Origin of the sequence: Parasphingorhabdus sp. SCSIO 66989 (assembly GCF_032852305.1) — a bacterium.
Lineage (GTDB): Bacteria > Pseudomonadota > Alphaproteobacteria > Sphingomonadales > Sphingomonadaceae > Alterisphingorhabdus > Alterisphingorhabdus coralli.
On the sequence record NZ_CP136594.1, the window covers coordinates 573672 to 631342 of the forward strand.

The following is a 57671-nucleotide window of genomic DNA, read 5'->3' on the forward strand; positions in this document are numbered from 1 at the left end:
GATAGGATCATCACCGGCAACAGCAAAATGGGTGACGCGCGCACGCGGACGCAGGCCCAATGAACGTGCCACCTGCTCCTCCATCAGCAACAGCGCACACGCGCCATCACTGACCTGACTTGCGTTTCCGGCCGTCACCTGCCAGCCAATTTCGGGGAAACGCGCGGCCATCTCCTCACTGCGAAATGCCGGGGCCAGAGCGGCCAGCCGTTCCAGCGTGCTGTCAGTACGTACGCCCTCGTCCCTGTCCACCATCCGGTCGCCTACCCGAACCGGCACCAGCCCGGGCGCAGCGTGTGCCGCGGCCAATTGATGCGAGCGCAGCGCGAACTGGTCCATAGCTTCTCGCTCGATGCCGTTGTGTGCGGCAATCAATTCGGCCGATACCCCCTGATGCACCATTCCGTCGGGATAGCGCGCGGCGAGCGCCGCCCCCATATTGTCACGCCCCAGCCGATTGGTTTTGGCCGGTACCGTCGACATCATCTCGACCCCGGCTGCGACCAGAATGTCATAGGCACCCGCAATGATGCCACAGGCAGCAAAATCAATCGCCTGCTGGGCCGAGCCGCACTTGCGATCAAGGCTTACCGCTGGCACACTCTCCGGCCAGCCCGCCGCAAGCACCGCCTGTCGGCCGATATTGCCGGCCTGCTCGCCAGCCTGAATCACGCAACCGGTGATGACATCTTCGACGTGTTCTGGGTCGATCCCGGTTCGTTCAGCAAGGGCGGAAAGGCACTGGGCGAGCAAATCCACCGGGTGCAGGCCATGCAATGCACCGCCCTCTCTGCCCTTAGCGAAAGGCGAACGCACACCATCGACAATCACCGCCCGCCTCATCGTGACAGGTCCACGGACAGGGTTTCGCTGGCGAAGCGAAATTGGCGACTGGACACCGTCTTCATAAGCCGTACGACCTGATCCGCTTCAGCCGAGGAGGCCAGCGGCAAGCTGGTGACCAGCGGACCGGCAGCACGCATGCGGTCGATATCCGCCTGCGGCACGAGCGCGCGCAGGAACAGTTCATCATCGTCATCGGTACCGTGTCGGTTTCGCAGTTCCTCAAGCGTAGGCTGTTCCGGCGGATTGGCCAGCACCTCTTTGGTCTTGGGATCAGCCATGATGCGATCAAGCACATCGGCATCAATCGGTGCCACCGGATCGCCATAATGGCCCGCCGCATAGGTAATCACCTCTTCGGGAATAATCGACCAGCGCTCACCGGTGACGATGTTCAACACCGCCTGGATGCCGACAAGCTGGCTGAACGGTGTCGCCATACCCGGCCATCCCAGTTCGCGGCGAACACTGGCGACCTCGGCCAGCACTTCTTCCAAACGCTCTTCCATACCATGCTGTTTGAGCTGGGATTTCAAGGTGCCGACCATGCCACCGGGGATTTGGTGGGTGACCGCGAACAGGTCATATTCGGCGTGTTGGTTGACAAGAAAGCCGCACGCATTGCCCACTGTCTCGAAATGCTCGGCAACGGGTGGCAGGCAGGAGAGGTCGAGGTCATGGCTATAGCCAAGATGGGCAAGATTGGCAGCAATGCACTCGGTTGACGGCACGGAAGGGCCATTGGCCATGGGTCGGCTGGCCGTGTGCAATATGCTCACGCCCAGCGCCAGCGCATCGCAATAGGCCTTGGCAGATTGGCCCATCAGATTATTGGCGTGAAACTCGATCGGTTTGCCCCGGCTTTCCGCGACAATGGCGGGCAACAGGGTCGCAAGTCGCTCTTTCTCCAATACCCCCGCAGTGTCATACAGCAGCAGCGTGTCCACTTCAGGAAGCGCCGCCAGCGCCCGGGCCTTTTCGGCATAATAGGCATCGGTGTGCACCGGTGAGAGGGTGAACATGATCGCGCCCGCAATTTCCGAGCCGAACTCCTTGGCCACACGGGCGAGGCGCTGGGTTCGTTCAATGTCGAACAGCACGTCATAGATCCAGAAGCTGCGCGCACCGTGGCGATTGAGCTGCCGCATCCACAGGTCCATCAATGCATCGGGCGTGGTGCGAAAGCTGATCGCCGCATTGGCGCGCATGCCAGAACGCAGCACCGTATGCGGCATGGCGGCAACCAAGGCGTCCATCATCGCCCATGGGTCTTCACGGCAATGGCGCACCAGCACTTCGAAATGATGCGAGCCGGTGAGATCGATAACGCGAAAGCCGGTGCGATCAAGCGCGTCACAGGCTGGCAGGGCATGGCGCGCCTGCATACGCATGCCCCATAAAGACTGCTGGCCGTCTCGCAGCGTCTGGTCAAGAAACTCCACCTTCATGATGCACCTGTGGAGGCTGGGATAAATTCGGCTTCCAGCCAGCGCGTCGACAATCGATTGCTGACGAAATTGTCATGGGCCGCGATGTCGCGCAAAAAGGGAATGGAGGTGGCGATGCCTTCCACCGCGAAATCGGACAGATTGTCCTGCAATTGGTCGACCGCCTCCGCGCGGTTCGGCGCGGCCACGATCAGCTTTGCGACCATACTGTCATAATAGGGCGGAACATCGCAGCCGCTGCCAAAGCCGCTATCGACACGCGCGCCGGAAGGCGGCGTCCAGCCGGTGATGCGGCCCGGTGCAGGACGGAAATCCGCATCCTCGGCGAGGATACGGACCTCGATGGCATGACCGCGTGGGACCAGATCGACGGGTGGATCGAAACGGTCAAAAGCCAGAGCGATCTGCCATTGTACAAGGTCGATACCGCAGATCATCTCGGTCACCGGGTGCTCGACCTGGATGCGGGCATTGACCTCAAGGAAGCGGCTTTGCTCGCGCGCCTCATCCCACAGAAATTCGACGGTGCCGGCACCGCGATAGGAAATAGCCCCCAGCAATTTTGCCGCCGCCGCTTCCATGTCGGCACGCGCGGTTTCGGGTAAGGCGACAGCAGGCGCTTCCTCAACCAGTTTCTGGTAGCGGCGCTGAATCGAACAATCGCGCGTGCCCAAGGTAATGATCTGACCATCGCCAAGACCAAAAGCCTGCACCTCAACATGACGCGCCGCTTCGACGAACGGTTCGAGATAGATACGCCCATCGCCAAAGGCGGCTTCCGCCTCGGTCTGAGCTTCGGAGATGGCGGCCGCAAGATCGGCTTCCTCGCGCACGATCCGCATGCCGCGCCCGCCGCCGCCGGCCGATGCCTTGGTGACCACCGGATATCCCAAAGTGCGGGCCGCAATAGCTGCAGCATCAGTATCGGTCAGAGCCTCGCTCGCCTGCCCGGTTTCGACACCCAGTTCCTGCGCCAGAGCGCGAGCTGCCAGCTTGTCGCCCACAGCTTCCATCTGTTCTGGCGTCGGACCACAGAACGCAAGGCCCGCATCGGCGACGGCTTGCGCGAAGGCAGCGTTTTCAGACAAGAAGCCATAGCCCGGATGCACAGCCTTGCAGCCGCTGGCCATAGCCGCGTGCAGCAGAAGGTTACCATCAAGATAGGATTGGCGCGCCGGTGCCGGTCCCAGCACCAGCGCCCTGTCAGCCGCCTTCGCCCACAGGCTGTCCTTATCCGCCGCAGACACGCCAACCACGGTTTCGATATCGAGCGCCTTTGCCGCTGCGATAATCCGGCATGCGATTTCCCCACGGTTGGCGACGAAGAGCCTGCTCATGAGGTTACTTCGTCATCCGGCTTGATCCGAAGCAGCGTCTGGCCATGTTCGACCAGGTCGCCATCGCTCGCCAGTATCGCGGTGACTGTGCCGGAGCAGGGCGCGGTCACGCTGGTGAACAGCTTCATCACTTCGATGAGGCACAGGTCATCCCCGGCCTCCACGCGCGCGCCAGGCTGCGTGAACGGCGCTGCACCCGGCTTGGGCGCCCGGTAGAATGTGCCAAGGCTGGGGGCGATGATGGCAATGCTGCCGTCGTCGATCTCGGCGGGCGGTTCGGGCGGTGAGGCTTGCGCCGGTTCTGACACAGGCGGAGCCACAGACGGCGATGACGGCGCAGGCACCGGACCGCCATCCTTTGACAGCATCACCTCGACCCCGTCGGCCTTGAGATGGATGGTACGCCAATCACTAGCCTCAAACGTGGCAAGGATAGCATCGATATCGGCTCGGGAAATCGCCATGGCGTAATCAGATCCTCGGTTCAACCAACACGGCAAGGCGCGCCTCGTCGCCCGCAGCGCTGGCCAGTTCTTGGTAGCGAGCGAGGGCTGGTGCCAAGCTTGGCTGCACAAGCGGCAGCGCGCCATCGAACACTCGTCCGCTGGCCCCACATGCGGTTATCGTTCGCCCCTCCAACGCAGCCAGAACGCCCGGACCGCATCCGGTAATAACCGGCTTGGCCAGCGACCGTCCGACGACGGCGGCGTGGCTGGTCGCACCACCCGCTTCGGTGACCACGGCTTGCGCGGCCAGCATACCACCCACATCATTGGGGCTGGTGGTCGGACGCACCAGAATCACGGCTTCGCCTGCCTCGGCGCGGCGTTCCGCCTCAAGCGCGCTTGTCACCGCGACCCCAACACCTGCACCGGGCGAGGCGGGTGTACCGCTGGCCAACACCGAGGCATCGCCTGGCTCGGACAAGACCGGCGCCAACATGGCCGCCAATTGTTCCGGCGTCACTCGGGCCAGCGCTTCGTCACGGTCGATCAACCCTTCATCATGCATCGCCATGGCAATGGTCACAGCCGCAGTGGCGGTGCGCTTGGCCGACCGGCTCTGCAGGAAGAATAGTTGCCCCGCCTCGATGGTGAACTCGATGTCCTGAGCATCGCCAGCGGCCTGCTCCAGCGCGCAGGCACCGGCCAGAAGTTGCGCATGGGCCTCAGGCATTGTTGCGGCCAGATTTTCCAGCGGCTCGGCATTATGGGTACCTGCCACCAGCGTTTCGCCCTGGGCACGTGGCAACCATTCACCCCAAGGCTCAGCCTCGCCGCTGATCGGATTGCGACTGAACAACACCCCGGTGCCCGACTGATCGCATAGGTTGCCGAACACCATGGCCTGCACGGTGACAGCGGTGCAGAGATCATCCGAAATCTCATGATGCGCACGATAGCGACGGGCGCGGCGACTATTCCATGAGGCCATCACCGCTTCGACCGCCGCAAGCAACTGGTCTTTGGCGGCTTCGGGAACGGCGCCAACATAATCGTTGAACTGGGTTTCAAAGCTGGCCTTCACATTGGCTACGAAGCCGGGATCGCCCGTTTCGGCTGACAGGCCCGCCGCTGATCGCTCGGTAAGGCCGAGGTTGAGCAGCGTTTCCATCATGCCGGGCATCGACACGGCAGCGCCTGAACGCACAGATAGCAGCAGCGGCCTTTCGGCACCGTCGAAACGCCGCCCGGTTCTGGTTTCCAGGCCTTTGACCCCGGCCATTAATTGTTCGGCGAAATTGTCGGGCAGCTGACCGGTCGCCAACCAGGCGCGTGTCACTTCTACCGGCACCACAAACGCAGGTGGTACGGGGAGGCCCAATCTCGCCATTGCCAGCAAAGACGCTGCCTTGCCGCCGATGCGATCCGGTCCTGCCTCCAGCGTTGCTTCGAGCGGTAAGATCATTCCACCCGCTCCGTGCCCGACAGGCGCAGCAATTCCTCGTGCAGGTCGAACCACAGGGTGTGATAACTCTCGCAACCGACATCAGACACAAACGCAATATCCCCGTCTTCCGCAGCCTCGATCGCCTTCAAAAGCCCGTCGCGATAAACGGCAAGACGCGGCACCAGATTGGCGAACTGGTCCAGCAGCGCAGTCACACGGTCATGGAACCGGCCCAGCCGGTCGATAATGCGCTCATCATAGTCCGCGTCGCTATGGTCATTTGCTATGGTGGTGCCGACGATGGTGCGGGTCTGCCAATCGGTCATTAAAGCCTTGAGGTCGCGATTCACCACTTCAAAGCGCTCTACCGCAGAGACAAAGTCCGGATCAGCTCGCAGCGAAGCGCATATACGCGAATAATCGGCGCTGAGCGCAAGCTGAGCAAGCGGTGCCAGCATCAGTTTATCACCGGCGCGCACCACACGGCCCTGGGTTTCGGCAATCTCCAGCATCGCTTCGACCTCGGCAAGCTCAAGAGCCATGCGATGCGCAATGTCTGCCGGCGTCGCCGTGCGCAAAATGGCCAAGCCATGCAGAGTCATATGCCAGTTCGGACCGGGGTTTCTCATGCGGCCACCTCCTGTCCTTCAAGAACCCGCCGCTTCACTTCACGGCGCAGGATCTTGTTTGCCGGGCTCTTGGGTAGCGCAGTCCAGACATTGACGGATTTGGGTGCTTTATAGCCTGCCAAGGCTGATCGGGCGTGCGCCAGCAGAGCAGCCGTATCGATATTCTGCCCGCTCACCACGGCGTGGACGCGATCGCCCCATTTCTCGTCGGGCAGGCCGATAACGGCGGCCTCGACCACCCCGGGGAAGGCGAGCAGCACGTCTTCGACCTCACGTGGATAGACGTTGTAACCACCGGAGATCAGCATATCGCCCTTGCGGTCGAGCAGATAGAAAAAGCCGTCCTCATCCATGCGGCCAATATCGCCGGTGTGCAGCCAGCCACCACGAAAAGCCTCTGCTGTCGCGTCCGGCCTGTTCCAGTAACGCGCCATGAGTTGCGGCCCTTTGACCACAATCTCACCCGCAGCGCCCGCTGGCAATAGCGTGTCATCATCGTCCATCACCGCCACTTGGGCGATGGTGAACGGCCGCCCACAGGAACCGACCCGATCATGCTCATCGGGTTTAAGGCATGTGATCACCATCGGCGATTCCGCTTGCCCATAGGTCTGCACGAAGATCGGACCGAAACACTGCTCGGCACGGGCATAGAGCGCCGGTGCGATCGGCGAGGCACCATAGGCGATGCGCCGCAGCGCAAGCTCAGCATCATCAAGGCCGGGTTCTTCCAGCAACAAGGCCAGCATAGTGGGCACCAGGAAGGTCATCGTTGCGCTAGTCGAAGCGGCCAGCGTCACGAAGTCGGCGGCATCGAATTTCTCCATGACCAGTGAGGTAGCACCGCGCGTCAAAGCAGGCAGGAAGAATGCACCTGAGGCATGGGCAATAGGCGCTGCATGCAGGAAGCTGTCGGCGTCACTGATGTCCGGTACAAGATCGGTAAGGAAAGCGGAAAGCTCGGCAAGTTCGCCGCGCTCGGTCAGGGTCACCGCTTTGGGCTTGCCAGTGGTGCCGCCGGTGAAGCCGAGGCGGTAAGGCTCATCCAGATTGCGTTCGACGATGACAGGATCATCACTGGCGGCATCCAGCAGCGCCTGCAGCCGGGCCGGGGGCAGCGTGGTCTCCACCCCCAAATCGGGCGCGTCCTCGCTTACCAGAACCGCGCTTGCGCCGACCTCGGCCAGTTTGAAGCGCAAGTCAGACGGGGTGTCACGGCTGTTGAGACTGACCCGCACCAGCCCTGCCTTGGCCAATCCGTAATAGGCTATCAGGCAATCAATCCCGTTTGGTAACAATACGCCCACCCGCTCGCCATCAGCCAGACCGAGAGCCCGCAGCGCATTCGCGAAGCGGTTCGTGGCGGCATCGAAATCCGCAAAGCTCACCACCCGCTCGCCTTCTATCAGGCACGGCTTGCTGCCAAACTGGCGGGCAGCGCGTGTGATCAGGTCAGCGATCTGGCTCATCTGTCACAGCCCGGATAGGCGCGTGCCGTCTCGCACCGGAAATTCTCTTCCGGACGGCAGCTTTTCGGCACAAAGGCCCGCGCGGCCTCGTTATATTGCGCAAGGCTGAGCACGCCGCGCGTGGTTTGATAGCGGTCATTCTTGGCTGGCAAATGGCTGCCGCCCGGCATGGGCGGCGCCATTCGCGGTAGGAATGGGGCCCCGTTCAGGACCGATAGCGGCAGCGGGGTCAACACCCGGGTCGGCTTGTCTGACCATTTCATCATGCCGTGCGGTGCCGTTTGCTGGCTTGGAAGTGTCAGGCCACCGACCAGTTCCCCCAGCGCAGTATCAGCATATTCATCCGAGAGCAGAGGCCGGAATCGTTCAGCCCGCGGATCAATTTCCAGCCAATCGGCCGGATCGAACACGCCTGCAATATGCGCGATTTCCTTGCAGATGGCGTAATAGGATAGGGCACCGGCGTCGATCAGCTGATCACGGCTCCATTCGGCCATGCGCAGCCAAAGCTTGTCGGTCGCGGCTTTGGCACGATCAGACAGATCGTCCAGCATGGCAGTGAGTGTCTCCGGCGTGTCCATGCCCACCGGCACATGGCCCTCGCTCAGCGTGTCCGAGGTATAGAGGCCGATGCCGGTCAGGCGATCGGGCGTGAACTCGGGCGTCGATTCAAAGCTGCCCCAGTCATCGACCAGATGGAAATGGCAGCCGGTAACCTCCATCGCCACGGTGAGATTGTTGAACGGCATATCGCTGGCAATATCATCGAGCCAGGGCAATGAAGTCTCGCCAAGATCCATGAAATCGCGCATCAGCAATTGGCTGTCATCAGTGAGACGATAGGGACCGGAATTGGTCAGGCTGATGCGGCTCTCGGCGCTGACCAGAAATCCATATTGCGAGACCGTGGCGAGGAAGCGCTGGGCCGCCACAGAAAGCGCGCCACCGGGTTCTACTTTATGCATCTCCCCGGCAAAACGCTGCACGGCGCTATGCGGCAGTATCTGCGCGCGCTGGTTATAATCGGCATTGGTTAAATGGCCGTCATTACGGTGCCAGGAAAGTTGGAAGCGCTTCCAGAAATCCATTACCGTGATCACATCTTCGATCGCATCCTGCGGGCGCAGAAAGCCGAGGTTGATGAGATATTCGCGGCCCAACAGGTAGAAACTGGGTAATGCCCAGCCGATTGAGCTGTTCTGTGCCTTCACCCCCATTTGGCGTGCGCGATCGGCGATCTCCTCGGCAGGCATCGAAGCCTCGACCTTTCGGATCAGGCTGGGATAGCGGTAAAAGGCATTGAGATAGGACAGGAGAATATAGGCCGAGACCGGGTACAGTTTGGAACCCTGCACCGTGCGGGTGAGGCACAGCCAATAAGTGCTGTCGGCACAGGCCTGGATTAGCTGGTTTGTCTCCAACAGTTGCGCATAGCTGATAGCAGGGCGCTCGGGAGATACCGGGTCGGTCATGACAGCTTCCAGATACGCGCCGGCATCTCGGTGTCGGTGAGATAAGAATCGGCCGTGCGCGCAGCAGCGGTAGTTTCCAGAAGGACGCGATCGCCCTCAGCCACGCCCGAAAGGCGCACATTCATCAGGCAGGGAATACCGTATTCGCGGGCGAGGATGCCGAGGTGCGAGCGCACTGTGCCGCCTGCGCATACCAGCCCGGCAAAGCTTTCGAGGATCGGCGCGGTCAGTGTCCCGCCACTGTCGTCGATAATGGCGATGCTGCCTTCGGGGACCCCCTCTTCCATCAGCGCAATAACCTGCGCGGCTGATCGCACATATCGGGCGACGCCGGTCACGTCAGCGGCACCCTGAACCACATTGTCACCCACTCCGCACAGCGCCTTGCCATCCGCATCGGCTGGCTCGGACGGGGCATCGGGATGGTCAAAGCCTCCCTCCAGTGCGCCCAGACCCTGATACGCATCGGGTCGCTCAACCGCAGAGATGGTGGCGGAAAAGCTGTAACGATGGCCGCTCGCCAAAATGGCGGCATCGATTGCAGCAAGGTCGTCCTTTGTAATTACATCGTCGATTGGCCCGGCGACAAACGCGTCCCAGTCAAGCCCGCTCTCCGTGAAGCGACGCCGCACCAGGTCGCGGACGCTCAGATGGACCGCTGCAACCAGCGGTGAGTCGGGTTCCCCTCCCCACAGGCCATTGTCGGTGGGCAGCTGCGTCATGCCCGCGCCTCCTTTGCCCCCGGGTCGGTCATCACCAGCAGCGTGCCGTTGTTATGCCCTTGGAAAAGGTCGCCAAAATGCTGTGGCAATTGGTCAAACCCCTCGCGCAGGTCATTGCGATAGACTATCGCGCCACTTTCATATTGCGCCTTCAAATCCGCCCTTGCGGTTTCCCATTCAGCGGCAAAATCACCGACGAGGAAACCGCGCATGGTGATGCCACCATAGATGAGCCGCATCATATTGGCCGGACCGCGCATAGCCGCGCCGTCATAGCCTGCTATCTGACCGCACAGAGCGATGCGGCCCATCCGGTTCATCGCATCCACAGCGGCATCGAGGGTGTCGCCGCCGACATTGTCGAAGAACACATCGATCCCGTCAGCGCAGGCGCTTGCAATGGCTTCAGGCAGCTGCTCGTTTTGATAGTCAATCGCGGCATCACAGCCGGCTGTCTCTGTCAGCCAGCGGCATTTGTCCGGCCCACCGGCAATACCGACGACGCGGGCACCAATCGCGCGGCCCAGCTGGACCGCGACGCCGCCAACCGAACCCGCTGCGCCCGATACCAGCAATGTCTCGCCAGCATGAAGCACCCCGATCCGGTGAATTCCAAACCAGGCGGTAAGCGGATTGATACCGAGCTGTCCCATGGCATCCACAAGGCTGAGATGTGACGGTACCAGTTCGGTTTCGCTGCCGGGCAAACGAAAGCGGCTCTGCCAGCGCCCAAGACAGGTAATATCAGCCCCCACTGGGCGGTCGGGGTCATTCGAGGCAATGATACGGCCTCCTGCAGGGGCTAACATAGCCTCCCCCAGCGGCACCGAGGGATAAAGATTGTTCCCCGGGGGATCCATCCAATTGCGCATAGTCGGCGCGCACAGGAACAGGCGCAATTCCACTTCCACCTCGCCAGCAGCGAGCGGCTGCTCGGATGCAGGCTGCTCTTCTAAAGTAAAGATATCTGTGTGCAGGCGACCCTCTGGCCGGCGCGAGAGAACCCATTGCTGGTCAGCCATGACCCGCTCCATTCTCTGACCGCAAACCCGGAAAACGGCTTTGATGCGATGGCCCTACCATCCTATTCTACTCTCCCATTAATTATTATAGTCTGCTTCATTGGTGAAACAGCAATTCATTTATATTAAGCACGAGCTTCTAAAACTGGCAAGCCGCATTGGGCCGACAGCGAAAAAAAATGTAACTGGCGTATTTCCACTCTTGCGTATTAATCGCACTCGTGAAATGATGATTTATAAATAAAACAACGGAGAAATATGGGGAGATGGGCATGGACTATCGCACACTCGGAAGCACCGGCTTATCAGTTAGCGTTCTGTCGCTGGGTGGCCTTTTCGTATCTGCGGCGGGTGGCCCATTTGAGCGAGCGCGCGATGCTGTCCATCACGCGCTGGCGCGTGGGGTCAATTATATCGACACTGCGCCAATGTATCTCGACAGCGAGGAGGTTCTGGGTCGTATTCTTGCTGACACATCCGAGCCGGTAATCCTCTCGACAAAGCTCGGTGCACGGCCGCAGCCATTTGATCCGCGCGATGCCGATGCGCTGCTCGAATCGTTCGAGACAAGCTGCAAACTTCTGGGGCGCAGCGAAATCGACATATTGATGATTCACGAACCTGACCGCCCGCGCCAATTTGACTGGTGGGAAGCGATGGATGAAGCGCGCGGCCCGGTGATGGATGTTATCGACCGCTTGAAGGACGAAGGCCGTATCCGCTTTGCTGGCTTGGGCGGGACGACGGCCTATGATATGGCGCGGCTGATACGCACGGGTCGGTTCGACGTCGTTCTGACGGCCTTTAACACCAGCCTGCTCTGGCGGGAAGCCTGGCACGAGATCCTTCCGGCAGCGGCTGAACATGGTGTGGGCGTCGTCGCTGGATCACCACTGCAACAGGGTGCACTGGCGCGCATATGGCGCGATGAGGTGGAAACTTCAGAATGGTTGTCCCGCCCGCGCCGCGAGCAGTTCCGCAAGCTCTACGCTCTGGTCGACGAGATTGATATCCCCCTCGCTGAATTGTCGCTGCGCTTTCTATTGGCGGAACCTCGCATTTCCACCATCCTCATGGGCGCGCGCAGCGTCGAAGAGGTGGATGCCAATGTCGATGCGATAGCCAAAGGGCCGCTGCCATCTGACCTGATGGAGAAACTCGACGAAATTGCCGCGATGGTGCCGTTTCGGCCCCATGACGAGCCTTTCGCCCTGCCCTTCGGTCGCCCTTATGCCGGCACGCCCGCAGCCGGCCCAGTCTAGGTTCTGACCCTAAAAGGAGAGATATGATGCGCGCTGCTGTTGTTGAAAATCCTGGCCAGCTTGTCATTCGTAACCTGAGTGATCCCGTTCCCGGCCCTTATCAGGTGCTGACCAAACAATTGTTCGGCGGAATCTGCGCCGCCACGGATAATCATCTAGTGCAGGGCAAATTGCCCATTCCGGGCATCAGTTATCCATTGATCCTGGGGCATGAGGCCATTGGCGAGGTGATCTCGGTGGGGAGCAAGGTGCGCAATCTGAAGCCCGGCGATCTTGTCACCCGAACCGGCGCGCCGGCCACCGATGATTGCGCTGCCAATTGGGGCGGTTTTGCAGAACTGGGGCTAGCGTATGATTTTGCAGCGATGCGCGATGATGGTTTGCCGGAAGAGGAGTGGCAACCGCACACAATCAATCGCGTCTTGCCCGCCGGCACCGACCCTGCGGCTGCCACCATGATGATCACCTGGCGCGAAACACTGAGCTATATCACGCGTCTTGGGCCCGTTAGCGGCAAGCGGGTGCTGATCATCGGTTCGGGTGGCAACGGTTTTTCCTTCCTGGCATTGGCTAAAGCGCTCAGCGCATCGGCAGTGGCCATGATTGGCAACCCCCGATGGTCCAGCCACGCCGCCGAAACGGGTGCAGACGCCTTTGCCGATTATCGAGACCAGGATGCCATTGCTGACCTCAAAAACATCGGTGGAGCAGATGGCTTCGACCTCATGATAGATTCTGTCGGCTATACCGGCGGTATTGAAAACGTACTGTCCCTAATGGCTCGGGGAGCAGCCATCGGGCTTTATGGCTTGGAGGCGTTGGGTGAGCGGATGAATGCGTTGCACGCCATCGAAGCCAAGGGCTATCGCGTACATGGACCCGGTGAATATGCTGAAGGCGAAGCGCATGACCAGGCGGTCGAATTTATGCAGTCCGGCGCGCTGGATGCCAAGGTTTGGTTTGATCCCGCCAACCCCTTTTCATTGGACAATATCAATGACAGTCTTGCTGCTGTTGCCAACCGGGAGAGCCTGAAGGCTGTAGTCCGCATATCGGACTGACACCTTGTTTTTCGCAGCAGCAATGCCATAGATGACCTCGCAACGAGGTGTCAGGCATGAACGAACGGACAAAAAAATACTCCGCCCCAGCTCTGGACAAGGGTCTCGATATTCTCGAGCTGCTTGCAGAGAGCAGCGAGCCCTTAACGATGGGAAAGGTCGCAGAGCTCCTCAACCGCTCCAAGGGCGAGATTTTCCGCATGCTGGTCGCCTTGGAACAGCGGCGCTATATCCTGCGCGATGAGGCTACGGATGGTTTTCTGATCGGAAACCGTCTGTTCGAAATGGCGATGAAGACGGCACCGACCCGTGACCTTGTTGCCACCGCCATGCCGCATATCTCTACAGTGGCGCACGTCCTTGATCAATCTTGCCATCTCACCGTACTCTCAGACACCCAGATTGTCGTAATCGCCCGGGTTGAGGCGCCCGGCGAACTCGGCTTTGCCGTGCGACTGGGTTATCGCCGCCGGGTCGACCATTCGACATCGGGCCGGGTGCTGGCCGCTTTTGCAAGCCCGGCCGATCGGCAGCGGTTAATTGCAGAGATGCAGGAGCGCTATTCCGATTTCGACCGGGCCGCCTTTGAGGCTCAAATCGAGCACGTCATCAAGCAGGGATATGAGAAGGGGCCAAGCAGCAGTGTTCAGGGTGTCACCGATCTAGGGGCGCCCATTATCGGCGAAACCGGCTGGGTGGTTGGCACATTGACCGTGCCCTTCATCCTGCGGGACGGCAAACATGCCGGGCTTGAAGACGCCGCCGCCATTGTGGTGCGCGAGGCGGCAGCCATCTCGGAAGAACTTGCGGTCGGCATGCCCAGAGCCGTGACGATCTGAATTGATGCGCGCTATGTGATTCATGTCACGTAGTGCATATAAGAAGTTGCATTTTATTCCTGCAACGGTAATCATCCTGAGAAAAAAACAGACGCGCAGTTTGCGGTCGGTCCCTGGCCGATATTCGTCTGACAGGATGGGAGTTGCAGCAGGATGACAGCAGCACAGCGAGAACAGCAGGCTTGGGAGTCCGCGGCTGAAGCGCCCAAGGGTTTTCGCTTCTTCCTCTTCGCCTCGCCCCAGCTTGCCCTGGCCACGCTCGGCTTGCCTATCGTGATCTATCTGCCAGCCTATTATGCCGGTCCGCTCGGACTGGGTTTGGCAGCCACCGGCTTCATCTTCATGATCACACGCTTCTGGGACGTGTTTACCGATGGCTTCCTTGGCTGGGCTGTAGACCGTTTCCCGACCCGCTGGGGCCGACGCAAGATCTGGATGCTGGTCTCTACCCCGCTGATGGTGGCCGGTACCATCGCCATCTGCTTCCCGCCAGAGGGAGCCGGCAATCTCTACCTGATGTTCTGGCTCATATTCATCTATATCTGGTGGACGCTGATTCACCTGTGCCACATTGCCTGGGCCGCCGAACTGTCCGACCGTTATGACGAGCGCTCGAGCATCCAGAGCCGTATCCTTGCGGTCTATTTTTCCGGTCTGCTGCTGGTGTTAACCGCGCCGATCGCAGTAGGCGCTATAATGGGCGAAACCGACCTTGAAACCAAGGTGCGGGCTATGGGCATCTATGCTGCGGTGCTGCTGCCGATCACCGTTCTCGTCGCTGTTTTCATGGCACGCGAGAAGGCAGCGCCGCCCCGCGCATCGACCGAGAAGCCTTTGGGCTTTATCGAAGGATTGTCGCTGGCTTCGCGCAACCCGGCATTGTTGCGCCTGCTGGGTGTGGACATGCTGGCGGGTCTTGCAGGTGGCACGGCCAGCGGTCTGTTTGTCTTTGTCACCGGGGAACTGTTCCAGCTGGAGGGCGCGCTGACGATTGGCGGCGTTGCGGTCGATCCGGGCGCGCTGCTGATCTTCACCTATGCCGGAGCGTTCTTTGGTATCCCATTGTGGCTGAAGCTGTCCTATCGCATTGGCAAGCACCGCGCAGTGTCCGCCTCGGCCATACTGACGATCCTGGCGTTCCTCTATTCACTCATCATGCCGAGGGGAGACTTTCTCGCGGCTTCTGTCTTCTACCTGGTGAATGGCATTGCCTTTGGCGCTGCCCCCTTTCTCGACCGGGCCATGCTCGCAGACGTCGTCGATCTTGATCAGACGCAGAGCGGCGAGCAGCGCACCGGTTTCTTCTTTGCCTTGATGTCGATGACCAACAAAATCGGTTACGCCTTGCCGATCGGGATAATCTTTCCGCTACTCGCCCTGATCGGCTTCGACCCCAATGGCAATAACGATCCGCAGGCGATCGCCTGGCTCGGTGCCATCTTTGTTGGCATTCCTGTCCTTTTGAAACTGCTGATCATCGCGTTGACGTGGAACTTCCCTATCACCCGCGAAATGCAGGAAGACTTGCGCACCCAGCTCACAAGCCAAGAGGCGAGCTAGAGTCGATTTCATCCACATTGAATCGTCATTGCGAGGAGCGAAGCGACGCGGCAATCCAGAGCAGGTGTGTGTTGCCCTGGATTGCTTCGCTACGCTCGCAATGACGTGTTTCAAGCTAAGTGAAAAACGATCTAGACCGCATATAACCTAAAGAGCCAGAGCCAGTTCCGTCGCTTCGGCAATGGCGCGTTTGGCATCCAGTTCGACCGCCTCATGCGCACCACCGATAAGTTGCGCGGAGATACCACGCGCCAGCAGCGCATCATAGAGCGTCCGCTCTGGCTCCTGCCCGGCGCAGATAATCACGGTATCTACGTCGAATAGCCTTGGTTCATCGCCGATCAGCGTGTGCAGGCCTGCATCGTCGATCTTGAGATAAGTGACACCGCCCAGCACCTGCACACCACGCCGCGCTAGCGACAAGCGGTGCGTCCAGCCGGTCGTGCGGCCAAGCGATCTGCCAGGCTTGCTGTCGCGGCGCTGCAATAGGAAAACCTCGCGGTCGGCTTGGTTGATGTGCTTCTTGACACCGGAGACGCCGCCGCGCGGGTGGTTGGCGAAATCGACGCCCCATTCGCGGCAGAATGTGGGAATATCCATCGCTGCCGATGGCCCGGCATGGGTGATAAGCGTGGCGACATCGAAACCGATGCCACCCGCCCCCATGATCGCGACGCGTCGACCGATTGGCTTGCGACCAACTATGGCATCGATATAGCCAATGGCTTTGGGGTGATCGATCCCGGCGAGATCAGGGACGCGCGGGCGTATGCCGGTTGCAATGATGACTTCGTCATAGCCGCCAGCCGCCAGCATTTCGGCATCGGCACGGGTATTCAGCTTCAAGCTGATATCAAGCTTGTCGATCATCCGGGCGAAATAGCGCAGCGTCTCGTGAAACTCCTCCTTGCCCGGAACCCTTTTGGCGAGGTTGAACTGACCGCCAATTTCGCTGGCCGCATCATAGATGGTGACCTGATGGCCACGCTCCGCCGCTTCTACCGCGAATGCGAGCCCGGCTGGTCCAGCACCCACTACGGCAAGGTTGCGCGCTACCTTTGCCGGTTTCGCCTCCAGCAAGGTCTCGTGACAGGCTCTGGGATTGACAAGGCACGAAGTGAGTTTGCCGCTAAAGGTGTGATCGAGACAGGCCTGATTACAGGCGATGCAGGTATTGATCTCGTCTTCGCGACCTTCAAACGCTTTGTTCACCAGATCGGCATCGGCCAGCATCGGCCGCGCCATCGAGACGAGATCGGAATGACCGGCGGCAAGCACCTCTTCAGCGACTTCGGGCATGTTGATGCGGTTCGAGGTGATCATCGGCACTGAAACATGTTTGCGAATGCGCCCTGTCACCTCGGCAAAGGCAGCGCGCGGGACCATTGTGGCGATGGTCGGCACCTGCGCTTCGTGCCAGGTGAAATGGGTGCTGATGATGTTCGCTCCGGCGGCTTCAATCGCCTTGGCAAGTTGGATCACCTCGTCTCCCGACATGCCTTCTTCCAGCATGTCCATTGCCGGTATGCGAAAGATGAGGATGAAATCATCGCCCACGGCTGCGCGTGTCCGTCGGACCGTTTCAACAGGGAAGCGCATCCGGTTCTCGAAATTGCCGCCCCATTCATCATCGCGTTGATTGGTCTTTTCGACAAGAAAGGTGGAGAGCAGATAGCCGGCCGAGCCGATGATCTCTACGCCATCATAGCCCGCCGCCTTTGCCTGCATCGCACAGTTGGTGAAATCGGCCAGCTGCTTCTCAATACCCTCACTGTCCAGTTCATTGGGGATGAAGCGACCGATGCGCGACCGTATGGCCGATGGTGCCACGCAGTCCGGCGTATTCGCCAGCGCTCCGGCATGCAGGATTTGCATGATGATCTTCACCTCCGGGTCTGTAGCGTGCACTGCCTTGGTCACGATGCTATGACGGGCTGCCTCTTCCGGGGTAGAGAGCTTGGCACCGCCGCCGCCTTCATGGTTGGGGGCGATGCCGCCGGTGATGATCATGCCCACCCCGCCACGGGCGCGGGCCGAGAAAAACGCGGCCATTCGCTCAAATCCGCCCTCAATATCCTCAAGGCCGGTGTGCATCGATCCCATAAGGATGCGATTCTTCAAGCGGGTGAACCCCAGGTCAAGCGGCGAGAAGGTGCGCGGATAGCGTGGATGTGCATCCGAAGCTTCATGCTTAGTCGCGGTGGCAGCCATTGTTAAACTCCTCTACCCATGGGCCTAGTATGGTTTCTAACGCCAACTGCTTGCCCGGTGGCGCTGGCAGGCCTGAGTCCAACCGGACAACGTATAGCCAGGCTAATTGCTCCAACCGCCATCGATGATATGCGGCTGGCCAGTGGTGTAGCTGGCCTCTTCCGAGGCGAGATAGACTGCAAGCACTGCCACCTCTTCCGGCTTGCCGAGCCGCCCCATTGGCTGGCGAGCAATAAATGCGGCACGCGCAGCCACCGGATCAGGCTGGGCGTTGATACGGCCTTCGAGCGACGGGGATTCGACAGTGCCAGGGCAGATCGCATGGGCGCGAATACCGGCGGCCACATAATCGGCAGCGATTGCCTTGGTCAGGCCAATGACAGCGGCTTTGGTGGCGCCATAGGCAAAACGGTTCGGTACACCGCGGATCGATGAGGCAACCGAGGCCATGTTGATGATGGTGCCACTCCCGCGTTCCAGCATCCCCGGCAGGGCAGCACGAATGGTGCGCACCATGCTGGTGACATTGAGGTCCCAGCTAAACTCCCAATCGCTATCACCCATTTCGAGGATCGTGCCGTGATGCACAAAGCCGGCGCAGTTAAAGAGTATATCTGGCGCCGCCCCGGCGAGCGCCGCTGCCACCGCTGCGCCGTCACGTACATCCAGCCGGGCTGTCGCTATCGCCGGTGCCTCTTGCTTGAGGCTGGCAAGCGCATCTTCATCGATGTCGGTGGCGGTCACCAAGGCACCTTCGCGCGCAAATGCCAGCGCGGTTGCTCGTCCGATACCTGCGCCTGCCGCCGTGACGAACGCACGCTTTTCAGCCAATCGACCCATTTCCTGTCCTTTCGATATCTGATTATTTTCTGGCGCCCCGGCCCATGGCCATCAGTCGCTTTGCCTCAGTCCATATGAAAAACGCATTCCATCTCGGACCACCACTCTTCTGGCTCTGCCGTTGGCCAGGGGGTCTGACAGGGATCGGTGAAGGTCCACCACCGCTGGGTCTCCGGGTCGGCGGCAACCTTTGCCATATCGGCGTCCCAGTCATCGCCCGTATATTCAAGATAGCCGAACAGCACGTCGTCCTTCAGGAAGATCGAGTAGTTGGAGACATTGGCCGCCTTGAGCGCGGCGATGACGCCCGGAAAGGGGTTGGCATGGAGCGCCTTATACTCCTCCAGCTTTTCCGGCTTGACCCGGATCACCATTGCGCGTCGCTGCATCACTGCTCCTCCAGCTTGTAAAACCGCCGGGCGGAGTCGCCCAGCACATCTGCCTGTTGCTCCTGGTCGAGATCGGCGAGCAGGGTGTGGCTTGCCTCGACCCAGCTATCGTAATCGCTGGCGAGATTCAGCACCGGCCAATCGCTGCCCCACATCACGCGCTCTGGCCCAAAGGCCTCGAGCACGATGTCGACAACCGGGCGCAGATCATCAAGACACCAATCGGTCGCGGCCTCGGTGACAAGGCCGGATAGCTTGCAGTGCGTAACCCCGTCGGCCGCCACTGCCCTCAGGTCGCGCGACCAGTTCTTCAGGTCGCCCGATGCAATATCGGGTTTCGCCGCATGGTCGATGACGATGCGCAGGCTTGGATGACGTTCTCGCAGAATGACGAGGCGAGAAAGGTGGCGCGGGCGAATCAGCGCATCAAGCGCCAGTCTGTGGTGCGCCATTGCCGCGAGCGCGGGCTGTACCTGCGGCGCTAATATGGCATCGTCATCAGCCAGATCCTGCAGCATCGGGCGCAGACCCACCAGAAGCGGATCTGATGCGAGCGCAGCGATTCGGATCGGCGCGTCGACCGCCTCCAGGTTGGTCCAGCCGACCACGCCACGGATTAACGGATGGTCGCGAGCCAGTGACAGCATAAACTCTGTTTCCGCATCGGTCGGTGCGGCCTGCACCAGCACAGTGCCGACAATTGCATGGTTGGTGAGGATCGGCGCAAGATCATCCGGCAGAAAGTCTCGCCACAGCGGCCTCATTTCCGGCGTCAGCCAGTCATAATCGCCGCGGTCACGGCGCCAGAAATGCTGATGGGCGTCGATGCGCATAGTTCGCTCCTTCAGCTCAATCCGGCACCGGGGCATCGGCGCGGATCAGCCCTTCCTCCCTCATATCGGCCCATAAAGCCGCCGGGATCGGGTGAGCGATATGGTCTATATTGGCAGTCATCTCCGCCGCCGAGCGGGCACCCGGGATAACACTGGCGACCGCAGGATGGGCAAGCGGGAATTGCAGCGCCGCCGCAGGCAGCGGCACATTGTGGCGTTCGCAAATGACCGTAAGTGCCTGCACACGGGCAGCCACGGCTGGTGGCACTGCGCCATAGTCATAATGGGGGTTGCCCGCGAGCACCCCGGAATTGAACGGTCCCCCCACAACCACCTGCACAGCGCGCGATTGGCACAGCGGCAGCAGGTCATCCAGAGGGGCTTGCTCCAGCAGCGTGTAGCGCCCCGCCAAAAGGATGATATCAAGATCAATCTCCTCGAGTACCTCGAGACAGATCGCAACTTCGTTGACGCCCAGTCCTACGGCGCGTGTGACACCACGTTCTTTCATTTTCGCCAGCGCCGGGAAGGCCCCTTCCATGGCAATTGCGAACTGGCGCGCATGGTCGTCACCATGGGTTAGCGCACCAAGGTCATGGACGAGAAGCATGTTGACACTGTCAACACCCAGCCGAGAGAGGCTTTCGGCAACCTGCTGCTCCACCGCTGCTGCAGAATAATCGAAATAGGGTCGGGCCAGGCCAGCATCGACAAAACCGGTATCCCCTGGCGCTTCGCCATGGGCAAGGCTGCGGCCAACCTTGGTCGACAGCATTGGCCGTTCTGACAGTCCATTGAGAAACGCACCCAGCCGGTTCTCGGACAAGCCATGGCCATAAAAGGGAGCCGTGTCGAACAGGCTGACGCCTCCGGTAGCGGCGGCTTGCAGCGTCGTCTGGGCGTCAGCATCGCTGATCGGTGCATAGAGGTTGCCCAGCGTCGCACATCCCATGCCGAGGGTGGGTAAAACCAGAAATGGCTTTTCATCTGTGAAATATTGGTTCACAGTTGATTAGAAGCATGGCTGTCAGCAGGAGGCAACAAAAAACACCATCTGTGCTGGCTTTAGAAGTTTTTTTCATAGAGGGACTTGCCGAAACACCGATTTATGGGTGAAATAGCAAATCATCTATATGATTGCAGGGACAATTATAATGAATCTTAATGAAGGCGGAGCACGGTTGCGAACCGGACTTACCCCGGAGCCGGTGATCGTCAGTGCCACAACGGCTGACATCCGGTTTCCGACTTCGCGTTTCCTTGACGGATCAGACGCGATGAATCCGGACCCCGACTATTCGGCCGCCTATGTCACGCTGTCTGCTGATGGGCTGGAAGGCCATGGCCTTGCCTTCACGCTGGGGCGTGGCACCGATCTGGTCGTAGCCGCGATTGAGGCGTTGCTGCCGCAGGTTATCGGACGCAGCCTGGATGGTATCGAGAATGATCTCGCCGGTTTTTGGCGCAGCCTGGTGGGGGATAGTCAGTATCGCTGGCTCGGCCCGGAAAAGGGCATCATCCACCTCGCCACCGCTGCTATTGTCAACGCAGTCTGGGACATGCTGGCGCGGCGCGCGGGCAAACCGTTATGGCGCTATCTGGCCGATATGCCACCGGAGCAGGTCGTTTCAGCGATTGATTTCCGTCATATCGCCGATGCTTTGCCGCCAGAGCTTGCACTCGACCTGTTGAACCGGAATCTTGCAGACAAGCCAGCACGCATCGCCCGGCTGGAAGCGGAAGGCCATGCCGCCTATACGACATCTGCCGGCTGGCTCGGCTATGATGACGACAAGATCCGTGATCTGGCCGGTAAGGCCATTGCCGATGGCTGGTCCGCGATCAAGATGAAGGTGGGCGGCAATCTTGCCGACGATATCCGCCGCTGTGCTGTGCTGCGCGAGGTACTTGGTCCTGACCGCCTTTTGATGATCGACGCCAATCAGGTCTGGGATGTCGACCAGGCCATCGACTGGGTCAAAGCGCTGGCTGACTATAATCCCTATTGGATCGAGGAGCCGATTAGCCCCGATGACATATTGGGACATGGCCGCATCCGGCAAGCAGTAGCCCCCATTCGGGTCGCCACGGGGGAGCACTGCCACAATCGCGTGATGTTCAAGCAGTTCCTGCAAGCGGATGCTATTGACGTGGTACAGGTGGATGCGTGCCGCCTCGGCGGTGTCAACGAGGTTCTGTCGGTGTTGCTGCTTGCTGCGGCGTTTGACAAGCCGGTATGCCCACATGCCGGAGGCGTTGGCCTGTGCGAATATGTGCAGCATATCAGCTTTTTCGATGCGGCAGCCGTCGCCAGCAGTGCTGAAGGCCGCATGATCGAGCATGCCGGTCATCTGCACGAGCATTTCATTGACCCCATCCGCATTCGCGCCGGTCGTTACCTCGCGCCCGAGCTGCCGGGCTATAGTGTCGAGATGAAGCCCGCCTCGCGCGCCGAATATGCCTTCCCAAACGGCAGCACCTGGCAATCCTGAGCAAGCGCCCCGGTCAGGCCTGAACGGTGCGTTGCCGCTGTTCTCCCAGACCCGAAATGCCCAGCCAGACCTCCTGCCCGGGGCGCAGATAGATTGGCGGGCTTTGGCCGAGGCCAACACCGGGCGGCGTCCCGGTCGAAATGATATCGCCTGTTTGCAGCGTCATGAACTGGCTAATATAGGCAATCAGAAACGCGACGCCATAGACCATCGTGCGGGTATTGCCGTTCTGGTAGCGATGGCCATCAACCTCCAGCCATATGTCGAGCGCTTGCGGGTCCGGCACATCGTCCGGGGTTACGAGATAGGGGCCGATCGGGCCAAAGCTGTCATGGCTCTTGCCCTTTACCCACTGCCCCTGATGCTCCATCTGGAACGCGCGCTCCGATACGTCATGGACCACACAATAACCAGCGACATGTGATAGCGCGTCTTCCTCGCGCACATATTTGGCTGGCTTGCCGATAACGACCCCCAGTTCGACCTCCCAGTCTGTCTTGGTTGAACCCCGGGGAATCTCCAGATTATCATTCGGACCGCATATGGCGTTTACGCCTTTCATAAAGAGCACCGGCTCGGATGGCACTTCGGTGCCGGTTTCTGCGGCATGATCAGCATAGTTGAGGCCGACACAGATGAACTTCGGCACTTGGCCGACGCACGCGCCGAAGCGGAATCCCGGTGTGACTTCGGGTAGATCGAGAAGGTTAACATTGCGCAGTTGCTCAAGCCCTGCTGGCAACAGTGTTGCGCCACCAATATCATCAATGACACCGGAGATATCACGATGACTGCCATCAGGAGCAACCATGCCAGGCTTTTCAGCGCCGGGCATACCATGACGAAAAAGCTTCATGCCAGATTCTCCATATCGGGTGCTACAGGCTCAAAGCGAGCCGGGTCACAATCAAACTCGAGTACCAAAACCGTGGCAACAGGATCGCGATATGCTTCCGGCACGTCGATCATCACCTCGCCCATGCCATCGATATCCATCAGTTCATCCATCACCGGCACGCGGATTTCATAGGGTAGCGCCTCGCTATGGCCGAGGATGCGCACTTGCTGCAGGTGGTGGACCGGAACGCCGCGAACCGAAACTGGTGCCACCGGCTGCATGAGCAGGTGACAATAAAGCATCTGCCCTTTCAATGTTGTCGGCCCGTGAAACTGCCATGGCTTAAGGCCTGCACTGGACCCGATGATCGCTTCCCCGTTCCGCTCCATCCAGCGTTGAAAATGCGCCAGGCGATCCGCTTGTGGCTGTGGGATATGCCCGTCACCATCGGGGCCGATATTCAGCAGCAGATTGCCTCCCTTGCCGGCGACTTCGCACAAAGTGTGTATCAATGTTGCTGGTGATTTGTAGTGATCATCGATCGCATTGAAGCCCCAGCTCTTATTCATCGTCAAACAGGTTTCCCAAGGTCCTGGCGGCGGCTCGGGCGGCACGAACTGCTCGGGTGTGTCAAAATCACCATGGTTAGGGAGGCGGTTATTGATCAGTATATCGGGCTGAAGTTGGCGGATAAGCTGCTCAAGCCCGTCAACATCCCACATTTCAGGGCTGCGCTCCCAAGCACCATCGAACCAGATGGTTTCAATCGTGCCATAATCGGTCAGCAATTCCGTGATCTGACCGCGCAAATAGGCCTGATATTCCGCCAAACCCTCCGCGGTTGGCGCTGGATATTGGCCGAAGACATAGGGCCGCATCGCGTCGGTAAAAGGCGGATAGGCGGGGTGATGCCAGTCCGGCAGCGAATAATAGAGGCCAATCTTCAGGCCGTGACGTCGACAAGCAGCGACGAATTCACCGACAATATCCACGCCCGGCGCAGTTCTGGCTACGCCATAGTCGCCATAGCTGCTTGGCCACAGCGCGAAGCCGTCATGATGCCGGGTGGTGAGGACAGCATAGCGCATTCCCGCGGCTGCCGCCGCTGCTATCCATTCTTCCGGCGCAGCCGGGTTTGGCTGCCATGTCTCGGCATTGGCATGATAGGTGTCGGCAGGGATATCCTGGCCGAGCGGCAGGCCCACCACCCCGCCTACAAGCGGCCAACTCGCTTCCCAGCCAGCCTGCGCCCACGGCCCCCAATGCACGAACAGGCCAAAGCGGGCCGGCTCGAACCAATGTTCTGTACGAGGCATGGCTTTTTCTTTCTTCTCGTGGCGAGCGGTTATGTCGCCTGTCTTAAGTAAACAGTCGGCTCGCTGATATGCTCATGAATAATATAGCGTATTGATAGCGCTGACTCAGACCGCTTCTGCCGGGATCCAGTTGCCGTGAAAGCCCAAGGGCACCAATTGCGGCAGCGGTATCGTTGCAACCGGGTCTGCAGAAACGTCTTTAGCATCGAGCACCACAAAATCGGTGTGGTTGCGACTGACATCCAGCACATAGCCAATCATCCAACCGTCATTCTCGGCTGAATCCGGGCTGCGCGGCACGAAGACGAACTCGCCCGGAATGCAATCGGCGCCGAAATCGTGAACTTTGCGCTCGCCCGTCTCCATATCATGGGCAATCACACCGGAAAATGGCGGGCCGCGTCCCTCATCCAAAGTAACGGTATAGGCATAGCGATAGGGCTTTCCGGTCAGACGTTCATCATATCGCGGAAATTCCTGCGGCACGCTGTCCGTGACCTGACGATCGACGGTCTTCGCCCCCAGATCGCATGTCCAGCGCTCGAAGGTAACCTTGGATCCGCCCGGCTCCTCAGTGCCCTCGGCGAACAGCCGGTCATGCACCGCGACATCGACTACAACCCGACCATCAGGCAGGTCATAGGCGTTGCAGGGATGGAAAACATAGCCGGGCTCGACCGAGCACCAGATAATCTCGTCTGCTGTGCCTTCGCGCGGCAACAGACCCACACGTGCGGGGTGCTCCTCAGGATTCCAGACATAGGGCACGCTCATCCCGGCCTTTGCTGTTTCAACCGAAAAGGTAACCGGCATATCGAAGATGAGGACAAACCGCTCGGTCAGCGCACAATCATGGATCATCGGTCCGCCTGACATGGGAATCTTCATTTCCCTGCGGACCAACCCGTCCTGCCCAATGACCACATGGCGGATAAACTCCATATTGCCGGCATCATAGCAAATCGCATGCAGTTCGCCGGTGTCAGGGTCAGGATGGGGGTGGGCGGTAAATCCACCCAATTTCAGGCTGCCATCAAGGTCGGTATACGCCTTTGTACCCAGCAAAGAGTCGACCTCCACCGGATAGCCACCCGCTTCAATCAGCGCCAATATCTTACCCGCATGGCTGATGACATTGGTATTGACGGTATCGCCCCGCTCATGGCGCGGTCCGGGAGCCGGGGGTTCGCCCAGTACCTCGCTGACTTGATTGGAGCGGATGTAGCGGTTGCGATACCATAACGCCTTGCCATCCTTGATCCGCACAGCATGAATCATCCCATCGCCGGCAAACCAGTGATGGGTGCTGCCATCGGGCGGGGTGATCGGATTGGGGCCGATCCGCATATAGGTGCCGTCGAGGCTGGCCGGGAGTTCACCGTTTACCGGCAACCCCTCCACGATCAGTTCGTCTCGTATCGGTGCATAAGGCCCTTCGAGATAAGGGTTAGTTTGATCGGATGGCTTATCGGCTATCTGTTCAATGCTGTTCATGTCATCACCTCTCTGATCGTGCTAGCTATCATCGTCCTTGGAAAAACAGAGACAAGGCCGTAATCCATACGGCCTTGCCCCAGGGGGTGGGACCAAGTCGTCGAAGATATGGCCCGACTGATCGTCCATCAGAAGCTTACACCGAGCCTGACGCCATAGGTGCGGCCCAGATTTGGCGTACCATTTGCCCACAAATTCGCGACCGGCGCAAATGTCTGGAAGAAACGCTCGTCGGTCAGGTTGCGACCATAGACACTGGCCCGTACTTCCCTGCCACCAGCATCGAAGGTGAGGCCGATCTGCCCATCAAGCAGGCCAAAGTCGTCGATGAAGCCACGCGGATCATTAATCAATGGCGACGGCCCGCCGCCATCAAAACGCGGTCCCAGATGGAAGAAATAGCTGTCTGTCCAGCGATAGGTGACCAGCGCATCAAGCGCGACATTGTCGGTCACTTGGGTTTCGTACTGCACCGTGCCTGAAACCTGAAATTCGGGCGCATTGCGCGGTTCCACAAAATCCGTGACGTCAAAATCGTTGAAGATGAAGTCACGGTACCGTGCGTTGAGATAGCCGCCGGTGCCCGAGACAGTCAGACCTTCGGCCACCACCGCCATGATCTCTGCCTCAATGCCCCAATACCGCACTGCAGCGGCGTTGGTGACAGTGGTGATCGTCGCGCCGGTTTCGGGATTGCGGCGGATCACTTCTTCCTGCTTATCAGTATAGTCGGTCAGGAAACCGGCGAGGTTGAAGCGCAGCCTGCGATTAAACCATTCGCTTTTGAGGCCCAGCTCATAGGTATCGACCAGCTCGGGATCATAAGGCCCGATCGTCTCTGTACTGTTGCCACGACCATTGAAGCCACCCGATCGGAAGCCCTGGCTGTACGAAGCGTAGATCAGCATATCCTCACGCGGCTGGTAATCAATCGCGATGCGCGGCGTGAACTGGCTCCAGCCCTGGGTATCGGCAGCAACATTGTCAAAGCCTTCTGTCTCGGGAAAGAAGCCGCCGCCCGTCTGATTAAAGCCATTGCGATAGATAAAGTCTTTATACTCATAGGTATAGCGCCCACCCAGAGATATGCGCAACTCATCGGTTACGCGATAGTCGCCGGTGAGATACGCGCCGAAGCTGTAAGTGGTTTGCTGGCGGTCCACGATCTCCACCGTGTCAGGCGGGAAACCCAAGAGTTCGAAGACGAACAGCGAGTTGGCCCCGTCCTGATAGTCAACAAATTGGCCAAACAGTCCGCCGAGAATCCTCAACCTGTCATTCACTGTCCAATTGGCACGAAACTCTTGCATGAACTGACGTTCGGTCACCGGCTGGATACTCGCGAATGTCGGGATCGGGACACCATCAAAATCCGTTTGCTTGTCTTCCTCGAAAAGGTTGAAGCCACTGATTGATGTGATGTCGACATCGCCAGCAGTAATGTTGGCTGTCAAGTTGACAGAATGAGTCGTGGTGCGCAGGAAAGTCGGCGTGTCCTGATTGGTGCGGCTAAGATCCTGATTGGGGTCAGCGCAGCGCGGCATGTCGGTGACAACAACGCCGATGCACATCAGCTCGGTTGGGTTCGAGCGATTGAACAGCACACCCCAATCGCCTTCATTGCGCAGATAATCATATTGCAGCAATATCTCGACATCATCGGAAGGCGTGAAACGCAGCGAAGGTGACACTACCAGAAGATCGACGAAGCCACGATTCTCGCCATTAAAGTCGTTGGTGAACTGGCCATCATTGGTGACACTGTTAACCGCAATGCGCGCATCGATTTTGCCAGGCACAATCGGACCGGTCAGCGATCCGCGCAGGTTAAACTCTCCGAAATTGCCCACAGTGACCTGCGCTTCCCCAGCAAATTCGTCTTTGGGTTTGGGGCGCGTTATGTTGATGACGCCGCCAATACTGTTGGCACCGAACAACGTGCCTTGCGGCCCGCGCAGCACTTCGACACGTTCGACATCGACTACGTTCAACAGCTGGCCTGCTATCGATGAGCCAAAAATCACGCCGTCAACCACCAGCGAAACCGCAGGGCTAAAAGTACGGTCGAAATCCGCAGTGCCGACGCCGCGAATGAATATATTGGCGCCGCCAGCGGAAACGGCATTGGGATTGATCACCAGATTGGGCGTGACCATTTCGAGTCCCTTGACGTCGAGGATTTGGCGCTTGGCCAGTTCCTCGCCACTGACAACTGTTACCGCGATTGGCACATCTTGCAGGTTTTCCGTGGTTCGCCTGGCGGTCACGACAACCGTGTCAAGCATGTCGTCCCCAGCCTGGGACGAATCCTCTTCCATAGCATCATCATTGGCCTCTTGGCCGAACGCTGGCTGCGACAGTGCCAGCAATGAAACGAAACCCAGAACGGGTGCGTACCGATTGGTCATTTTTATCTGCCTCCATCTTCTCCCCACCCCGGAGACATCAAGATATGTTCCGGGGGCGCGTTCAGATGCACTGCAGCCGACTCTTTTGGCCGATCATAGGCGCAGCACAAGTGAACTGCTGTTTTAAGATTGCAACGGACTTGTAACTTGTGTCAAGTGCTCAATTGCGCAAATGCGTGTTTCTATGGAGGTGAGAATTGCAATTGAGAGCCGTGCATAGCTGCTGGACAAGGTGCTTCCGAAAAGGCTTGGTCCGGCCATGGTAATTGCAGAAGTCGCTGATTTTCGGGAGGCAGCGCGACGTCGCGTGCCGCACTTCCTGTTCGAATATATCGATGGCGGCAGCTATCAGCAGGTCACCTTAGGCCGCAATGTTGAAGACCTTGCAGATGTGACATTAGGGCAATGGGTTCTGCGCGATGTCTCCGAAGTTGATCCATCAATCACTCTGTTTGGCCAGCGACTCTCGCTGCCATTGGTGCTGGCACCGGTCGGGCTAGCCGGCCTCAATGCCCGCCGTGGCGAGGTCCAGGCGGCCCGAGCCGCCAACGTCGCCGGAGTCCCCTTATGTCTTTCGACCGTGTCCGCCTGCACTATTGAGGAGGTCGCGGCTGAGTCCGGTCAGCCACCGTGGTTTCAGCTCTATATGCTGCGCGACCGGGGGTTTGTTACGGCCATGCTCGATCGTGCAAAGGCCGCCAGTTGCCCGGCGCTTGTTTTTACCGTCGATCTCCCGGTTCCCGGCGCGCGTTATCGCGACCGGCGCTCCGGGCTGACCGGTGCTCCGGGCCTCTCCGGCCAGCTACAGCGCCTTGGCCAGGCGCTGGCGAAGCCGGGCTGGTGCTGGGATGTCGGATTGCGCGGTCGCCCGTTGACGCTCGGCAATGTTGCGGGCGTGTTGGGCTCCAGCGCGCCATTGAGTGACTTTCTCGGCTGGCTTGCTGACAATTTCGACCCGGCGGCGACATGGAAAGATCTGGAATGGGTACGCAGCCAATGGTCTGGCCCGCTTATCGTCAAGGGCATCCTCCATCCCGACGATGCGCGGGCCGCCCTTGCGGCCGGCGCTGATGGCATCGTGGTGTCCAACCATGGTGGCCGCCAGCTCGATGGTGCCATGTCTGCAGTGAAGGCACTGCCGGGCATTGTTGATACTGTTGGCGGCGACTTGGTAGTCTTGGCAGATGGCGGCGTGCGTTCGGGCCTCGATGTGCTGCGCTACCTGTCTCTGGGTGCCGATGCCGTACTTGCAGGGCGCCCATGGGTTTGGGCATTGGGGAGTGCAGGCGAGCGCGGCGTGGCACAATTGATCGCAATGCTCGATGCCGAATTACGCGCCGCTATGGCGCTTACCGGAGAAACGCGGCTCGCTGCGGGGTCGGGAAAATAGACCAGACTTGCTGCGCAAAATTGCTAAGTCATTGAAAATGGAGCGGGCGAAGAGATTCGAACTCTCGACCCCAACCTTGGCAAGGTTGTGCTCTACCCCTGAGCTACGCCCGCTCGGCGGCTGATTATTTGTACCAGTGATTCTGGCCCATCAGCAGGTGAGGGCGCGCGGTTAGCATGCGTTTTTCGGTCCCGCAAGAGGAATTTTTGCCGCCCTCACACCTTAATATAACAAATCCGGTCTTGGCATTGCCCGTGCGGCACCCAAAATGATAGGACAGACAAAAGCGCTCCCCCGGCCCCTCCGGGCGGCGGTGCAATGACAGGATTATTGAAGGAAAAATCTGTGGCCACACTCGGACTGACCGGCGATCAGCAGCAAGCCGTCGAAGAATTCAAGCGCGATATTGTCGAGCCGTCGATGACCAAGCTGGTCATCCTCGATTTCTGGGCCGAATGGTGCGGTCCATGCAAAGCGCTGACGCCGGTGCTGGAAAAGGTGGCCGCGGATTATGCCGATAAAGGCGTGGTGCTGGCCAAGATCAATGTCGATGAAAACAAGTTTATCGCCGGCCAGTTTCAGGTGCAGTCGATCCCGACGGTCTATGCGATTTTTCAGGGTCAGCCGGTCGCTAATCTGACCAATGCGCGCAGCGAGAGCCAGCTTAAAGGCGCGCTTGATGAACTGCTCTCCAAACTGCCGATACAGGCGGGCGGCGATGGCGAGGCAGGGCAGGATATAGCGCCACTGCTCGCAATGGGTGAGGAAGTTCTCGCCGGTGGCGATGCCAACCGCGCGGCGGGGATTTTCGGCCAGATTGTCGAGATGCAGCCGCAAAATGATGAGGCGGTCGGCGGTCTGGCGCGGGCGTTGCTGGCGGATAATCGCGTAACGGAGGCCAAGGCTATTCTTGAGGCTCTCCCCGAAGATCAGCGTGGAGGCGAGGCGGTTAAGCGGGCGCTGTCGGCGCTGGCGTTGGCCGAGGATGCCAATGCCGATCATGGTGACAGTGCCGCATTGGCGCAGCAGCTGGAGCGTGAGCCCGACAATCACGAAGTACGCCTCGATTATGCCAATGCTCTTTGGGGCGCGCAGGATCGCGATGGCGCGGTTGAGCAGCTTTTGACCATTATCCGCGCCGATAAGGACTGGAATGACGGCGCGGCGCGGCAGCGGCTGTTGCAGATTTTTGAGGCGGTGGGTTTGGAAGACCCCTGGGTTGCGGGCGCACGGCGCAAAATGTCCGCGGCGCTGTTCGGATGACTCAGATGACGGCCCAGCGTATCACCATCTTTCCTCTGCCCGGCGTTATCCTGTTTCCCGGACTACAGTTGCCGCTGCATATGTTTGAGCCGCGCTATAAGGCGATGGTCAGCGATGCCATGGCGCGCGACCGGCAGATCGGCATGATCCAGCCGCGCGAGCCCGAGCAGGAGGGCCAGCCACCGGCTTTGTTCGATATGGGGTGTCTCGGTCGCATCGCCGATGTCGAGGCGCTGGACGATGGCCGCTATAATGTGCTGCTCGATGGCATTGCGCGCTTCCGACTGGTGCGCGAGCTGGATGTCACCACGCCCTTCCGTCAGGTCGAGGGCGAGTTGATCGAAGAGGTCGAAGAAGCCCTGGCGGCTGCGGAACGCGCCGCGCTGGAGCAGGAAGCAAAGCGCTTTGCCAATGCCCAGGGCTATAGCGTCGACTGGGATTCGGTGGCGCGGCTCGATGATGTTTCCATGGTCAACGGTGTCGCTCAGATCGCCCCGTTTGACAGCGCCGCGAAGCAGGCATTGCTTGAAGCAGAAACCTTGTCACAGCGGACCGAGTTGCTGATCCAGCTGATGCAGTTTTTCGGCCGGCGTGATCGCGATGAGGACAGCGTGACGCTGCAATAAGGTTTGCAGTATCGAGAATATGCGTCGGCCCCGCGCAGGCGGGACCAAGGCTTTTGGCTCACACTAAGCCACGAGATCACAAAGAGATTGTGCGAACACGAGCCCTCTTTGCGCCTTTGCGTCTTTGCGTGATTATAAAAGAAGCCCTGGCCCCGCCTGCGCGGGGCCGACGAGGAAGTTTGAATCTTAACTGAAGAAACTGGCCTTCAGTCCATCAATCACAAATTGCGCTGCCAATGCGGCTAGGATCACACCGAGCAGTCGGGTAATCACCGTTTCCAGCCTTTGCCCCATCAGCTTGAGCAGCGGACCGGCGGCAAGCAGGGCGAGCAGGGTGACGATCAGCACCGACAATAGCGCGCCGCCGATCACCAGATGCTGTTCGAGCGAGGAATATTCGTTGAACAACAGCATGATGGTGGCGATGGATCCGGGTCCGGCGATCATTGGCATTGCCATCGGGAACACCGAGACATCTTCGACCTCTTGGTCGTCGACGATTTCCTGGGCGCGGTCCTCGCGGCGCTGGGTGCGTTTTTCAAACACCATTTCCAACGCGATGATAAACAGCATGATGCCGCCGGCGATGCGGAAGCTGTCGAGGGTGATCCCCAACGCGCCGAGCAGATTATTGCCGAATATCGCGAAGATGGCGAGGATTGCAGCGGAGATGATGATAGCGCGCACTGCCATATCGCGCCGCGCTTTGGCCGAAGCGCCGCCGGTCATGCTGGCATAGATCGGGGCGCAGCCGGGCGGATCGATCACCACGAAAAAGGTGACAAAGGCAGAGATAAACAGTTCGACCATGGCGCGCCTTACAGGCCTTCAGGATCAGCTAGGCCAGCGCGGCGACAGGCGGCGACCAGCGTATTGCGCATCAGACAGGCAATGGTCATCGGACCGACACCGCCCGGCACCGGGGTGATCGCGGCGACATCGGCACGCAGCGCTTCATCGGTGGCAACGTCACCAACCAGACGGCCTTTTTCCGCACCTTCGGCGGGCGGCAGGCGGTTAATCCCGACATCGATCACCACAGCGCCCGATTTCAGCCAGTCACCACGCACCATTTCCGCGCGGCCTACAGCGGCGACCACAATATCAGCACGGCGCACAACATCGGCAAGATTGCGGGTGCGACTATGCGCCAGGGTGACGGTGCAATTCTCGCGCAACAGCAACTGCGCCATCGGCTTGCCGACAATATTGGAGCGGCCCACCACCACGGCGTCCATGCCGCTCAAATCACCCAGCGCATGTTTGAGCAGCATAAGGCTGCCGAGCGGGGTGCAAGGCACCATCGCCTCTTCGCCAACGGCGAGCCGTCCGGCATTGACGACATGAAAGCCATCAACATCCTTGGCCGGATCAATCGCGGCAATGACGGCTTTATCGTCCATATGGTCGGGTAGGGGCAGCTGCACCAATATGCCGTCCACTGCATCATCAGTGTTAAGCTGATCAATCAGCGTCAGCAGGTCATCCTGCGATACGTTGGTATCGAGGCGATGCTCGAAGCTTTCCATGCCCGCGGCAATGGTCGCCTTGTGCTTGGAGCGGACATAGACCTGGCTTGCCGGGTCTTCGCCAACCAGCACCACGGCCAGCCCCGGAGAGCGCCCGGCCGCCTGTTGAAACGCCGGAACCGCATCGGCTACGCGCTGGCGCAGCTCGGCGGCAAAGGCTTTGCCATCAATGATTTGCGGCGATTTTTTCGCCTGAGTTTGTGCTGTCATTGCCTGTCACCCTGAAGGACAGACCCGGATAGTATCGCGGACGGTCTGAAATCACCGCGCCTTTAGCATCACATTGTCTGTGTGGCGACGGAAATCAGGACGCGTTGCAAAATATTCAGCCCGATGATCAGCACCAGCGGCGAAAAATCAATCGCGCCGGTATCCGGCATGATCTTGCGGATCGGGTTGAGGATCGGGTCAAGCAGCATATTCAGCGAGGAATAGATGGTCGAAACCGCCTGATTGCTCATCGACACGACATTGAACATGATCAGCAGGCCGATGATAAACTGGACGATGATAATCATCACCAGCACGTTCATCAAAATCTGCACTATTTCGATCAGAAGCAGCATGTGCGTATTTACTCCATTAAGGCGATTTCGCGCCGAACTACCGTTATGCGCCAGCCTCAGGTGTCTTGCCCTATTAATACTCTTTAGACATGCATCCATTAAGGTGCAATATCGTTCCGCAGTTTTTTCGACCGGCGACATCAGTCTCCCTCCCCTTCACCTTCGGCTCCGCTGGAGATTACGGGACGAGCTATCGTCTTGGCGGAGCGACAGTTGGGCAACTCTATATACTATCTCGTCATTGCGAGGAGCGTAGCGACGCGGCAATCCAGAGCAACGCAAGACGCCCTGGATTGCTTCGCTTTGCTCGCAATGACGACGGAAAATGGGCTCGGATGGGGTTACCCCTCGCGTACCAGCGTGCCGACGCCCTGTTCGGTGAAGAATTCCAACAGCATGGCATGCGGCACACGCCCGTCGAGAATGACCGCGGCATCGACGCCATTTTCGACCGCGCGGGTGCAGGTTTCCAGCTTGGGGATCATGCCGCCGCTGATGACGCCCTTATCGGTCAATCGCGCAATGGCTTCCAGATCAAGCTCGGGGATCAGTGTGCCTTCCGCATCCAGCACGCCGGGTACATCGGTGAGCAGAAACAACCGTGCCGCATCCAGAGCAGCGGCAATCGCACCGGCCATGGTGTCGGCATTGATATTATAGGTCTGCCCGTCCTCACCGATGCCGATGGGCGCAATCACTGGGATCATTCCGGCATTGCTCAGCGGTTCCAGGACATCGGGGTCGACGCGCTGTGGCTCGCCAACAAAGCCAAGATCAATAATCCGCTCGATATTGCTCTCCGGGTCGCGCTTGGTGCGGCGCATCTTGCGGGCGCGGACGAAATTGCCGTCCTTGCCGCTAATCCCGATGGCACGGCCTCCGGCATCGCTGATCCAGCTGACCAGCTCTTTGTTGATTGCGCCGGAGAGGACCATTTCGGCAATTTCTGCTGTTGCCTTGTCGGTAACGCGCAGACCATCGACAAAGGTGCTTTCCACCCCGACTCGCGCCAGCATCGCGCCGATTTGCGGGCCACCACCATGGACCACGACCGGGTTGATGCCGACGGCTTTGAGCAGAACCACATTCTCGGCAAAGGCCTTGGCCAGCGCTGGATCGCCCATGGCATGGCCGCCATATTTGACGACAAAGGTCTCGCCGGCATAGCGCTGCAAATAGGGAAGCGCCTCGGTCAGTGTCTCGGCCTTGGCGAGCAGGGCGGGGTCATGTTGAAAATTATGGGTCATGGCGGTCAATCCATCTGCCGAAACGGACAATAAAGACGATCAATACCGGCACCACAACCATGGCCAACACCACCTTGGCGATGGATTGGCCGATCAGCAGGTCCATAATCGGGAATTCACCATAAAAGGAGCCGGTAATAAAGATCACGGTATCCACCAATTGGGACAGCACTCCGGCGATCACGCCGCGCAAGGCAATCCATTGGCCGGTCGCAGCCGTAAGCTTGGAGAAGAGATAGACATTGAGGAACTGGCCGACGCCATAGGCGGCAATGCCGGCTAACCAGATACGCGGCGTTGCCAGCATGATGGTGTTAAACGCATCAAGTCTTGCCGGATCATTCTGCGCCGCCGGAAGCGCCAGCACGAACAGCGCCAGCAATATCGAGAAGACCAATGGTGCAAAGCCGAAGGCGACCAGCCGATTGGCTGCGGCCCGCCCATGCAGTTCTGCCACCGCGCTGGAGAGCATCACCAATATGATAAAGGCGAAAATACCCGCCTCCACTTCCAGCGGCCCAATCGCCACCTGTTTATTGGCGAGAACCCCTGCAATGCACACCATACCGCCATAAAAGACCGAAAAGGCAAAAAGCGAGCGCGGGATGCCGCTTTGCTGTTCTGTCTCCGTCTGACTGTCAGGAGATGTGGTAGGCGCTTCTATGGTTGCATGGTCATTCATGACAGCGCGTTATCGGCTTTTTCGCGCTTGGGGAAGGGGTTAGTCGCTATCGTGCCATGCCGCGCTTTGACCCGTAACCGAGGTAAAAGCTGGTTTTCGCTGCGAATTAACCAGGGCAGGTGCTTCCCACCGCGCCGCTTTGCCGCTAACGCTAAGCCCCGGGCGCATCTGCCAAGGGGATAATCACGCATGACAGGACCATTGCTCTCGCTGGCCGGGATGGCCCTGATTTTGAGCATTGCGCTGCTGCTATCGAGCAATCGCCGCTTTATCCGGTTGCGCGTGGTGGGCGCCGCCTTTGCGCTTCAGGCCAGTATTGCGTTGCTGGTCCTTTATGTCCCCATTGGTAAGAGCATCATCCAAGGGATGGCCGATGGCGTGTCGCAGCTTTTGGGCTATGCATCAGAAGGCACAAAGCTGATTTTCGGTCCACTGGCATCACCAGAATTGGGTGGGACCAGCTTTGCCATTTCAGCCCTGCCAGTCATCATCTTTTTCTCGGCTTTGGTGTCGATCCTCTATTATCTCAAGATCATGCAGTTCGTCATCAAATGGGTGGGCGGCGCGATTGAGAAGGTCACCGGCATTTCCAAGGTCGAATCGCTATGCGCGGCGGCGAATATCTTTGTCGGCCAGTCGGAATCTCCATTGGTCATCCGTCCCTATCTGGCGGCACTCACCCCGGCCCAGCTATTCACGGTGATGAGCGTCGGCATGGCCGGCGTCGCCGGTACAATATTGGCCGCTTATGCCTCGCTAGGCATTCGTATCGATTATCTGCTTGCCGCCGCCTTTATGTCGGCCCCTGGCGGCATCGTGATGGCCAAGATTATCATGCCCGACGATCCCAAAGACCTCGAAGACGCGCCGCCTTTGGCGCTGGATGTCGATTATGAGGAAGAAAAGCCGGTCAATATCATCATGGCCGCCAGCATGGGCGCGCAAACCGGGGTCAAGCTGGCGGTTGCGGTAGGTGCCATGGTTCTGGTGTTTGTCGCGCTGGTGGCGCTCGCCAACGGCATATTGGGAGGCATAGGCGGCTGGTTCGGCTATCCTGATCTCAGCTTTCAGCAGATTGTCGGCTATGTGTTTGCGCCGATCATGTATTTGCTCGGCGTGCCTTGGGATGAAGCGCTGACCGCAGGCGGACTGTTCGGCACCAAAGTGATCGTCAATGAATTTGTCGCTTTTGATATTCTGGGTCGCACCCAGAGCGAGCTATCGGAGCTCACTGTTGCCATTGTCACATTCTCGCTATGCGGTTTTGCTAATCTCCTATCTATTGCGATTCAGATGGCGGTCACTGGCGGACTGGCGCCTACGCAACGCCCCATGATCGCCCGGCTTGGACTCAAGGCGATGGCCGCCGGATCACTCGCGAATCTGATGAGCGCCGCGCTGGCTGGACTGTTTCTGTCCCTGGGTTAGGCGCAGGGGTTACTTACTGGCTTGGAATCGCCCGGTTGAGATCGGCACCATGTGAGACGGCGACGCGCTGCACATTTCGCCATGTAGAGCTGACCTCGTCACGCGCGATTGCGATTTCGCGGTCAACCCGCTCATAAGCCTCGCTATGGCTGTCCAGCGGGTTCTTGCTGCAATCAAGGGCTTCGCAGATGATGCCGCCAATGATCACGCTGCTTGGGTCCTTATTGTCCAGCGCCTTTAGCGCTTCTTCGGCTTTTACTCTGCGCTCCCAGGCGAAGATATGGTCGAGAAAGGCGACCCGAAAATCCGAAGGGGTGTTATTGAGGCTGATGGCGCGCATGCGGTTGACGCGGTTGCGGTCGATCGCGCCGGTCTGGCCAATGCGATCATCCTGCATCAGCACATCTTCAATTGCGGGACCATAGTTAGGGGGCGGTGGTTCAACCGGCGCATAGGGTTGTCGCGGCACTACGGCATATCTTTGCCCCTGATTATTCTGCGGGCCAACCCGGGCAGGGCCATAACCCTGATTGGGGGCATATTGTGCGTTTTGCGGATATTGCTGTTGCTGATTATCATTGTCCGAGCATGCTGAAAGCAAAAGCAGTGCCGCAGCAGAACCAAAAACCAGTTGAGAATCCATAATGCGCCCCACATACATTTTTACAAAGTAATACAGGTGCAAAATGCGCGGATGTCAATGGGCCAGGTGCCGCAAAGGCTGCGCTAACGCCTATCGACGCTCCAGATCGAGCGCACCGGTAATCATGCCCCATATCTGATGGCTGAGCTGCGCCGGCTCTGGCCGCGGTGTCATCCCCATGGCGTGAATGATCGCGCTGTGCATTCCGCCAACAATGGTGGCACCGGCAATGGCAGGGTCGATATGCCTGCCGATATCGCCGCGCTTGATACCTGATGCGACATTGCGTGCCGCCATCTCGACCATCTCTTCATGGCGAGCTGCTTCAATCGCGGCAACTTGGCTGGTGTGCACCATACGACCGAGGATTATTGGCGCCATCGGATCGGTATAGAGAAACTCGACAGCAGCACTCAGCCGATCCCGCTCACGCACTGCCCAGGTGATATCGGGGTCAATATACCGGTTCACCACCGCATTATAGCGATCATAAAAGGCATGGATGATCGCGCCCAGCATGCCCGATTTGGAACCGAAATAATGATAAGCGAGGCCGACCGAAACACCTGCTTCGCTGGCGACCTGACTCATTTCCAGCTCGCCATCGCCCTCGCGCAATAGCCGCTCAGCCGCAGCCAATATCCGCGCCGCCTTGAGCACTTTGCGATCCGGTTTCTCTTTGGTTTTTGTGCTCTCAGCCATCGCTTCACCCTTGGCAAAATTATCAGCCTCTAACACTAATCATTTTTTGAATTGAATTCAATTCAAAAAATGATTATCCCATTTCCAGAATTGATTCGTGGAGAGATGCAATGAATTTCGAACCCAAGATCGCCCCCGCACCCGCCTCAGAAGACCTTAGCCGTTATCTCAATGGGCGCAGCTTTGAGGAATGTTGGCAGCAGTTTCAGGATGAGGGCTATATCATCTTTGAAAATGCCCTTTCGCCGGAAGAAGTGGAAGAACAACGCGCAGCACTGGAACCCTGGATCGGTGCCGATGTTCGCGGGCGCAACACTTTTGAGGGTGAGAAATCGAACCGCGTTTACGCGATGCTCGCTAAAGACCCGGTCTTTGCCGATCTCATTAGCCATCCGCTACAACTGGCTTTTGGTGATCGTGAGCTGGGTGAGACCATGCTGCTTTATGCATGCCTCGCGATCAACCTGCTGCCCGGCGAGACGCCACAGCCTTGGCATTTTGATGACAGCCATTGCCAACTGCCGCGACCACGTCCACCCTTGAGCATGTCGACCTTCTGGTCGATCAGCGACACAACCGAGGAGAATGGCGCGACCGAGATTATCCCCGGCAGCCACAAATGGGGCAATGAACAGCCCGAAGGCGCCAACACTGCTGAGGATTTTGTCACCGGCACCTATGATGAGACCAAAGAAGAGCGCGGCAATAGCGCGCAGGCGATCAAGGCCACTATGCCCGCCGGCTCACTGATGATTGCCAAAGGCACCTTATGGCATCGCGGCGGCGCCAATGTGAGCGATGCGCCGCGCCTGATCGTCACCCCGCAATTCTGCACCGGCTGGTGCCGCCCGCTGGAGCAGCAGTTGCTGGCGGTGCCGAAAGAGATGGTAGCACAATATCCGCAACGCGTGCGCGATCTGCTCGGCTATAGTATCCACAAGCCATTTATGGGCTATGTCGATGGCATGCACCCGGAGAAGGTACTGGAAGCGCAGAAATAGTAGCCATGCGCAGGGTTGTGACCGCAGCCACGCTCTATACCCTGACGGTCTTCGCCATCGGCTTTCTCCTTGGCGTATTGCGGATGCTGGTGCTTGTCCCGGCAATGGGCGAAATGGGTGCAGTGCTGCTAGAACTGCCTGTTATACTGGCAGCGAGCGCGTTTTTCGCGCGGCTCTATGTCAACCGCTATCAATTGCGGCGTGTCACCGAGCGGCTGATCACGGGAGCGCTGGCTTTTGGCCTGTTGATGCTGCTGGAGATCATCCTCACATTTCTCAACGGCGGATCGCTGGCCAGCTGGATGGAAAAGCTGATGACCGCGCATGGCGCAGTCGGGCTGGCCGGGCAGTTGGTTTTCGCATTGTTGCCGACGGTGTTCCGGCCACACGCATAATAGTCTTAATCGCCGAGCAGGGCCTTTAACGCATAAAGCCTGTCCAACGCTTCCCTTGGGCTAAGCGCATCGACATCCACCGCTTCTAGCGCCTCGCGCAAAGCGTCTGTTTCCGGTTCCGGTGCATCGGCCATGGCAGCGAATAGCGGTAAATCACCCAGCCCTGCCGCCAATCCGCCGGTCGCGGCGCGGCCTTCTTCGAGTTTGTCGAGTATCGCTTTTGCGCGGGTCAGGACATTTTGCGGAACACCTGCCAGTTTGGCGACGGACAGGCCATAGCTGCGATCTGCCGGGCCGCTGGCGACTTCGTGCAGCAGCACCAGATCGCCCTGCCATTCGCGGGCGCGGACATGGTGCAGGGTGAGCGCGTCGAGCGTTTCGGCAAGGCGTGTCAACTCATGATAATGGGTGGCGAAGAGACAGCGGCAGCGATTGACTTCATGTACTGCCTCGACCACGGCCCAGGCCAGAGCCAGCCCGTCATAGGTCGAGGTGCCGCGCCCGACTTCATCGAGAATGACAAAGCTGCGCTCGGTGGCGGCGTTGAGGATGGCGGCGGTCTCGACCATCTCGACCATGAAGGTCGATTGGCCGCGTGCCAGATTGTCCGAGGCACCGACGCGGCTGAACAACCTGTCGACAATGCCGATAGTGGCGCTCGCGGCAGGGACGAAGCCACCCGATTGGGCGAGAATAACGATCAGCGCATTTTGCCGCAGAAAGGTCGATTTACCGCCCATATTCGGGCCTGAGACCAGCCAGACACGCTCGCTGTCATCCAGTGCGACGCCATTGGCGACAAAGGCCTCACCCTGCTTTGCCAGCGCTGCCTCGACCACCGGATGCCGCCCGGCGGTGATGGTGAGTTCATAGCCCTCGGTCATTTCCGGCCGCGCCCAGCCATGCTCGGCGGCATAGCGGGCATGGCTCAGCGTCACATCAATCCGTGCCAGCGCGTCGGCGGTTGCAGCGATGGCGCTGGCTGGCTGACTCACCGCGCCAGTGAGTTCTTCAAAATGCGCTTCTTCGGCTAGCAATGCACGACCACCTGCCTCGGTGATCCGCAGCGCCTCATCATGCAGCGCAGGGGCGTTGAATCGCACCGCATTGGCCAGCGTCTGGCGATGGGTAAAGCCGGACTCTGCCGCCATAAGCGGGTCGGCATGGCGCGGCGGCACCTCGATAAAATAGCCGAGAACGCCATTATGCTTGATCTTCAGGCTATCGATACCGGTGTCACCACGATAGCGCGCTTCCAGCGCGGCGATAGCCTGTCGCGCATTGCGGCTGGTGTTGCGCAGATCATCCAGCGCCGCGTCATAGCCTGTGGCGATATAACCACCCTTGCTGCGCTCGGTCGGCGGGCTTTCGATCAGCGCCCTATCGAGAAGATCGGTGAGTGCGCCATGGCCGCTCATATCGGGTAGCAGCCCATCAATCAGCGGCGGCAGATCAGGCGTTTCGCCCAGCCTCTCGCGCAGCAATCGTGCGCCATTAAGGCCATCACGAATCTGACCAAGGTCACGCGGACTGCCGCGCCCGGCGACAATGCGCCCGAGCGCGCGGCCAATATCGGGAATGGCTTTGAGGTCATCGATCAGCGTATCGCGCAGCAGGGCATCCTCATAAAGCCACGCCACGGCATCATGGCGCGCGGTAATCGACGAGATAGCGCAAAGTGGTGCGGCAAGATCGCGCGCAAGCTGTCGTGCCCCGGCGCCGGTCACCGTCCGATCAATCGTGCCGAGCAGGCTGAGCGTGCGGCTTCCCGAAACGCTGGCGGTAATCTCGAGGCTCTGCCGTGTCGCGGCATCCATGGCGAGAAAGGCCTGCGTCTCGCGCCGCTCGGGGGTGGTAAGGAATGCTTCACTGCCGCGCCCGACATGACCAAGATAGCTCAATATGCCGCCCAAAGCTGCCAATTCGGCGCGGCTGAAATTCGGGTCAAGATTGCCGAAGCGTGCGGTCAGTTCGCTACGCGCCGCCTCGCTGTCAAAATCTTCGGCTGGACGCGTTTCCCAACCGCTCTGCGCCTTCGGTCCATGTGGCGAGACCAGAATCTCTCCCGGATCAAGCCGTGCTAATGTCGCATCCAGTGCTGCTGCCTCGACAGTTTCGACCCGAAAAACCCCGCTGGAAATATCGGCGCTGGCAATAGCGATCTCGCCGCGCACCTCGGCGATGGCGGCGAGGATATTGTCGGCACGCGCATCGAGCAGTGTATCTTCGGTCAGCGTCCCTGCGGTCACGAACCGGATAATATCGCGCGCCACCAGCGCCTTGGAACCGCGCGCTTTGGCTTCGGCGGGGGTTTCGGTCTGCTCGGCTATGGCGACCTTGTGCCCGGCCTTGATCAGCCTTGCCAGATAGGCCTCTGCCGCATGCACGGGAACACCGCACATCGCCACTGGCTCGCCCTCATGCTCGCCGCGGCTGGTGAGCGCAATATCGAGCGTCGCGGCTGCCTTCTTGGCATCCTCGAAAAACAGCTCGAAAAAATCGCCCATGCGATAAAAGAGCAGGCAATCCCCCGCCTGTTCCTTGAGCGCGAGATATTGCACCATCATCGGCGTTGGCCCGGACTTACCGGTCTTTTTTGCCTTGGCCTGGGGGGATGCTGCGGACGCCATGGTGACAAGCGATAGCGGCTCGGCTGAAGGGATTAAAGAGCTTGATCAGGCGATACCATAACAGCTGTGGATTGTGGTCCAGTTAGCCAAGGCAGCACTAGCGTATTTTCATTGTCCGAAATGACGATCATGGCTTGCCCTGGCCGTCTGAAACGCTGTAGGGGCGCTCAAAGGAACAACAGATTGTGCGCAAGGAAGTGGAACCATTATGGCAGACCGGGACGGCGTAGATTTTCCAGATCGTGAACCCTTGCATTTTGAGCGCGAGGCACTGCATTTTCACTCCTATGGTCGCCCCGGCAAAATCGAGATTGTCGCCTCCAAGCCGATGGCGACGCAGCGTGATCTGAGCCTTGCCTATTCCCCCGGTGTTGCGGTTCCGGTCAAGGCCATCGCTGCCGATCCTGCAGCGGCATATGATTATACTGCCAAGGGCAATCTGGTTGCGGTAATCTCCAATGGTACCGCTATTCTGGGCCTAGGCAATCTCGGCGCGCTGGCGTCCAAGCCGGTGATGGAAGGCAAGGCTGTTCTGTTCAAACGCTTTGCCGATGTTGATTCGATCGATATCGAGGTGAAGACCGAAGATGTCGACCGCTTTATCGAGGCTGTCGAGCTGCTCGAACCAAGCTTTGGCGGCATCAATCTCGAAGATATTGCCGCGCCCGCCTGTTTCATTATCGAGCAGACGCTGCGTGAGCGGATGAACATTCCGGTTTTCCATGATGACCAGCATGGCACGGCTATCATCACTGCAGCCGGAGTTATCAATGCGTGTCTGCTGACTGATCGCAAAATTGAAGACATCAAAGTAGTGGTCAATGGCGCGGGTGCTGCGGCGATTGCCTGTACCGAGCTGATCAAGGCCATGGGTGTGCCGCATGGCAATGTGATCATGTGTGATCGCTCCGGTGTGATCTATAAAGGCCGTCCCGAGAAGATGGATCAATGGAAATCGGCACATGCTGTCGAGACTGATTGCCGCACGCTCACCGAAGCGCTGAAAGGTGCTGATGTGTTTCTGGGCCTGTCGGCAGCAGGGGCGCTCAAGCCGGAAATGGTCAAAGACATGGCGGACAAGCCGATCATCTTTGCCATGGCCAATCCCGATCCGGAAATCTCCCCGCCGGTGTGCAAAGAGGCACGGCCCGATGCGATTATCGCCACTGGCCGTTCGGACTATCCCAATCAGGTGAATAATGTTCTCGGTTTCCCGTTCATCTTCCGCGGCGCACTGGATGTGCAGGCAACGCGGATTAATGATGAAATGAAAGTCGCCGCCGCTGCTGCGATTGCCGAGCTGGCGCGCCAGCAAGTGCCGGAAGAGGTGGCCGCCGCCTATGGTGGTGAGACCAAGACCTTTGGCGAGGACTATATCATCCCGGCACCTTTTGATCCGCGGTTGATGGAAGTGGTTTCTGCCGCGGTCGCCAAGGCGGCGATGGACAGCGGCGTCGCGCAAAAGCAGATTGAGGATATGGACGCCTATCGCCAGGAGCTTAAGGCACGGCTGAACCCGACAACAGCGGTGTTGACCCAAGTCTATGATAGCGCGCGTGATAATCCCAAGCGCGTCGTTTTTGCCGAAGCCGAGGAAGAGGTTGTCTTGCGCGCGGCTATCCAGTTCCGCGAAGGTGGTTATGGCATTCCGGTTCTGGTCGGGCGTGACAAGAAGGTGAAGCAGGGCCTGAAGGATATGGGGGTTGAAAACCCCGACGATTTTGAAATCTATAACAGCGCCAATTCGCCGCTCGTCCCGCGAATGGTGGACATGCTGTATGAGCGGCTGCAACGGCGCGGTTATCTGCGCCGTGATATTCAGCGCATGGTCAATCAGGATCGTAACATCTTCAGCGCCACGCTGCTGCAATTGGGCGAGGCCGATGCGATGATCACCGGTGTAACGCGCACCTTTGCCCAATCGATCCGCGAGGTCCGGCGGGTGCTTGACCCGCGCGAGGAGCAACTGCCCTTTGGTATTCACGTGATGGTTGGACAGAGCCACACCACCTTCCTCGCCGACACCACCATCAATGAGCGCCCAAGCTCCGAGGCGCTGGCGACGATTGCCGAGCAGACCGCTGCGGTCGCACGCCGTTTGGGCCATACCCCGCGTGTCGCGTTTTTGAGCTATTCCACCTTTGGCAATCCTCCGGGCAAATGGCTGGAGAATATTCGGGGTGCGGTGACACTTCTCGATCAACGCCCGCCGCGTTTTGAATATGAAGGCGAGATGGCCCCCGATGTAGCGCTTAACCCGGCGCTGATGGCGAACTACCCGTTCTGCCGTTTGTCCGGTCCGGCCAATGTGCTGATCATGCCGGGCCTGCAATCGGCCAATCTCTCGGCAAAGCTGCTCCGTGAGCTGGGCGGCGATTCAGTCATCGGTCCTATGCTGTTGGGTCTGGAGAAGCCGGTGCAGATTGCGACTATGTCATCGACTGCGTCCGAATTGGTGACGCTGGCAGTGCTGGCTTCGGCGGGTGTTGTTAGCTAGCCAAATATTGAGCAAACATACCCTTTTTGTCGGCCCCGCGTAGGCGGGGCCAGGGCTTGTTATATCACGCGGAGACGCGAAGGCGCGGAGAGTGCGATATCACTTCTCCGCGCCTTCGCGTCTCCGCGTGAGAAATTCTGCCATTCAGAAGAGCCCTATCCCCGCCTGCGCGGGGATGACGAAGGATGCAAGCATAGCGTTTATACCGCCGCCTTAGCCTTTACCGGCTGCAATGCGTTGCCAATCGCATCCAGCAAATCCTGCGGTGAGAAAGGCTTGGTAATCAGCGCCTCATGCGGGCTGTCGCTGGGCATCTCGCCGCCGGCATAGCCGGTCATCAATATGATCGGCACATCGCCATAATAGTCATGCACCCAGCTGGCGAGGCCATGGCCGTCGAGATTGGGCATCATGATATCGCTGAGCAGCAAGTCAGGTTTGCGGGCTTGGCTTTGCAGATGTTCCACCGCCGCCTGACCATCGACAAGGCTGATGACATCATAGCCCTCTTCCTCAAGCAGTTCAGCGACATGCGCCCGAACCGCCTCATTATCCTCAACCAGCAGGATATGGTGTGATTGCTGCTGTGAGACCGCTGGTGCATTGTCATTGGTGCTGTCACTTTGCCGCTCGACGGACTGAGCCTCACCTTCATCCACAGGCAACCACAGGGAAATGGTGGTGCCGCTGCCTATTTCCGTTTTCAGCGTCACAAACCCACCCGATTGCGCAATAAAACCATGCACCTGACTCAACCCCAGCCCGGTGCCTTTCCCTGAAGGCTTGGTGGTAAAAAATGGCTCGAAAATGCGTTCGGCAATATCGGGTTCTATCCCCGAGCCGTTGTCCGAAACGCACAGCCGCAGCCAATGGCCTGCGCTGGCATTGGCCGAAACCGTCTCAGCGTCTTCTTGAGAAAGATGATATTCATTGGCGTGCAGCGCAATCTCGCCAGTCTGCTGGTCATTTTCCACCATCGCATCGCGGGCATTGACGATCAGATTGAGGATCGCGTTTTCCAATTGACCAGGGTCGATACAGATAGAGGGCAGAGTTTCGGCGATTTGCAGCGTCAGCTTGATCCCGCCATGCAGTGCTTGCCGCGCCAAAGGCATTAACCCATCGAGCAACTCGCCCGCATTGATCTGCACCGGGCTTAGTGATTGTCGGCGGGCAAAGGCGAGCAAACGCTGAGTCAGATTGGCAGCGCGGTTGGCTCCACCCCGCGCATTGGTGATCGCGGCGAGAGCACGCTGGGTCTCATCCTTGCCAAGCCGCCGTTCGGCAATATCGAGATTGCCCAAGACGATAGTCAGCAAATTGTTGAAATCATGCGCGATGCCGCCGGTTAGCTGGCCGACCGACTCCATTCGCTGGACATGCACCAGCTGCGCTTCGGCCTCGCGGGCGCGGGTGATGTCGCGGGCGATGCCGAAAATCATGTCATCCTCGCGCGCCAGATTCCAGCTAGCATAGACGGTCTCGCCATTCTGGTTGACCATCTCATGCTCGACCTGGATATCCTTCTGGCCATTGACCATCGGCGGAGGGATGCGCTCTTCGCTGGGGGCGAGAAAATCGACAAAATTGGCACCGCCATTATCGCCTATTGGTCCGAACGTCGCCTCCCAAGCGGGATTGCCCGCGATGATCTGGCCATCGGGCCGCGATATCAGCATCATATCAAGCGAATTGTCCCAAAGCCGGTCGCGCTGGTCGGTCGCCATGCGCGCCGCCACCGCTTGCTGGCTGAGCGAACGACGCAGTTCCAGCAATGCCGCCGCCTGCCGCGCCAGTGCGGCCAGTTCTTCCGTGCCGCTAAAATCGGGATGCGGCTTGGTATCGGAAAGGCAGATAGTGCCAACAGCATAGCCATCGGGTGTAATGATGGGAGCGCCGGCATAGAAGCGGATATAGGGCGGGCCAGTGACCAAAGGGCTATCGCGAAAACGCGGGTCCTGATGCGCGTCGAGCACCACCATGACATCCTTTTTGCGGATCGCATGGTCGCAAAACGCGATATCGCGCGGTGTCTCCTGCACCTCCAGTCCTTGCGCCGTCTTGAACCATTGCCGGTCGCTGTCAATCAGCGAGATATAGGCGATAGGCACATCGACTATCAGCCGGGCCAGATCAATCAGATCATCAAACATCCGTTCAGGTGGACTGCCGAGAATATTATAGCTTTGCAACGCAGCCAGCCGCTTTGGCTCATCGTCTTGCAATGCATCGGGAGTAAGAAAGCTGAGGTCCGGGGAGAGAGCCATTAAGCTACAATAGAGGATGCCAGCCATTATAGGCAAGCGGCATAGAAACAGGCTCTAAAGATGAGGTAATAGAAACTAACGCCGCTGGTAACGGAAATACCACACCTCATGCCCCTTGCGCCGCGCCTTGGCTTCATAGCGGGTTTCCGGCCAGCCGCCGGGGCGCTTTATAAAGTCGCTGGGGCTGTCGCAAAGCCACTGAAAATCCCGACGCTGGCGCATCACCATCATCGCATGGCGCAGATAAACCGGATGGTCAGTGCCAAAGCGGAACTCACCGCCCGGTTGGAGCTTGGCCGCAATCAGGTCGAGCGGGCCATGGTTCATCATCCGCCTTTTGGCATGGCGCGCCTTGGGCCATGGGTCGGGATGGAGCAGATAGACAAAGCGCAAGGCTCCATCGGGTATCCGCTCAAGCGCATCAAGCGCATTGCCCATATGCAAACGCACATTGGTCAGGCGGTCATTGCGGATATGCTGTAACGCGCCCACCACGCCATTGACGAAAGGCTCGGCGCCAATAAAGCCATGATCGGGCAGCAAGTCGGCGCGATAGGCGAGATGCTCGCCTGCGCCAAAACCGATCTCGAAATGCAGAGGCCGGTCATCACCGAACAGTGCCTTGCCGCTGACCGGCCCTTCTTCGGGCAGCGACAGCACCGGCAGCAGCTCATCGACAAGCTGCTGCTGCCCCGGGCGCAGCTTATGCCCCTGGGTGCGGCCATAAAGCCGCCTTATGGTGCTGGGGTCACGGTGCGGGTCGGCGCTGAGACCATCATCTTTATTCTGGCTGTTCTCGCTCATATCCGGCGCGTTAGCCGCAACCGGGGCTTTGGTTCAAGCCATGGCTGCTTTGAGCTGGTCCACTAGATCGGTCTTTTCCCAGGGGAAATGCTGGCCATCCGGGGTGCGGCCAAAATGGCCATAGGCGGCAGAAGGCTTGTAGATCGGCGCATTGAGGCCGAGATGCTCGCGGATGCCGCGCGGCGTCAGGCGCACCAGCTTGGGCAGCACTGCCTCCAGTTTGGCCTCATCCACGCCATTTGCGGCGGTGCCGTGAAGATCAACATAGACCGAAAGCGGCTCGGCGATGCCGATGGCATAGGAAAGCTGAATGGTGCAGCGTTTGGCGAGACCGGCAGCGACAACATTCTTCGCCAGATAGCGGGTGATATAAGCGGCTGAGCGGTCGACCTTGGTCGGGTCTTTGCCACTGAAAGCACCGCCGCCATGGGGCGAGGCGCCACCATAGGTATCGACGATAATCTTGCGCCCGGTTACACCAGCATCCCCATCAGGGCCGCCAATCTCGAAGCGGCCGGTCGGGTTCACATGGATGGTGGTGGCATCGGTTACAAAACCATCGGGCATGACTTCACGCGCTACAGTCAGCACATGGTCCCGCAGCTCGGCATATTTTGTCTCGTCGCCTTCGCCCTTGTAGTAATAATAGTCCGGCGCGTGCTGGGTTGACACCACCAATGCGGTGCATTCGACCGGCTTGCCGTCGACATAGCGCAGCGTGACCTGGCTCTTGCTGTCGGGCTCAAGAAACGGTGCCACGCCCGATTTGCGGTCAGCAGCCAACCGCTCGAGAATCTTGTGGCTATAGTCAAGTGTCGCCGGCATCAGGTCGGGGGTTTCATCGGTGGCATAGCCGAACATGATACCCTGATCGCCTGCACCTTCATCCTTGTCTTCGCCCGCATCAACGCCTTGGGCGATCTCGGCGGACTGGCCGTGCAAATGGTTCTCAAAGGTCAGCGTTTCCCAATGGAAACCATCCTGCTCATAGCCGATTTCCTTGACCGTCTGGCGCACCGCATCTTCAATTTCCTGCTGTACGCCATCTTCCCATTCGCCCTGGTTGTTCATAATGCCATTGCCGCGAATTTCACCTGCCAGCACCACGCGCTGGGTGGTGGTCAGCGTTTCACAGGCGACACGCGCCTCCGGGTCTTTGGAGAGAAACAGATCGACAATGGCGTCGGAAATTTGATCGGCAACCTTGTCGGGATGGCCTTCAGAGACGGATTCGGAGGTGAAGAGATAGCTGTTGCGCATGAAGTTATGTGCCTTTCAACGCCCGTAAAGTGGGCCGGAAAACATATAAAGAAATTGTTATATGCGCGCTTTAGCGCCGGGATCGGCGCAAGGCAACAGCGATCAGCAGCAGAATGAGAGACAGGGCAATCGGTGCGATATAGCCCATGCGGCTGAACAGTGTTGGCTCTCCCGGAGGCGGCAAATCGGCATCAATCCGGCCTTCCTCATGCCAGGGGATGCTCTCCAACACTATGCCAAAGCGGTCAATCACGGTGGAGATGCCCGTGGGCGTGGCGCGGATCACCGGCAGGTTTTCCTCAATCGCGCGCAGCCGTGCCTGCTCCACCTGTTGCGGCGGACCAAGCTGGCCGAACCAGTCATCAGTGCTGGGGTTGAACATAAAGTCGGGCCGGTCATTGCGGTCTATCGTCTCGCCAGAGAAGATAATCTCATAACAGACCTGAATGCCCACTTTGCCAAGGCTGCCCAGATCAAGGCTGCGCGGTCCCGGGCCAGGGGTGAAGGGCACTTTTCCCTCGGTCAGCTTGTCGAGGCCGAGCGGCCCCAATATCTCTTCAAATGGCAGATATTCACCATAGGGGACGAGGTGGAACTTGTCATAGCGGCCGATCAACGCGCCATCGCCGCCAATCGCGAATACGCTGTTGCGCGTCGAGACAAGCCTCGGGCGATCATCAAATTCAAATTTGGCGCCGCCGGTGATCAGCATATCGCCGGGCCGTAGCGGGCTGGTGTAGAGTTTGCGCCAAGCCCGCGCTTCATTGGGCGCTGCGAAATAGCTGGGATAGCCATCTTCCAGGGGATCGCTGTTGATCACACCCTCGCTCCAGAACAGGATACGCGGACGCAGATCATCGGGGGTCAGGTCGCGCGACAGCCGCAGCAGCGATTCGCGATTTTGCTGGATAACCACTGGATCGTACCAATCCCGATCCTGCCCCATATTGTTCTGCACGATGGTGAGACGGGTCGCTGATCTTTCGAGGGTGAGGCCGTTTGTCGATAGCAAGACATAGGATGCGCTCCATAGCAGAATGAGCGGCAAACTGAGCAGCAGACCCGGTTTCCAATTCCGGCTTAACAGCAGCCAAAACCCACCAGCGGTCAGGATGAGCAGCGCTGATAGTCCATAGCTGCCCACCCAGCGCGCCGGATAGGCAAAGTCCACCAGTGCGATACCCAGTGGGTTCCACGCAAAACCAGTGAACAGCGTGGCGCGGAGCATCTCTGAGATGGCCCAGCATGCTGCCAAAGCGGGTATCAGAGCCAGCGGCTTCTCTCCTGCAAGCCATTTCGCGCTGTAAATGGCGAGCAAGGGATAGCAGGCCAGGAACAGGCACAGCAAAGCCAGCGCAGGCCAGCCAAACCAGACCGGCATCGCATCCTGAAAATAGAATGGCTGCGGGATCCACAGCAGCATGATGAAGAAATGGCCAAAGCCAAAGCCAAAGCCGATGCGCAGCAGCTTTTTATGGCCTTGATGCGAGATGAGAATCTGGAACAGGCCGATCACGGCAAGCGGGGTTAATGGCCATAAAGAGAAGGGCGCAAAGCCAAGCGCGGCCAGGCCACCGAGAATAAGTGCCAGTAAAGCGGGGAAACGGTCAATCAACCGGGTCAGGAAATTCATGGCCCGGATATGCCGTCAAAGTCGGGCGCTGGCAATTGCTCTGTGATGCGCCGCCTTTTCCATCCTCGTCCATTTCAGATGACATTCAGCTTTGGGGCAGATAGTGCACGCTCATGTCATTATCTGCATTGTCTTCAATCATCCTGCCCATCACCATGTTGGTGCAACCTGCTGCTGCGTCAGAAGAGCCATCTGCGACAACAGAAATCGCGCCGCTTACGCTCGAGCAGAAAACCGATGTGCGCTGCGCCGCCGCTTTTGCGACTATCGCGGTGCAACAGCAGCGCGGGGTTCCCTCATCGGCTTCCTATCCGTCAATGGAGCCGCGCGGTCGCGAATTCTTTGTCGATGTTGGCGCACGGCTGATTGAGGAAACCGGGCGCAGTCGGGAACAGGTGCAGGCGCTGTTCACCGCTGAAGCCGAGGTGTTTCAAAAGGCAGCGCGCGACAAGGACGATCCCAATAGTGCAGTTGATGCGATAATGACGCCGTGCCTGTTCCGGCTGGATGCCGAGGTACCGCGTCCGCCACCGCCCAGCTTGCCACAATGTGCCGCGATTATGGCGCTCGCCTATGAAGAGGTTTTTGCCGAAGAAGGCCTATCGCCGCGCGCCCGGGATTTAAAAACACTGGCTACGGTGCTGGACAATCGCGCCCGGACCAAATTACGCGCTGAGGGCAATTCTGGCACAGAGGCCGATGTGATTTTGGGAACACTCAAGGCGAAACTGGCCGAGGAGGCGTCGGCGCTCGAAGCGCAAGGCAAGAGCCCCAATTACGACTATGAAGCCTGTTATGAACTGGCCGAACCATAAGGCAGCGCGATGAGCTTACGTCCCTTTCACCTTGCTTTTCCCGTCCATAATCTTGCTGCCGCGCGGCAATTTTATGGCGATGTGCTGGGCTGCGCCGAAGGTCGGTCATCGGACAGCTGGATTGATTTCAACCTGTTCGGCCATCAGATTGTCGCGCATCTCGATCCTGATATGCAGCCAGCCGCTGCCCCTACAAATGCCGTCGATGGCGATGCGGTGCCGATTTTCCATTTCGGTGTCATCCTGCAACGCGCCGATTGGGATGTGCTGGTGGAACGGCTGAATGACCTGGATATTGCTTATCTGATCAAACCCAGAGTCCGTTTTGCCGGAGAGGCCGGGGAACAAGGCACATTCTTTATCACTGACCCCAGCGGTAACGGGCTGGAGTTCAAATGCTTTGCCGATGATGCGCAGATTTTTGCGACGGATTAATGCGCGTCACAGAATATAACGCAAAGCCACAAAGCCGCCGACGAACAATACTCCAACCACTGTTGTGGCGAGAGCGAAATTATTGTCGATCCACTCCTTCATCGGCGGGCCGAAGCGTTTGAGCAATATCGCGACGATAAAGAAGCGTGCCGAGCGGGCGATAATCGATGCGCCGATCAGAACGTAGAGTGGCATGGACGTCGCCCCGGCGGCGATGGTGATGACCTTGAAAGGCAGCGGCGTGAAGCCCGCCAGCAACACAATGATCCAGCCCTGCTCGTTAAAATCGGCGGAGAAATCGGCGAATTTTTCATTGAGACCATAAAAGCTGAGGATCGGCTGGCCCACCGCTTCAAACAGGAAGAAGCCAATTGCGTAGCCCAGCAGCGCGCCAATGACTGAGGCAATGGCGCAGATAAACGCATAGTACAGCGCGCGATCTGGCCTCGCGAGACACATCGGTGCGAGCATGACGTCGGGCGGAATCGGGAAGAAGCTCGATTCAACAAAGCTGACCCCGGCCAGCCAGCGCGGCGCCTGTTCATGCGCTGCCTTGTCCAGCGTCCAGTTATAGAGATTTTTGAGCACGGTGAGAGACTTCCAATTTTTCTGACACCTGATCAGATGGTTAAGGTGTGCCCAGTGTCTTTTAGTGCACACAAAGCCACTAAGACACAAAGCCTTGATAGTTATTTGCTACTCTTTTTATGCCTTCACGGAAGGTTGGGGCGCCAAAGTTGATGAGTAGGCCAAGTTTCATATTAAGCAAACGAATATAGGTCAGCGTTTGCTTGGAGTGCACCGGTAGAAGCTGTTCGACCGACTTGAGTTCAATAAGCAGTAGATCGTTGATTATCAGATCAGCACGAAAGCCATTATCTGCCTCTACGCCATCAAAAATGACCTTGACCGGCTTTTGCCGGTCAATTTTATGGCCGATCCGGCTCAGCTTATCCGCCAAGATGCTTTCATATACGGATTCGAGTAGACCCGGACCCAATCTTTTGTGAATATCGAAAGCACAATCGAGAACTTGCGTGACCAGTTCTTCAAGCTGTTCATCGCGCTGACGCATCATTTTTATCTCTTTGTGCCTTCGTGGCTTAGTGTGAACTAATCTGTTCTGCGCAAAGCTCCCCGACATCAATGCCCACCCGGTGCACCGCTGATTTCTTCTGAGAGTTCCGCTGGTGTTTCCCGGCCATGATCGGTCCCTGCGGTGCGGTTGCCCTTGGCCAAGGCAAAGACAACACCGGAAAGCGCCAACAAGCCGATCAGGTTCGGGAAGGTCATCGCCGCATTGGAGATATCGCCGAGACGCCAGACCAGATCGAGGTCCTGATAAGAGGCGATATAGATCACCAGACACCAGAGCACGCGCCAGATCATATGCAGTATCTTCTCACCCGCGGCACTAGACCCGGGGATCAGATCGTAAATATAGGTGATCGCCCGCTCGCCATAATAGCTCCAGGTGAGCAAAGTGGTGAACACAAACAGGATCAGCGCCAGCGAGGCAATGAAGGTACCGATCGGGATACTTCCAACAGTGAAGGGAAAGGCTTGGGCAAAGGCGCCCGAGGTCATCAGAAAGCCCTCCAGATCGGATTGCCAGGCATGATCGACAGCAATGGTTGCACCGCTGGCGTCGATATGGGTGAAATCGCCCTTGACGGTCAGGATCACCAAAGCGGTCATGGTGCAGATGATGATGGTGTCGATAAAGGTGCCCATCATCGCAAAGCGGCCTTGCATTGCCGGGTCATTGGTCTGTGCCACAGCATGGGCAATCGGGGTGGAACCTTGCCCTGCCTCGTTGGAGAACAGGCCGCGTGCAACACCCCAGCGGATTGCCATAATCATTGCCGCTCCAGCAAAACCGCCGGTTGCGGCCTGAGGGTTGAAAGCGCCATCAATGATCCAGCCAAAGGCTTGCGGGATGCTGCCGATATTGAGGACCAATGCTGTCAGCGCCATCACGATATACAACACGGCCATGCTGGGGATGATCTTTTCCGCAACCGAGCCAATCGACTTGATGCCCCCAATAATGACAATGAAAACCGCCACTGCGACAATCAGGCCGCCTATCCATTCTTCGAGGCCGGTCAGCTCCTTGATCGAGTCCGCCACTGAGTTGGCTTGAATGCCATTGCCGGTCACCAGCGCAGAAAACAAAGTGCCGAGACAGAAGAAAACGGCCAGCCAGGTCCATTTGGGGCCGAGACCTATGGTGATGTAACTCATCGGCCCGCCGCGATAGACGCCTTCCTCGGTTTTTTGACGGAAACGGATGGAAAGCGAGCCCTCGGCAAAGGCCAGTGCCATTCCCACAAAGGCGGTCACCCACATCCAGAAAATCGCACCCGGACCGCCCAGGGCAATGGCAGTGGCGACGCCAGCGAGGTTGCCGGTACCGACTTGCCCGGAAAGTGCGGTAGACAGCGCGGCGAAAGGTGAGATTTCCCCCGCTCCACCAGAGCTTTTGCGAAAGAGGCCGGCAAAGGAGGAAACCAATCCCCGGATCGGGAAGAATTTCAACCCGATCATAAAGTAGAGGCCGCCGCCCAACAGCATCAATGCCATGGGAGGGAAGGGGATGACTTCAGCGCCGTTCCAAGTGCCGACCCAGATGAAATCCGATATATTGGTGACTGGCTCAATCAGTCGTTCGGCAAAACTCAATTCCACATTGTTACTGGCACTCACCGTGAAGCTCTCCCCCTTGAAGCTTTTCCAACGCGATGACACTCCCCGTCACCGGCGCAAAATTTGCGAAAGGCCTAACAGCACCTGCGCGATTGGCAAGTCATTTGCCGTTTCGTGCGACATCCCGGCTTGTGTCATGCGCTGCTTCATGACAGGTAATCGAAGAAACAAAAGGATGAGGATAATACCATGAGTCAGAGCATCGCCATTCATGTCGACAAGGCCGATATCAGCAAAGCCGCCATCAGCGAAGCGTCCGCGCCGGAGGCTGGTGAAGGCCAGATTCTCTGCGCGATTGAGAGCTTTGCCATTACCGCCAATAACATCACCTATGCCGCTATGGGCGAGACGATGCATTATTGGCGTTTCTTCCCCTCGGGCGATGACAGCAAGGGCATTGTCCCGGTCTGGGGCCATGCCAAGGTGATTGCCTCGCACCATCCCGATATCGCTGAGGGCGAGCGGCTTTATGGCTATTGGCCGATGGGCAGCCATGTGGTGCTGACCCCATCCGATGTCTCCAAAGGCGGGTTTCTGGATGCCGCCGAGCATCGTCAGGGGCTGGCCGAAGTCTATAATCGCTATCGGCGGCTCAATGCAGACCCGTCGCATAACCCCGATTTCGAAGGTGGCCGCGCCGTGTTTGAGCCGCTGTTTATGACCAGCTTCCTGATCGAGGACCAGTTTCGCCGCAATGGCTTTTATGAAGCGGGCACGGCGATTTTGACCAGCGCATCCTCCAAAACCGCATTGGCATTGGCGCATGTGCTGAAGGACACCAGCCCCACTATTCGCTGCATTGGCCTGACCTCGCCGGGCAATGTCGCCTTTGTTGAGGAGACCGGACTTTATGACGAGGTGGTTGCCTATGATGCGATTGAATCGCTGGATGCTGGCAATGCCGTCGTCACGGTCGATTTTGCCGGCAATGGCGCGGTGCTGAAACGCTTGCATAGCCATTGGGCGGATAATTTGCGCTATTCCATGTTGGTCGGCGCGACCCATGTTGACGCGCGTGGCGGTGCCAAGGATCTGGTCGGGCCAGAGCCGGTGTTGTTCTTCGCGCCCACCGCGGCGCAGGCGGTGATTGACGAGCTGGGGCCCGCCGGTTTTGCCCGCACGCTCGGGGCAAGCTGGGTCAGCTTTGCCAAGATGGCGAGCAGCCTGGTGACCATCGAAACGCATCAGGGAGCAGAGGCGATGCGCGATGCCTATATCGCGATGGTCGGCGGTACGGTGAAGCCCGATATCGGAATTATCGCCCAGCCCTGAATCCCGGCGTTGGCGCTGGCTTATATATGCTCTAAAGATGGCGCGGGTCGCGGTGATTCCTGCATAGGCGAACAGGCCGTGCGGGGCAGATGCGCTTGGCGCAGATGGAGAGCATATGGGGGATAGTCGGCAGACCCAGCCTGCGGACTGGATACGCAGTGCACTTTTCGCGGACCTTTCGGATGCGGCGCTGACCGCTCTGGCCGAGGCCGCAGAACGCCGTACCATTAAAGGCGGCGATTATCTGGTGCGACAAGGCGATGATGCCGATGCGCTGTATTTTGTCTCGACCGGCCATTTCCGTGTGATCATCACCGATGAGGCGGGGCAGCAGAAAACCGTTGCCCGCATAGAATCGGGCGAACCGGTTGGCGAACTTGCCTTTTTCGCCGGTGGCACCCGCACCGCATCGCTTCAGGCCAGCCGCGACAGCGAAGTGATGGCGCTGGATCGTGCTGCTTATGACAAGGTCGCCAAAGAGTATCCGGAAGTTACAGCGGCACTGCTCAAAGCGGTGTCGAAAAGACTCGCCGATGTCACCGCAAAAACCCCTTCCATGGCGACGCGCACTTCGCGGGTTATTGCCTGCCTCAATGCCGGCGGCAGCACGATGCCCGAGGGCCTGCTTGATCGTCTGGCTGAGCAGATGCGTGCAGTGCTGGGTAGTGATGCAAAAGTCCATATCGTGCGACAGGCCGATGTTCCTGGCTCAGGCGACGCAGACTATCAGCAATGGCTTTATGCCCGGGAGTCAGCGGGCGAATGGCTTTTAATCGAGGCCAATGGCGAGGCTGCGTGGTCAACGCGGGCAACGCGCAATGCCGATGCGCTGTTGCTCTTTGCCGATGCGCAGAATGGCGATCCTTCAATCAATGACCATGAACGGGCCGCCTTTACCGCTATTGATGCCGATAGTCGCACCCTTGCCATTGTGCGCCAGACTAGCGACGCACCCATTGAGCGCAGTCTGGACTGGCTCAAGGACCGCGATCCGCATCTGCACCATCATATCGCACTCGATAGTGATGGTGATTTTGCCCGGCTGGCGCGTTTTATGACCGGCAATGCCGTCGGTCTGGTGCTGGCAGGCGGCGGAGCCTTAGGTTGTGCACATCTCGGCATTGTGCGTGGTCTGCGCCAAAGCGGCGTTCCGATTGATTATATTGGCGGCACCAGTGCGGGCGCGGCGATGGGCGGTGCCATCGCCCAAGGGCTCAGCGTTGAGGAAACGCTCGACCAGATGGAGGCGATGTTTATCGAGGCTAAGGCGATGAAACGCTTTACCGTCCCGGTGCATTCGCTGCTCGATCCTGCCGTTTTCGATCATGAGCTTTCCACCCGCTACTCACAGAAAGATATTGCCGATCAGCCACTTGGCTTTTTCGCGATCTCGACCAACCTGTCGACCAATGACCTGTTCATTCATCGCCATGGCCCGTTATGGGAAGCGGTGCGCGCCAGCGGGTCGCTACCCACCATCCTACCGCCCTTTATCGACAGCG

General features: G+C 58.7%; 50 protein-coding genes and 1 tRNA gene (2 of these 51 cut by a window edge). 16 read left to right on the forward strand and 35 right to left on the reverse strand.

Going from position 1 to position 57671, the window contains the following annotated elements; translation table 11 throughout:
- The 10 genes in view from RB602_RS02605 to RB602_RS02650 are tightly spaced (at most 7 nt apart) and all read right to left on the reverse strand, a layout consistent with a single transcriptional unit that may run on beyond the window.
- Positions 1–843, reverse strand: partial view of a thiolase family protein gene (locus tag RB602_RS02605; RefSeq protein WP_317082688.1) — the 5' portion only. It extends 327 nt beyond the left edge of the window; the window shows 843 of its 1170 coding nt (coding positions 1–843); the start codon lies at positions 841–843; the stop codon falls past the left edge of the window.
- Positions 840–2291, reverse strand: coding sequence for a pyruvate carboxylase (locus RB602_RS02610; protein WP_317082691.1), 1452 nt, complete (start codon positions 2289–2291; stop codon positions 840–842). The genes RB602_RS02605 and RB602_RS02610 overlap by 4 nt, the downstream gene beginning before the upstream one ends.
- A complete protein-coding gene (locus tag RB602_RS02615; protein WP_317082693.1) occupies positions 2288–3628 on the reverse strand; it encodes an acetyl-CoA carboxylase biotin carboxylase subunit in 1341 nt (446 codons plus the stop codon). Before RB602_RS02615 ends, RB602_RS02610 begins: the two co-directional genes overlap by 4 nt.
- Complete coding sequence (locus RB602_RS02620) at positions 3625–4092, reverse strand: acetyl-CoA carboxylase biotin carboxyl carrier protein (protein WP_317082695.1); 468 nt, start codon at positions 4090–4092, stop codon at positions 3625–3627. Before RB602_RS02620 ends, RB602_RS02615 begins: the two co-directional genes overlap by 4 nt.
- A gap of 7 nt (positions 4093–4099) precedes the next feature.
- Complete coding sequence (locus RB602_RS02625; protein WP_317082697.1) at positions 4100–5536, reverse strand: pyruvate, phosphate dikinase; 1437 nt, start codon at positions 5534–5536, stop codon at positions 4100–4102.
- The gene (locus RB602_RS02630) at positions 5533–6147 is read right to left on the reverse strand and encodes a hypothetical protein (protein ID WP_317082698.1); all 615 of its coding nucleotides are present in this window, start codon (positions 6145–6147) and stop codon (positions 5533–5535) included. The genes RB602_RS02625 and RB602_RS02630 overlap by 4 nt, the downstream gene beginning before the upstream one ends.
- On the reverse strand, positions 6144–7616 hold the full coding sequence (locus RB602_RS02635; protein WP_317082700.1) for a class I adenylate-forming enzyme family protein: 1473 nt from the start codon (positions 7614–7616) through the stop codon (positions 6144–6146). Before RB602_RS02635 ends, RB602_RS02630 begins: the two co-directional genes overlap by 4 nt.
- Positions 7613–9088, reverse strand: a complete 1476-nt coding sequence (locus tag RB602_RS02640) for a hypothetical protein (RefSeq protein WP_317082702.1) — start codon at positions 9086–9088, stop codon at positions 7613–7615. Before RB602_RS02640 ends, RB602_RS02635 begins: the two co-directional genes overlap by 4 nt.
- Complete coding sequence (locus tag RB602_RS02645; RefSeq protein WP_317082704.1) at positions 9085–9810, reverse strand: PEP-utilizing enzyme; 726 nt, start codon at positions 9808–9810, stop codon at positions 9085–9087. Before RB602_RS02645 ends, RB602_RS02640 begins: the two co-directional genes overlap by 4 nt.
- Positions 9807–10832, reverse strand: a complete 1026-nt coding sequence (locus RB602_RS02650) for a zinc-binding dehydrogenase (RefSeq protein ID WP_317082706.1) — start codon at positions 10830–10832, stop codon at positions 9807–9809. The genes RB602_RS02645 and RB602_RS02650 overlap by 4 nt, the downstream gene beginning before the upstream one ends.
- A gap of 272 nt (positions 10833–11104) precedes the next feature.
- Here RB602_RS02650 and RB602_RS02655 point away from each other — a divergent pair, with 272 nt between their 5' ends.
- The 4 genes from RB602_RS02655 to RB602_RS02670 all read left to right on the forward strand — a co-directional run bounded on the left by RB602_RS02655 (position 11105) and on the right by RB602_RS02670 (position 15554).
- A complete protein-coding gene (locus tag RB602_RS02655; protein ID WP_317082708.1) occupies positions 11105–12094 on the forward strand; it encodes an aldo/keto reductase in 990 nt (329 codons plus the stop codon).
- A gap of 23 nt (positions 12095–12117) precedes the next feature.
- On the forward strand, positions 12118–13155 hold the full coding sequence (locus tag RB602_RS02660; protein WP_317082709.1) for an alcohol dehydrogenase catalytic domain-containing protein: 1038 nt from the start codon (positions 12118–12120) through the stop codon (positions 13153–13155).
- Between the two features lie 56 nt (positions 13156–13211).
- Positions 13212–13994: an IclR family transcriptional regulator gene (locus RB602_RS02665; RefSeq protein WP_317082711.1), complete on the forward strand. Its 783-nt coding sequence runs from the start codon at positions 13212–13214 to the stop codon at positions 13992–13994.
- A gap of 153 nt (positions 13995–14147) precedes the next feature.
- Positions 14148–15554: an MFS transporter gene (locus tag RB602_RS02670; RefSeq protein ID WP_317082713.1), complete on the forward strand. Its 1407-nt coding sequence runs from the start codon at positions 14148–14150 to the stop codon at positions 15552–15554.
- Between the two features lie 147 nt (positions 15555–15701).
- On the opposite strand, the gene RB602_RS02675 is transcribed toward RB602_RS02670, so the two are convergent.
- The 5 genes from RB602_RS02675 to RB602_RS02695 form a co-directional block, all read right to left on the reverse strand.
- The gene (locus RB602_RS02675; RefSeq protein ID WP_317082715.1) at positions 15702–17765 is read right to left on the reverse strand and encodes an NADPH-dependent 2,4-dienoyl-CoA reductase; all 2064 of its coding nucleotides are present in this window, start codon (positions 17763–17765) and stop codon (positions 15702–15704) included.
- Positions 17766–17867: 102 nt separating this feature from the next.
- Positions 17868–18605 (reverse strand): SDR family oxidoreductase, encoded by a 738-nt coding sequence (locus RB602_RS02680; protein WP_317082717.1) that lies wholly within the window; start codon positions 18603–18605, stop codon positions 17868–17870.
- A 65-nt stretch (positions 18606–18670) separates the two neighbouring features.
- The gene (locus RB602_RS02685; RefSeq protein ID WP_317082719.1) at positions 18671–18994 is read right to left on the reverse strand and encodes an L-rhamnose mutarotase; all 324 of its coding nucleotides are present in this window, start codon (positions 18992–18994) and stop codon (positions 18671–18673) included.
- Positions 18994–19827 (reverse strand): amidohydrolase family protein, encoded by an 834-nt coding sequence (locus RB602_RS02690; RefSeq protein WP_317082722.1) that lies wholly within the window; start codon positions 19825–19827, stop codon positions 18994–18996. Before RB602_RS02690 ends, RB602_RS02685 begins: the two co-directional genes overlap by 1 nt.
- A gap of 16 nt (positions 19828–19843) precedes the next feature.
- Positions 19844–20833: an aldo/keto reductase gene (locus RB602_RS02695; protein WP_317082724.1), complete on the reverse strand. Its 990-nt coding sequence runs from the start codon at positions 20831–20833 to the stop codon at positions 19844–19846.
- A 148-nt stretch (positions 20834–20981) separates the two neighbouring features.
- On the opposite strand from RB602_RS02695, the gene RB602_RS02700 reads away from it, so the two are divergent.
- Entirely contained in the window at positions 20982–22319 is a 1338-nt protein-coding gene (locus tag RB602_RS02700; RefSeq protein WP_317082726.1) for an enolase C-terminal domain-like protein, read from the forward strand.
- A gap of 13 nt (positions 22320–22332) precedes the next feature.
- Here RB602_RS02700 and RB602_RS02705 read toward each other — a convergent pair whose 3' ends face one another.
- From RB602_RS02705 to RB602_RS02720, 4 genes are all read right to left on the reverse strand, one after another.
- Complete coding sequence (locus tag RB602_RS02705) at positions 22333–23175, reverse strand: fumarylacetoacetate hydrolase family protein (protein WP_317082727.1); 843 nt, start codon at positions 23173–23175, stop codon at positions 22333–22335.
- Entirely contained in the window at positions 23172–24473 is a 1302-nt protein-coding gene (locus tag RB602_RS02710) for an alpha-L-fucosidase (protein WP_317082729.1), read from the reverse strand. The genes RB602_RS02705 and RB602_RS02710 overlap by 4 nt, the downstream gene beginning before the upstream one ends.
- Before the next feature lie 105 nt (positions 24474–24578).
- Positions 24579–25967: a carotenoid oxygenase family protein gene (locus tag RB602_RS02715; RefSeq protein ID WP_317082730.1), complete on the reverse strand. Its 1389-nt coding sequence runs from the start codon at positions 25965–25967 to the stop codon at positions 24579–24581.
- Positions 25968–26095: 128 nt separating this feature from the next.
- Positions 26096–28375, reverse strand: coding sequence for a TonB-dependent receptor (locus RB602_RS02720; RefSeq protein ID WP_317082731.1), 2280 nt, complete (start codon positions 28373–28375; stop codon positions 26096–26098).
- Positions 28376–28634: 259 nt separating this feature from the next.
- Between RB602_RS02720 and RB602_RS02725 the strand changes: the two genes are divergently transcribed.
- Positions 28635–29765: an L-lactate dehydrogenase gene (locus RB602_RS02725; RefSeq protein WP_317082732.1), complete on the forward strand. Its 1131-nt coding sequence runs from the start codon at positions 28635–28637 to the stop codon at positions 29763–29765.
- A 38-nt stretch (positions 29766–29803) separates the two neighbouring features.
- Here the strand turns inward: RB602_RS02725 and RB602_RS02730 are convergent.
- A tRNA-Gly gene (locus RB602_RS02730) sits at positions 29804–29878 on the reverse strand.
- A gap of 232 nt (positions 29879–30110) precedes the next feature.
- Between RB602_RS02730 and RB602_RS02735 the strand changes: the two genes are divergently transcribed.
- Entirely contained in the window at positions 30111–31028 is a 918-nt protein-coding gene (locus RB602_RS02735) for a tetratricopeptide repeat protein (RefSeq protein WP_317082734.1), read from the forward strand.
- Positions 31025–31654 (forward strand): LON peptidase substrate-binding domain-containing protein, encoded by a 630-nt coding sequence (locus tag RB602_RS02740; protein ID WP_317082736.1) that lies wholly within the window; start codon positions 31025–31027, stop codon positions 31652–31654. The genes RB602_RS02735 and RB602_RS02740 overlap by 4 nt, the downstream gene beginning before the upstream one ends.
- A 186-nt stretch (positions 31655–31840) precedes the next feature.
- On the opposite strand, the gene RB602_RS02745 is transcribed toward RB602_RS02740, so the two are convergent.
- The 5 genes from RB602_RS02745 to RB602_RS02765 all read right to left on the reverse strand — a co-directional run bounded on the left by RB602_RS02745 (position 31841) and on the right by RB602_RS02765 (position 35678).
- Positions 31841–32464 (reverse strand): MarC family protein, encoded by a 624-nt coding sequence (locus RB602_RS02745; RefSeq protein ID WP_317082738.1) that lies wholly within the window; start codon positions 32462–32464, stop codon positions 31841–31843.
- Between the two features lie 8 nt (positions 32465–32472).
- A complete protein-coding gene (gene folD / locus RB602_RS02750) occupies positions 32473–33393 on the reverse strand; it encodes a bifunctional methylenetetrahydrofolate dehydrogenase/methenyltetrahydrofolate cyclohydrolase FolD (RefSeq protein ID WP_317082740.1) in 921 nt (306 codons plus the stop codon).
- 68 nt (positions 33394–33461) lie between these two features.
- On the reverse strand, positions 33462–33749 hold the full coding sequence (locus RB602_RS02755; RefSeq protein WP_317082742.1) for a YggT family protein: 288 nt from the start codon (positions 33747–33749) through the stop codon (positions 33462–33464).
- A 341-nt stretch (positions 33750–34090) separates the two neighbouring features.
- Positions 34091–34996 carry an acetylglutamate kinase gene (argB, locus tag RB602_RS02760; RefSeq protein WP_317082744.1) on the reverse strand — a complete coding sequence of 302 codons (906 nt, stop codon included), beginning with the start codon at positions 34994–34996 and terminating at the stop codon, positions 34091–34093.
- Positions 34986–35678: a queuosine precursor transporter gene (locus tag RB602_RS02765; RefSeq protein WP_317082746.1), complete on the reverse strand. Its 693-nt coding sequence runs from the start codon at positions 35676–35678 to the stop codon at positions 34986–34988. Before RB602_RS02765 ends, argB begins: the two co-directional genes overlap by 11 nt.
- Before the next feature lie 189 nt (positions 35679–35867).
- Between RB602_RS02765 and RB602_RS02770 the strand changes: the two genes are divergently transcribed.
- Complete coding sequence (locus RB602_RS02770) at positions 35868–37106, forward strand: NupC/NupG family nucleoside CNT transporter (protein ID WP_317082748.1); 1239 nt, start codon at positions 35868–35870, stop codon at positions 37104–37106.
- A gap of 13 nt (positions 37107–37119) precedes the next feature.
- Here RB602_RS02770 and RB602_RS02775 read toward each other — a convergent pair whose 3' ends face one another.
- Positions 37120–37749, reverse strand: a complete 630-nt coding sequence (locus RB602_RS02775; RefSeq protein ID WP_317082749.1) for a hypothetical protein — start codon at positions 37747–37749, stop codon at positions 37120–37122.
- Between the two features lie 90 nt (positions 37750–37839).
- Positions 37840–38451, reverse strand: coding sequence for a TetR/AcrR family transcriptional regulator (locus RB602_RS02780; RefSeq protein WP_317082751.1), 612 nt, complete (start codon positions 38449–38451; stop codon positions 37840–37842).
- A 110-nt stretch (positions 38452–38561) separates the two neighbouring features.
- On the opposite strand from RB602_RS02780, the gene RB602_RS02785 reads away from it, so the two are divergent.
- Together RB602_RS02785 and RB602_RS02790 are read left to right on the forward strand one after the other, a co-directional pair.
- On the forward strand, positions 38562–39452 hold the full coding sequence (locus RB602_RS02785; protein WP_317082752.1) for a phytanoyl-CoA dioxygenase family protein: 891 nt from the start codon (positions 38562–38564) through the stop codon (positions 39450–39452).
- Between the two features lie 17 nt (positions 39453–39469).
- Entirely contained in the window at positions 39470–39847 is a 378-nt protein-coding gene (locus tag RB602_RS02790) for a hypothetical protein (RefSeq protein WP_317082754.1), read from the forward strand.
- A 5-nt stretch (positions 39848–39852) separates the two neighbouring features.
- On the opposite strand, the gene mutS is transcribed toward RB602_RS02790, so the two are convergent.
- Positions 39853–42477 carry a DNA mismatch repair protein MutS gene (gene mutS, locus RB602_RS02795; RefSeq protein ID WP_317082755.1) on the reverse strand — a complete coding sequence of 875 codons (2625 nt, stop codon included), beginning with the start codon at positions 42475–42477 and terminating at the stop codon, positions 39853–39855.
- 208 nt (positions 42478–42685) lie between these two features.
- Between mutS and RB602_RS02800 the strand changes: the two genes are divergently transcribed.
- Complete coding sequence (locus tag RB602_RS02800; protein ID WP_317082756.1) at positions 42686–44974, forward strand: NADP-dependent malic enzyme; 2289 nt, start codon at positions 42686–42688, stop codon at positions 44972–44974.
- 200 nt (positions 44975–45174) lie between these two features.
- Here RB602_RS02800 and RB602_RS02805 read toward each other — a convergent pair whose 3' ends face one another.
- The 4 genes from RB602_RS02805 to lnt all read right to left on the reverse strand — a co-directional run bounded on the left by RB602_RS02805 (position 45175) and on the right by lnt (position 50938).
- Positions 45175–47241 (reverse strand): GAF domain-containing hybrid sensor histidine kinase/response regulator, encoded by a 2067-nt coding sequence (locus RB602_RS02805; protein ID WP_317082758.1) that lies wholly within the window; start codon positions 47239–47241, stop codon positions 45175–45177.
- Between the two features lie 75 nt (positions 47242–47316).
- Positions 47317–48045 carry a tRNA (guanine(46)-N(7))-methyltransferase TrmB gene (gene trmB, locus RB602_RS02810; RefSeq protein WP_317082760.1) on the reverse strand — a complete coding sequence of 243 codons (729 nt, stop codon included), beginning with the start codon at positions 48043–48045 and terminating at the stop codon, positions 47317–47319.
- A gap of 33 nt (positions 48046–48078) precedes the next feature.
- Complete coding sequence (gene metK / locus RB602_RS02815) at positions 48079–49305, reverse strand: methionine adenosyltransferase (RefSeq protein ID WP_317082761.1); 1227 nt, start codon at positions 49303–49305, stop codon at positions 48079–48081.
- 70 nt (positions 49306–49375) lie between these two features.
- Positions 49376–50938 (reverse strand): apolipoprotein N-acyltransferase, encoded by a 1563-nt coding sequence (gene lnt / locus RB602_RS02820; protein WP_317082763.1) that lies wholly within the window; start codon positions 50936–50938, stop codon positions 49376–49378.
- A 113-nt stretch (positions 50939–51051) separates the two neighbouring features.
- On the opposite strand from lnt, the gene RB602_RS02825 reads away from it, so the two are divergent.
- Both RB602_RS02825 and RB602_RS02830 read left to right on the forward strand, forming a co-directional pair.
- Positions 51052–51753, forward strand: coding sequence for a hypothetical protein (locus tag RB602_RS02825; protein WP_317082765.1), 702 nt, complete (start codon positions 51052–51054; stop codon positions 51751–51753).
- Between the two features lie 9 nt (positions 51754–51762).
- Positions 51763–52188, forward strand: a complete 426-nt coding sequence (locus RB602_RS02830) for a VOC family protein (RefSeq protein ID WP_317082767.1) — start codon at positions 51763–51765, stop codon at positions 52186–52188.
- Between the two features lie 6 nt (positions 52189–52194).
- On the opposite strand, the gene RB602_RS02835 is transcribed toward RB602_RS02830, so the two are convergent.
- The 3 genes from RB602_RS02835 to RB602_RS02845 form a co-directional block, all read right to left on the reverse strand.
- Positions 52195–52776: a YqaA family protein gene (locus tag RB602_RS02835; protein ID WP_317082769.1), complete on the reverse strand. Its 582-nt coding sequence runs from the start codon at positions 52774–52776 to the stop codon at positions 52195–52197.
- A gap of 79 nt (positions 52777–52855) precedes the next feature.
- Positions 52856–53266 carry a GxxExxY protein gene (locus tag RB602_RS02840; protein WP_317082771.1) on the reverse strand — a complete coding sequence of 137 codons (411 nt, stop codon included), beginning with the start codon at positions 53264–53266 and terminating at the stop codon, positions 52856–52858.
- Between the two features lie 65 nt (positions 53267–53331).
- Positions 53332–54897: an alanine/glycine:cation symporter family protein gene (locus tag RB602_RS02845; protein ID WP_317082773.1), complete on the reverse strand. Its 1566-nt coding sequence runs from the start codon at positions 54895–54897 to the stop codon at positions 53332–53334.
- Between the two features lie 189 nt (positions 54898–55086).
- Between RB602_RS02845 and RB602_RS02850 the strand changes: the two genes are divergently transcribed.
- Positions 55087–56169: a DUF2855 family protein gene (locus tag RB602_RS02850; RefSeq protein ID WP_317082775.1), complete on the forward strand. Its 1083-nt coding sequence runs from the start codon at positions 55087–55089 to the stop codon at positions 56167–56169.
- 115 nt (positions 56170–56284) lie between these two features.
- Positions 56285–57671 carry the 5' portion of a patatin-like phospholipase family protein gene (locus RB602_RS02855; RefSeq protein ID WP_317082777.1) on the forward strand. The gene runs 422 nt beyond the window's last position, so 1387 of the gene's 1809 nt are visible here — the first part of the coding sequence; it begins with the start codon at positions 56285–56287; its stop codon lies off the right edge, out of view.

What these genes read in the sequence shown, in the direction of transcription:
- RB602_RS02610 (WP_317082691.1), bottom strand. Translation starts at nt 2,291, where the DNA reads ATGAAGGTGGAGTTTCTTGACCAGACGCTGCGAGACGGCCAGCAGTCT.
- RB602_RS02615 (WP_317082693.1), bottom strand. Translation starts at nt 3,628, where the DNA reads ATGAGCAGGCTCTTCGTCGCCAACCGTGGGGAAATCGCATGCCGGATT.
- RB602_RS02620 (WP_317082695.1), bottom strand. Translation starts at nt 4,092, where the DNA reads ATGGCGATTTCCCGAGCCGATATCGATGCTATCCTTGCCACGTTTGAG.
- RB602_RS02625 (WP_317082697.1), bottom strand. Translation starts at nt 5,536, where the DNA reads ATGATCTTACCGCTCGAAGCAACGCTGGAGGCAGGACCGGATCGCATC.
- RB602_RS02630 (WP_317082698.1), bottom strand. Translation starts at nt 6,147, where the DNA reads ATGAGAAACCCCGGTCCGAACTGGCATATGACTCTGCATGGCTTGGCC.
- RB602_RS02635 (WP_317082700.1), bottom strand. Translation starts at nt 7,616, where the DNA reads ATGAGCCAGATCGCTGACCTGATCACACGCGCTGCCCGCCAGTTTGGC.
- RB602_RS02640 (WP_317082702.1), bottom strand. Translation starts at nt 9,088, where the DNA reads ATGACCGACCCGGTATCTCCCGAGCGCCCTGCTATCAGCTATGCGCAA.
- RB602_RS02645 (WP_317082704.1), bottom strand. Translation starts at nt 9,810, where the DNA reads ATGACGCAGCTGCCCACCGACAATGGCCTGTGGGGAGGGGAACCCGAC.
- RB602_RS02650 (WP_317082706.1), bottom strand. Translation starts at nt 10,832, where the DNA reads ATGGCTGACCAGCAATGGGTTCTCTCGCGCCGGCCAGAGGGTCGCCTG.
- RB602_RS02655 (WP_317082708.1), top strand. Translation starts at nt 11,105, where the DNA reads ATGGACTATCGCACACTCGGAAGCACCGGCTTATCAGTTAGCGTTCTG.
- RB602_RS02660 (WP_317082709.1), top strand. Translation starts at nt 12,118, where the DNA reads ATGATGCGCGCTGCTGTTGTTGAAAATCCTGGCCAGCTTGTCATTCGT.
- RB602_RS02665 (WP_317082711.1), top strand. Translation starts at nt 13,212, where the DNA reads ATGAACGAACGGACAAAAAAATACTCCGCCCCAGCTCTGGACAAGGGT.
- RB602_RS02670 (WP_317082713.1), top strand. Translation starts at nt 14,148, where the DNA reads ATGACAGCAGCACAGCGAGAACAGCAGGCTTGGGAGTCCGCGGCTGAA.
- RB602_RS02675 (WP_317082715.1), bottom strand. Translation starts at nt 17,765, where the DNA reads ATGGCTGCCACCGCGACTAAGCATGAAGCTTCGGATGCACATCCACGC.
- RB602_RS02680 (WP_317082717.1), bottom strand. Translation starts at nt 18,605, where the DNA reads ATGGGTCGATTGGCTGAAAAGCGTGCGTTCGTCACGGCGGCAGGCGCA.
- RB602_RS02685 (WP_317082719.1), bottom strand. Translation starts at nt 18,994, where the DNA reads ATGCAGCGACGCGCAATGGTGATCCGGGTCAAGCCGGAAAAGCTGGAG.
- RB602_RS02690 (WP_317082722.1), bottom strand. Translation starts at nt 19,827, where the DNA reads ATGCGCATCGACGCCCATCAGCATTTCTGGCGCCGTGACCGCGGCGAT.
- RB602_RS02700 (WP_317082726.1), top strand. Translation starts at nt 20,982, where the DNA reads ATGAATCTTAATGAAGGCGGAGCACGGTTGCGAACCGGACTTACCCCG.
- RB602_RS02705 (WP_317082727.1), bottom strand. Translation starts at nt 23,175, where the DNA reads ATGAAGCTTTTTCGTCATGGTATGCCCGGCGCTGAAAAGCCTGGCATG.
- RB602_RS02710 (WP_317082729.1), bottom strand. Translation starts at nt 24,473, where the DNA reads ATGCCTCGTACAGAACATTGGTTCGAGCCGGCCCGCTTTGGCCTGTTC.
- RB602_RS02715 (WP_317082730.1), bottom strand. Translation starts at nt 25,967, where the DNA reads ATGAACAGCATTGAACAGATAGCCGATAAGCCATCCGATCAAACTAAC.
- RB602_RS02720 (WP_317082731.1), bottom strand. Translation starts at nt 28,375, where the DNA reads ATGACCAATCGGTACGCACCCGTTCTGGGTTTCGTTTCATTGCTGGCA.
- RB602_RS02725 (WP_317082732.1), top strand. Translation starts at nt 28,635, where the DNA reads ATGGTAATTGCAGAAGTCGCTGATTTTCGGGAGGCAGCGCGACGTCGC.
- RB602_RS02740 (WP_317082736.1), top strand. Translation starts at nt 31,025, where the DNA reads ATGACTCAGATGACGGCCCAGCGTATCACCATCTTTCCTCTGCCCGGC.
- RB602_RS02745 (WP_317082738.1), bottom strand. Translation starts at nt 32,464, where the DNA reads ATGGTCGAACTGTTTATCTCTGCCTTTGTCACCTTTTTCGTGGTGATC.
- folD (WP_317082740.1), bottom strand. Translation starts at nt 33,393, where the DNA reads ATGACAGCACAAACTCAGGCGAAAAAATCGCCGCAAATCATTGATGGC.
- RB602_RS02755 (WP_317082742.1), bottom strand. Translation starts at nt 33,749, where the DNA reads ATGCTGCTTCTGATCGAAATAGTGCAGATTTTGATGAACGTGCTGGTG.
- argB (WP_317082744.1), bottom strand. Translation starts at nt 34,996, where the DNA reads ATGACCCATAATTTTCAACATGACCCCGCCCTGCTCGCCAAGGCCGAG.
- RB602_RS02765 (WP_317082746.1), bottom strand. Translation starts at nt 35,678, where the DNA reads ATGAATGACCATGCAACCATAGAAGCGCCTACCACATCTCCTGACAGT.
- RB602_RS02770 (WP_317082748.1), top strand. Translation starts at nt 35,868, where the DNA reads ATGACAGGACCATTGCTCTCGCTGGCCGGGATGGCCCTGATTTTGAGC.
- RB602_RS02775 (WP_317082749.1), bottom strand. Translation starts at nt 37,749, where the DNA reads ATGGATTCTCAACTGGTTTTTGGTTCTGCTGCGGCACTGCTTTTGCTT.
- RB602_RS02780 (WP_317082751.1), bottom strand. Translation starts at nt 38,451, where the DNA reads ATGGCTGAGAGCACAAAAACCAAAGAGAAACCGGATCGCAAAGTGCTC.
- RB602_RS02785 (WP_317082752.1), top strand. Translation starts at nt 38,562, where the DNA reads ATGAATTTCGAACCCAAGATCGCCCCCGCACCCGCCTCAGAAGACCTT.
- mutS (WP_317082755.1), bottom strand. Translation starts at nt 42,477, where the DNA reads ATGGCGTCCGCAGCATCCCCCCAGGCCAAGGCAAAAAAGACCGGTAAG.
- RB602_RS02800 (WP_317082756.1), top strand. Translation starts at nt 42,686, where the DNA reads ATGGCAGACCGGGACGGCGTAGATTTTCCAGATCGTGAACCCTTGCAT.
- RB602_RS02805 (WP_317082758.1), bottom strand. Translation starts at nt 47,241, where the DNA reads ATGGCTCTCTCCCCGGACCTCAGCTTTCTTACTCCCGATGCATTGCAA.
- trmB (WP_317082760.1), bottom strand. Translation starts at nt 48,045, where the DNA reads ATGAGCGAGAACAGCCAGAATAAAGATGATGGTCTCAGCGCCGACCCG.
- metK (WP_317082761.1), bottom strand. Translation starts at nt 49,305, where the DNA reads ATGCGCAACAGCTATCTCTTCACCTCCGAATCCGTCTCTGAAGGCCAT.
- lnt (WP_317082763.1), bottom strand. Translation starts at nt 50,938, where the DNA reads ATGAATTTCCTGACCCGGTTGATTGACCGTTTCCCCGCTTTACTGGCA.
- RB602_RS02825 (WP_317082765.1), top strand. Translation starts at nt 51,052, where the DNA reads ATGTCATTATCTGCATTGTCTTCAATCATCCTGCCCATCACCATGTTG.
- RB602_RS02830 (WP_317082767.1), top strand. Translation starts at nt 51,763, where the DNA reads ATGAGCTTACGTCCCTTTCACCTTGCTTTTCCCGTCCATAATCTTGCT.
- RB602_RS02840 (WP_317082771.1), bottom strand. Translation starts at nt 53,266, where the DNA reads ATGATGCGTCAGCGCGATGAACAGCTTGAAGAACTGGTCACGCAAGTT.
- RB602_RS02850 (WP_317082775.1), top strand. Translation starts at nt 55,087, where the DNA reads ATGAGTCAGAGCATCGCCATTCATGTCGACAAGGCCGATATCAGCAAA.